This is a genomic window from Halomonas sp. TH-94 (assembly GCF_057473365.1).
Genome location: NZ_JBYCKL010000018.1, coordinates 1 through 46,779 on the forward strand (window position 1 = coordinate 1; position 46,779 = coordinate 46,779).

Genomic DNA, 46,779 nt, shown 5'->3' on the forward strand with positions numbered 1-46,779 from the left:
GGTCCCCAACCGTTTTTTATTACACAACCCCCCCCGCTTTTTTAAAGTACAACCTGCGCGGGCTCACCGGCAGGATGATGCAAGAAGCCGACCCCATGGGGTCGGCTTCTTGCTTTCGTTAGGCAGTCGCTTAACGCTGCTGACTAAGCAGCCAGTCGGTAAAAGCGGCCAGGTCATCGAAGATGCGTGCGTCATGCAGTCCGTCACCCTTCGCCTCGGTATGGGAACCCTTGCCAGTGCGTACGAGCGCTGAGCGGCAGCCCATCGCTTCACCTGCCTGCAGGTCACGCAGACTGTCCCCTACCATCCAACTGCCGACGAGAGTGTCCAGGCCCAGCGCATCACGTATCTGAACGAGCAAGCCAGGCAGGGGCTTGCGGCAGGAGCAGCCGTCATCAGGACCGTGGGGGCAGTGTGCAATGTGCGATAGCGTGCCCCCAGCGGCATTGACCAGCCTATTGAGTTCCTCATGCATCTCGCTCAGCACCGACTCATCGTAGTATCCACGTGCAATGCCTGATTGATTGGTGGCGATGGCCACCGTCCAGCCAGCGCGGCTAAGCCGAGCGATGGCCTCGATGGAAGAGGGGTAGGGGACCCATTCGGCCAGTGACTTGATATAGGCATCGGAGTCATGGTTGATGACGCCATCGCGATCGAGAATCACCAGCCGGGCTGCGTTGGGCATCGTTACACCATTGAGGTTGAGGATGAGAGAAGTGTTTCACGTGGAACACGGCGTGCCAAGGGTAGGCGCCGTCGATGTTTCACGTGGAACATGACAAGTCGGGCATAAAAAAACCGGCCGGGGTCACCGGCCGGCACATGGACTACGCCTTACTGCTGGAGCAAGGCAATGTCGGCCACTTCCAGGAACAGGCCCTGAAGGCCCGCCAGTAACGCCAGACGATTACGTCGGACGGCATCGTCCTCGGCCATGACCATGACATCATCGAAGAAAGTGTCCACTGGAGCGCGAAGTCCTGCGAGGATGTCTAGAGCTTCGCGATAGCGGCCTTCAGCGAAAAGCGGCATGACACTCTCCCGGCTGGAAGCTACCGCCTCGTGCAGGGCATGCTCGGCCGGCTCCTGTAGCAGGGTGTCTGCCACCACCGCACCTTTGGCCTCGCTGGCTTGCTTGGCCAGGATATTGGAAACGCGTTTGTTGGCCGCAGCCAGAGCGGCAGCTTCCTCGCGCCGTGAAAAAGCATGCACGGCGCGCAGGCGGCGGGCGAAATCCAAGGGCTTGGTCACCGGGCGAGCACGAACGGCAAGGTAGACCTCGGCGGGTATGCCTTCGTCCTGGCCCCAGGCGCGGAAGCGGTCGAGCATGTAGCTCAATACTTCATCGACGAGTTTCTCGGCGTAGGGAAGCTCCTGGTGCTGGGCGGCGGCCAGTTCGAGCAGCTCACGCAGGTCGAGCTCCAGCTCGCCCTTGATCATGATGTTGAGCACGCCGATGGCGGCGCGACGCAGAGCGAAGGGGTCCTTGGTGCCACTGGGGCGCTGGCCGATGCCGAAGATGCCGGTCAGGGTATCGAGCCGGTCGGCCAATGCCAGTGCCTGACCGGTACGGCAGGCGGGAATTTCATCACTGGCGAAGCGGGGCAGATATTGCTCTTCCAGCGCTTGAGCCACCTCGGCGGGTTCGCCGTCATGAGTGGCGTAGTAGCGGCCCATGATGCCTTGCAGTTCGGGGAACTCGAGCACCATTTCGGTAACCAGGTCGCACTTGGCCAGTTCGGCCGCACGCCGTGCCTGGGCGACGTCACCGCCGATGCGGCCGGCAATGAAGGCTGCCACTGCAGCGCTGCGGTGCGCCTTGTCGGCCAGGGTGCCGAGCTGCTGCTGGAAGACGACGCTGGCCAGGCCGGGGATACGCGCCGATAGCGGCTGCTTCCGGTCGGTATCGTAGAAGAAGGCGGCATCGGCCAGTCGCGGGCGAATGACTTTTTCATTGCCATCGATGACCTGCTGAGGATCGTGGCTGTCGATATTGGCAATGGTAATGAACTGTGGCCGGAGCCGACCCTGCTCATCGAGCAGGTGGAAGTACTTCTGGTTGGCCTTCATCGAAGAGATGAGGCATTCCGCGGGGACCTCGAGGAAACGCTCGTCGAAGCTTCCCGCCAGTGCCACTGGCCACTCGACAAGACCGCTCACTTCGATGAGCAGCGCTTCGTCGATCACCGCCTGGGCTTCCTGGACCTCGGCCTCGGCCAGCACCTGTTCGCGGATCCGCTCGCGCCGACGCTCGCGATCTGCCAGTACCCATGCCTGCTCGAGGACATCGAGATAGTCGTCGGCGTGTGCCAGTTCGACGGGTTCGGGGGCGTGGAAGCGATGGCCGCGGGTGGTACGGCCAGCCGTCAGGCCGAGGGTTCGAGCCTCCACCACGTCGCTGCCATAGAGCATCACCAGCCAGTGCACGGGGCGCGAGAACTCGATTCGCGAGGCGCCCCAGCGCATGTTCTTGGGCACCGGCAGGGCGGCGATGGCTTTGTCGACGATGGCCGGCAGCAGGCGAGTAGTGGACTCCCCCTGCTGTTGTTCGCGGTAGCCGAGCCAGGCGCCCTTGTCGGTCTCGAGCTGGATCAGGTCGGCCACTTCGACGCCGCAGGAGCGGGCGAAGCCTTCGGCAGCCTTGGTCGGCTGGCCGTCCTTGTAGGCGGCGGCAAGCGCTGGGCCGCGACGCTCCACTTCGCGGTCGGGCTGCTTGTCGGCCAACTCCGCCACCTGTACGGCCAGCCGACGTGGCGTGGCATAGGCACGAATGTCACCGAAGGCGACCTCGGCTTGCGTTAAGCCGCGGCGAATGCCGTCGGCAAGGGCATCGGAGAGCGAGTCGATGGCGCCCGGCGGCAGCTCCTCGACGCCGAGCTCGATCAGAAAGGTTTGGGCAGCCATCACGCGTCTCCCTGTTCGGCGGTCGTGTCCTGGGCCAGCAGTTCCTGGCGCAGGGCTTCGGGGGCCAGCGGGAAGCCGGCGGCCTTGCGCGAGGCGTAATAGGCATGAGCTACGTCGCGGGCCATGGTGCGAACGCGCAGGATGAAGCGCTGCCGCTCGGTTACCGAGATGGCGTGACGAGCATCCAGCAGGTTGAAGGTATGCGAGGCCTTGAGCACCTGCTCATAGGCCGGTAACGGCAGGCCGGCTTCGAGCAGTTTGATGCACTCGCGCTCCTGATGGTCGAAGGCCTTGAACAGCGCCGGCACGTCGGCATGCTCGAAGTTGTAGGCAGACTGCTCGCGCTCGTTCTGCAGGTAGACGTCGCCGTAGGTGACCTTGGTGCCATCCGGTGCGATGGTCCACACCAGATCGTAGACGCTGTCGACGTTCTGCAGATACATGGCGATACGTTCCAGCCCATAGGTGAGCTCGCCGGTAACCGGGTAGCACTCCAGCCCGCCGGCCTGCTGGAAATAGGTGAACTGCGTCACCTCCATGCCGTTGAGCCATACTTCCCAACCGAGCCCCCAGGCGCCCAGCGTCGGCGACTCCCAGTTGTCTTCGACGAAGCGAATATCATGTACCAGCGGGTCGATACCGAGACGCTCGAGCGAACCCAGGAAGCGCTCCTGCAAGTCGGCAGGGGAGGGTTTCATCACCACCTGAAACTGGTAGTAGTGCTGCAGACGGTTGGGGTTCTCGCCGTAGCGGCCGTCGGTGGGTCGGCGGGAAGGCTGAACATAGGCGGCATTCCACGTTTCCGGCCCGATGGAACGCAGGAAGGTGGCGGGGTGGAAGGTGCCGGCCCCGACCTCCATGTCCAGGGGCTGAAGAACCACGCAGCCTTGTTCGGCCCAGTACTGCTGCAAGGCCAGTATCAGGCCTTGGAACGTGGTCGCGTCTGCCTTCGACCCTGAGGCCGAGGTCGACGGGGATGTCGAGAGTGTCATTGCGGATGCACCGTTGGCCATGAATTCACAGGTCGTCAAGTATACAATCACAGGCACATGGGTTATAGGCGCAGCGACTGCGCCACAGCGAGGTTCATATGATCGTAGTGACAGGGGGCGCCGGCTTCGTCGGCTCGAATCTGGTCAAGGCCCTCAACGAGCGCGGACGTCACGACGTGCTGGTCGTAGACGACCTCTCCGACGGTACCAAGTTCGTCAACCTGGCGGACTGCACCCTGGGCGACTATCTCGACAAGGGCGATTTTCGCGCCCGGGTGGAAGAGGTGCTGCGTGGCGAGCCCTCGCGCCTGCCGCCGATCGAGGCGATTTTTCACGAGGGGGCTTGCTCGGATACCACCGAGTGGGACGGCCGCTTCATGCTCGACAACAACTTCGAGTACTCCAAGGTGCTGCTGCACTTCTGTCAACAGCAGGGCATCCCGTTCCTCTACGCCTCCTCGGCGGCTACCTATGGTGGCAGCCGGGTGTTTCGCGAAGAGCCCGAGTACGAGAAGCCGCTGAACGTCTACGGCTACTCCAAGCTGCTCTTCGACCAGTACGTGCGTCAGCACTGGGCCGAGTTCACCAGTCAGGTAGTCGGATTTCGCTACTTCAACGTCTACGGCCCGCGTGAGCAGCACAAGGGCAAGATGGCGAGCGTGGCCTATCACAACCACACCCAGGTCAGCGCAGGGCAGGATCTTCGTCTGTTCGGCGCCTGGGATGGCTATGAAGCAGGCATGCAGAGTCGCGATTTCGTTTATGTGGGCGACGTGGTGGACGTCAATCTGTGGTTCCTCGACAACCCTGACAAGTCAGGTATCTACAACCTCGGCTCCGGCCGGGCCGAGCCGTTCAAGGCCATCGGAGAGGCGGTCATCGCGCATCACGGCCGCGGTCGTATCGAGTACATCGACTTCCCCGACGAGCTCAAAGGGCGCTACCAGAGCTATACCCGGGCCGACATCACACGCCTGCGCGAGGCCGGCTACGAGCGCGAGTTCCGTACCGTGGCAGAGGGCGTAAAGGCCTATCTCGAATGGTTGGACGGGGCCGAGAGATGAGCCAGGCGGTGCCAACGAGGCCCCGTATTCTGGTCGTCGGTCCTGCTTGGGTCGGCGATATGGTCATGGCTCAGAGCCTGTTCAAGACCCTCAAGCAGCAGCATCCCGGCGGCCACCTCGGCGTAGTGGCTCCGGGCTGGTCGCAGCCGATTCTCGAACGCATGGCGGAGGTGGATGAAATCGCCCTGCTGGACGTGGGGCATGGGCGATTCGGCTGGTCGGCCCGGCGTGCCCTGGCTCGCCAGCTGCGCGGTCGCTTCGACACGGCCATCGTACTGCCGCGTTCCTGGAAGTCGGCGCTGGTGCCGTTTCTGGCGCGGGTGCCGCGGCGTATCGGCTTTACCGGAGAACAGCGCTACGGCTTGCTCAACGATCGGCGGGGGCTCGACAAGACGCTGCTCGACCAGACGGTTAAACGTTTCGTGGCACTTGGCTTGCCGGCCGAGGAGGTGAGACACGGTAATGTGACCGTTCCCCAACCGCGTTTACGGGTCGACCCCGAGAATCTTGTCGAACTGCGTATCCGCCTGGGGCTGTCGTCCCGGCCGGCCATTGGCATGATGCCGGGCGCTGAGTATGGCCCCGCCAAGCAGTGGCCGCTGGGACACTTTCACGAGCTTGCCGGGCGCCTGGTGGCAGAGGGCTATGAGATACGCGTGCTGGGTGGGCCCAAGGATGTCGCTGCCGGGGAGGTCATTGCCGAGGGGCAGAACCATGTCCACAATCTGTGCGGCAAGACCCGGCTGGCCGATGCGGTGGATCTGCTCGCCGACTGCCAGCAGGTCATCACCAACGATTCCGGGTTGATGCACGTGGCCGCTGCGGTAGGCACTCGCGTGCAGGCGCTCTACGGTTCGTCATCGCCGGCCTATACGCCACCGCTGACAGACAACGCCGTCATTCATACTCTGGCACTCGAATGCTCGCCTTGCTTTGAGCGCAGCTGCCCGCTGGGGCATACCAACTGCCTCGTTCAGCTGTCGCCACAGCGGGTCCTGGCCAGCGTGCTGGCCAGCGATACGGCCGTCATCGCTCGCAGCTGAGTGCGTCATTGCACGTCGGCGGGCTTATCCCCCGTAGCGTCCTTGGGCGCTTCCACCACCTGCTCCTGCTCCACTTCCTCGGTAGGTGGTTGTGGCTGCGGGGCAAGCCCCTGCCAGAGGCGCTCCTGAAGCGCCGACTCTTCGCGCATCCGTGCATTGATCTGGGCCTTGCCATACTCCTCGATGAGCGTCGGCTCTTCGGAAAGCAGTGAAACCCCCAGGCCGGCACGGTGCCAGTCGATAGTGAAGCCCAAGGCTTCGAGAATGGTGGGAAAGACATCCACCATGGAAGCTTCGCGGCTCTGGCGACCCACGGGGATGTCGGGGCCCAGCAGCATGAAGGTATTGTCACGCTCACCCATGAGCAGCTGCTCCCAGACCGATACGCGCATGGTCAGGTGGTCGCTGGCAACGATGACGACAGTATTGTCGAGCAGGCCTTCGGCATCGGCGCGTTCGAGGAAGTCACGTGCCAGCCAGGCCGAACACTCCACCGAGTAGAGGATGTCAACGCCGTCGAACTCGCCCTGACGCTCGATGCAGGACTGGGCGGGGTAGCCGCGAGGGGCGTGGCCGGCGATGGTCAGGTTGACCACCCCCCAGGGACCCGGCTCCCGGTTCAGACGACGCATCTCTTCGAGAGTGAAATCGTAAAGCGAGTCATCATAGAGCCCCCAATTGTTGACGTAATTGGGGTCCTCGAGTCGGGGCTGAAGGTCCTCGCGGCCGAGCACGGTATCGAAGCCGTGCTCCTTGTAAAAGATGCCCTTGCCGGCGAACGCCGTACTGGCGCCCCCCAGATAGCTGAGTCGGTAGCCCTGCTCGGAGAGCAGGTCGCCGAGACAGTCGACGCCGGGGACGACCTGCTCGAGGGGCGAAAACTGGCGGTCATGCAGCAGGCCTGCCGGCATCAAGGGGCTGCCGCATTGGCTGGCGATCATACCGGCCATTGTCCAACCGGTATTGTCGAGCTGGTAGACCCCTTCATAGACCAGGCCATGCTCACCGACGGCATCCAGATCGGCATAGGCGTCGCCGAAGCGCTCCCGGTCGGCATAGGTACGCTCGATGCTTTCCAGGTACATCAACAGCAGATTGGGCCGCTGTTCGGGCACATCCAGAATGACCGGCTGAACGTATTGCCGATCAAGCCAGGCGCCGTCATCGGTGACGATGGCAGCGCCGCGTTGGGTGACACCATACAACAGCGGGTTGCTGGCCAGCAGCACCAGCGCCAGGAAGGGTTCGGCCCGGCGCCAGGGCCTATCATGGCGGATCAGCCAGGTAATGGCTGCCAGCAGCGCTGCCATGGTCAGCGTGTAGCCAATCGCAGCGCCGATCCGGCTGACGCCGCCGTGGTCGGTCATGCCAGCCTGGAGGTGGAAGAATACCGCGCCGAGATCGACGATGCCGAAACTCTCGGAAAGGTAGATGTAAAGCCCCCAAAGTGCGATCGGCAGCAGGCTCCAGGGCCAACCGCGTGAAGGTGTTGCGTGAGCGCGGCGCGGGGCGCCCCAATGGCGCCATGCCCCCAGGGCCAGCCAGGCGGCCATGACCAGCAGCAGGCTCCACTTCGGCAGGCGGGTCAAGGCGGTTACCGCATAGCCCAGGCAGAACCCGATGATCAGCAGCGATATCCAGCGCGGATGAGCCAGTGCGAGAAACTTGGCGGGAATCGTCATGGGTCGAGGGTATCCGTAGAATTCGCCTGCCAGCTTACCAAAAGGCTTCAGCGCCTAGCACCATGCAATCGAGAGCCGTGTTTGGCGCGATCATGGCGGCGGCAGTACACTGGCCAGCCGCCAACGCGACGAGGAGAGGTCGATGAGCCTGGCTGCCGTACTGATCGTCAAGAACGAGGCCGTTCACCTGCGTGCCTGCCTGGAGACGCTTACCTGGGCCGATGAGATCGTGGTGCTGGACGCCGGCAGCCAGGATGCCACCTGCGACATCGCGCGCGAGTTTACTGACAAGGTGGCGATCAACGACGACTGGCAGGGCTTTGGCGTGCAGCGCCAGCGCGCCGAGGCGATGGTCACGAGTGACTGGATTCTCATGGTCGATGCCGACGAACGGGTGACCCCGGAGCTGCGTCAGAGCATTCAGGCGGCAGTTGGCACCGGTGAGCCGGCAATTCATACGCTGCCGCGCCTCTCTTGGTGCTTCGGGGACTTCATTCGCCACTCCGGCTGGTATCCCGACCGGGTGGCGCGCCTCTACCCCCGAGGGCAAGCGGGTTATGATGCGGCCCTGGTCCATGAAAAGCTGCAGAACCCTGGCGCGCTTCCGGTCAAGGCGCTACAGGGTGACTTATTGCACTATACCTACCGCGACCTGCGCCACTACCTTGAAAAGTCGGCGCATTACGCGCAAGCCTGGGCCGAGCAGCGAGCCGCTCGCGGCAAGCAGGGCAGCCTCGCGGCTGGCGTCGTGCACGGGCTGGGCTGCTTTGTACGCATGTACCTGCTGCGCGCGGGCTTTCTCGATGGCCGTCAGGGTTTGTTGCTGGCTCTGCTCTCGGCGCACTCCACTTTCGCCAAGTATGCCGATCTTTGGGTCAGGACGCGGACGACGCCGCCCGACGACGCACCAGGGCGCTGATCTCGAGAGCAGCGGCCTCGAGATCGATGGCCGACATCTCGCTCTCTCCGGCTTGCTCGGGCGGGCTGAAGGCGAGGCGTCGATCCTCGTCGTTGCAGGTCTGCCAGCGCAGTGAAGTCGCCGAACGGCGCGAAGGGTAGAAGCCTGCCGTGGGCCGGTTCAGGCAGGCGGCGATATGCAGCGGCCCGGTGGAACCGGCGACGAACAGGTCGGCGGCGGCTAGCGCCAGGGCAAAAGCGCCCAGACTCTGGCGTGGCGGTAGCACCTTGGAGAGTAGCTCGTTGCGGCCCAGCTCCGCGCACAGCTCCTGGGCGACGGGCTCTTCACCCGGGCCGGCGGTCAGCACCCAGTGTGCCTGAACGCCATGATCAGCAAGCTGTGAATCGATGGTCATGGCCAGTTCGACATATTGGCGAGGGGAGAGGTTGACCGCCGACCCGCCGCTACCGGCGTGCAGGAATAGCCACGGACGCGACGCGTCCAGCCCCAGCTCATCGGCAATCTCCTTGCGCTGGGTAGCGATGGTGCCGGAGGGGAGGGGCCAGAAGGGAGGCGTGGGACGCGGCCCCGGGTCATGACCCAGGGCACCGAGCAGCGCTTCGGCCAGCTCGATGTTGTACAGGTACTCCGGCCTCTCGGAGCGTGACCTGCGCTGCACCACACGTTGATTGTAGAATAGCTGCGCCCATTTGGTGGCGGGCGCCACACGGCAGGATATGCCTGCCCGCCAGCCCAGCCAGCCGACGCGCGGCGTGGAAAAGAGGGTGAGCAGAGCCGAGAAGCGCTCGCGACGCAGCAGCGCCAGAAGTTCACGCTGCGCCTGTTTTCCGGCAGCTTCGCCAGGATCGATGATCACGCTGTCGATCCAAGGGCAGAGTCTGGCAAGTGGCGCGGTATAGGTGGGTACCAGGACGCTGACCTTCGCCTCGGGAAGGCGGGCCTTGAGACATGCCAGCGCCGGCCAGGCGAGCATGAAGTCGCCGAGCTTGTCGTTGCGCACCACCAGGATGTGTGGCGAATGCCCCGAAACGTGGTGTTTGGCCACGGTGGAATGAGACGTCATCTGGGCTCCCGAGCCCCGCTTGACCGATTTAGGAGACACTCTTGACGCACAAGGTCATGCATATCTGCCTTTCGGATGGCTGGGGCGGACTCGAAATGTATCCTGCGCGGATTATACCCGAGCTGCAACGTCAGGGGTGGGAAGCCCACGGCCTGGCCTTGGCCGGCTCGCGTGTGGCGGAAAGTCTGATGGCCGCCGGCATCGAGCCGTTGACCGTGCCCACACGGGGGCGGGCTCTGCTTCAGGCGGGGCGAGTACTGGCCTATCTCAAGCGTCACGATATCGGCGCGCTTCACTGCCACAAGTCCAGCGATCTACGCCTGGGGGCGCTGCTGGCGACGCTGCGTCCAAGCCTCAGGCTGTTCTTTACCGATCACATGGGCGTAACCCGGCCGAAGAAGGACCCCTATCATCGCTGGGCCTACGGTCGCGTCACACGGCTCTTCGCCATCAGCGAGGCGACACGACAGCGCAACCTCGCAGCCTTTCCGCTGGAGGAAGCGCGTATCCGCAGGCTCTATCTTGGAATCGATCTGGCGGCCTATACACCGCAGATGGAGGAAGCGACACGTGAAACAGTACGCCGAGAGTTTGGCGTCTGCCCCGGCCAAGTGGCCATTGCGCTTCCAGGCCGGCTGACCGATGGTAAAGGCCACGAGGTGTGGCTGGAAGGGCTGGCGCGGCTGTCCGAGCGAGCCCCCGACCTGGCGTGGCACGGCGTGCTGATTGGCGGTATCACGGCCCGAGAGGGCAGCGATGAGGCTTATGTGGCGCGGTTGCGCGAGCGGATCGCCACTCTGGGACTGGAAGACGCCATCACCTTTGCCGGGTTCCGCCCTGATCTGCCACGCGTGTTCGAGGCGCTGGACATCGTCTGCGTACCCTCACGCAACGAGGCCTTCGGCCTGACCGTGGTCGAGGCCATGGCTGCCGGCAAGGCGATCATCGGTGCCGCCAGCGGGGCGATTCCCGAGCTGCTCGACGCCGACTGCGGTCGCCTCGCCGATCCCGAATCCGGCGAGGACTGGGCCGAGGCCATGGCGGAGCTCGGCCACGACGCCGCGCTGCGCCATCGGCTTGGCCAGGCTGGCAGGGCAAGGGCCGAGCGCGACTTTGCCATCGCGGCACATGTGAAAGCCCTGATTCGTGAATACGCCGGTAAGGAGCCAGTGGCATGAAAGCCTGGATTGAAAAGGGCGGTTATCTCAACGGTCGCGGCCGTAAGTGGCTGTCGCGTCTGCATGTGGAACAGGTACGCCGCATTCTGGTAATTCGCCAGTGTGCCTTTGGCGACATGATGGCGACCCGCCCGTTCCTGGTGGAGCTCCGCCGCCTGTTTCCGCAGGCGCACATCACGTTGAGCACGGTCAGTAAATACCAATACGCCGTGCCCGACGATCTGGTCGATGAGGTACACGTGCTGGATTCACGCGGCTCGTTGGGCGAGCAGTGGCGCTCCCTGCGCCAGCATCGCGAGTTCGACGTTCTCTTCGACCTGGCCGATACGGCACGCTCCCGCCTGCAGACATTGCTGACCTCGGCCCGGGTCAAGCTTGGTTTCCCCTACAAGCGGCAGCTCAATCGCTTGCTGTTCGATGTCGGCATACTGCGCTCGGACTTTCACTACGAAGCCGAGGTGCTGCTCGACTTTCTCAAGATCATGGGCCACAAGCCGAAGTACCCGCTTGAGTTCGCCATGCCGCGTCATCGGCGCGCCGAATCCCAGCCGCGCATCGTCTACTTCCCATACGCCGCGGTGGCGGAAAAATCACTGTCCCAGGAGTCGTGGGGGCATTTGATCGAGCAGGCGGCACGGGAGTTTCCCGGCTATCGCCATGTGCTGCTCGAGGGCCACAAGGCCGAGGAGTCGGGAGACTTTCTTGCCGACGTGGCGGCCCGCAACGACAACGTCGAGATACAGGGACGCATGGACCTCGAGCGGTTGGCACCTTGGATGGCGGCCTCCAGCGTGCTGGTTTCAGGCGACACCGGCGTGCGCAATCTGGCGCTGGCGACCCATACGCCGACGCTGGGCATCTTTTTCATGACGGTGCCGTTTCGCTACTGGCCGCGCTATGAGGACTGCCACGAAGCGGTGTTTCACCGCGATGGCCAGGTGCCGGGCAAGATGGACATCCTGCAGGGATTGGAAGAGCTACTCGAGCGACTCTACCCGGAGCGGGGCAAGGCGCGTCAATCTTCATCCGCGGAAGCGTAGCCGCGCCGTATCGCTGAGATGGCGTCGTCGGCGTGGCACTTGACCAGCGAGCGGCCGAGCCGTTCCAGGTTCGCTTGCCGCCAGGCGCCGGGAGGGCGCAGCCGGCAGCGGTCGAGGTCGATCAGCCATACCTGGCCGGCTTCGTCGATGAGAAGATTGCGCGCGTTGAGGTCGACATGATCGAGGCCCGCCTCATGGAAGCGGCGCACGGTGGCGCCGACCCGCTCGAGCAGCACCGTGTCGGCCTCGGCAAGGCGTTCCGCCAGGGCTTTGGCGCCGGAAATGCGCACCGTGATCAGCGCTGCCGAATAGGTCGCCGGACCGTGTCGGGTCACACCTGCGGCCACCGGCTGCGGCACCGGCAGGCCCAACGCATGCAGGTGGGCGGTGAGGCGAAGCTCGCGATAGGCGCGGCTGCGCTCGAGCCCCGTCCACAGGTAGCGGGCCTGGCTGATTCGCGCGATCAGGCCGCCGCGGCGATAGGGGCGCAGCACCCACTGTGCATGGCCGACATCGAGAAACAGACTGCTGCCGCGACCGGGAGCCTCGCCCACCACGCGCCCGGTACGGCGCCAGTGTTCGGGGTCGATCAGCGACGGGCCGATTTGTGGCGTCGGCTCGGCGTCACATACACTGTCCGCATCATATAGAATGAAAGTCTTTCCTGTCCGACATGTTGCCAAGTGCATGAAGCATCCTCTGCCTGCCCAACCGCGCCATATTGCCGTGCTGCGACTCTCCGCCCTCGGCGACGTGTGCAACCTGGTGCCCACCGTACGCGCCCTGCAGCGCCAGTGGCCCGACGTGCGCATTACCTGGATCATCGGCAAGGCGGAACACAGTCTACTGGCTGGCCTGTCGGGGGTCGAATTCGTGGTCTACGACAAGTCCACGGGCATGGCCGGCATGCGCCGCCTGTGGCGTGAGCTGAACGACACCCGCTTCGACGTGCTGCTGCACATGCAGCAGGCGCTGCGGGCAAGCGTGCTCTCGCTGGGGCTAAAGGCCAAGGTGCGGGTGGGCTACGACAAGGCGCGAGCCAAGGATGCCCAGAACTGGTTCACCCACCGCCAGATTCCCCCCCATCCCCGAGCCCACGTGCTCGAGTCGTTCCTCGACTTTGCCCGCCTGCTGGGCGTCGAGGACCTTTCGCTTGAGTGGAATGTGCCGGTACCGGAGGCGGCTCGCGATGAAGCCGCGGCGTTGACCGGAAGCACCGCCTATCTGCTGATGAGTCCCTGTGCCAATCCCCGGCTGCGCAATTTCCGCAACTGGTCGGCAGAGGGCTATGCTGCCGTCATCGAGCATGCCTGGACGCAATATGGATTCAAGTCGGTGCTCACCGGTGGCAGCAGTACACAGGAGCGTGAGATGGGCGAGCGCATCGTCGCGCTGTGCCGTCCGGAAGCGGTGATCGACGCCATTGGCGCCACCTCGCTCAAGGGGCTCATGGCCTTGATTGCCGGAGCCCGGGTGGTCATCGCTCCCGACTCCGGGCCGGTGCACATGGCCAATGCCATGGGCACGCCGGTGGTAGGCCTGTTCGCCACCACCAACCCCGACCGCGCCGCACCCTACCGGTGGCGTGAATACGTGGTCAACCGCTACCCGGATGCGGTTCGCACCTACCTTCACCGCGAGCCCGAAGAGATAACCTGGGGCCAGCGCGTGCGCCACCCCGATGCCATGGCACTGATTCGCGTCGATGACGTGGTCGAGCGACTCGACGCGCTGCTGATGCGCCCCCACGACCGCAAGGAAGAGGAACGATCCGATGAAGCTTGACCTGACCGCGCTGGAGCAGGCGCACGTCCTGGTGGTGGGTGACGTGATGCTTGACCGCTATTGGCATGGAGCCACCTCTCGCATCTCGCCCGAAGCGCCGGTGCCGGTGGTACGAGTGGACGAGTGCGAGGACCGGCCCGGCGGCGCAGCCAACGTGGCACTCAACATCGCCTCGCTGGGCGCCCATGCCGCTCTGAGCGGCATGGTGGGGGATGACGACAACGCTCGGCGGTTGGGCGAGCGCATGGAGGCGGCTGGAGTCGATACCTACTTCCAGAGCAGCCCCGGCATTCCCACCATCACCAAGCTGCGTGTGATGAGCCGCAACCAGCAGCTGATTCGGCTCGACTTCGAAGACGGCCTGGGTGAGCTCGACACCCGCGGATTGTTGTCACGGGTCGAGCAGGGGCTGCCCGACTGCGATCTGGTGATCCTCTCCGATTACGGCAAGGGGACCCTCAATCGAGTCGAAGAGCTGATCGCCCTGGTACGAGGCGCCGGCAAACGGGTGCTGGTCGACCCCAAGGGCAGCGATTTCGGCAAGTATCGCGGGGCCAGCGTAATCACTCCCAACCTGGCCGAGTTCGAAGCGGTGGTGGGTCACTGTCGCGACGACGAGGAGTTGGCCGCCAAGGGGGCGTCGCTATGCGCTGAGCTCGATCTCGAAGCGTTGCTGATCACTCGCAGCGAGAAAGGCATGACCTTGATACGCGGCGACCACGAGCCGCTGCACCTGCCCACCCGGGCCCGGGAAGTGTTCGACGTTACCGGCGCCGGCGATACCGTGATCGGCGTGCTGGGACTGGCGCTGGCCGCCGGTCACGGCTTCCCCGAAGCGATGACGCTGGCCAATCTGGCGGCCGGTCTGGTCGTGGCCAAGCCCGGCACCGCCACGCTCTCCATCGCCGAGCTCTACACCGCCGTGCATGGCGACAAGCTGGCCGAATTCGGCCCCATCGAAGAGGCCCCGCTGATCGAAGCGGTGCGTGCCGCCCAGCTGCGCGGCGAGCGCGTGGTGATGACCAACGGCTGCTTCGATATCCTGCACGCCGGCCATGTCGCCTACCTGCAGCACGCCCGCCAACTGGGCCACCGACTGATAGTGGCGGTCAATGATGACGCCTCCATTGGCCGACTCAAGGGCCCCTCCCGCCCGATCAATCCCCTGAACCGGCGCATGCAGGTTCTGGCCGGCCTCGGTGCGGTGGATTGGGTGGTGCCGTTCAGCGAGGATACGCCGCAGCGCCTGATCGAAGCGGTATTACCCGATATTTTGGTCAAGGGCGGTGATTATCGCGCAGACGAGATCGCAGGTGGCGACGCGGTGCGTGCTGCCGGCGGTGAGGTTAAGGTGCTGGGCTTCGAAGATGGCGTCTCCACCACCGCCATGATCGCTACCATTCTCGATCGCGAGAGCTGATGGCCGCGTCACCATCCCGTTGGCCCCGCTGGCTCTACTCAGCAGCGCTTTATCTGCTTGCGCCCTTGGTGTGGCGAAGAGTCTGGCGTGAGCATGCGCTCACTAACCGGCGGCGTGAACGTCTTGGGCTGATACGACGTCCGTCCGATGGCACACCGCAGCTGTGGCTGCACTGTGCGTCGGTGGGTGAAGTGCTGGCCGCACGACCGTTGATCGATGCACTGCTGGAGCGCTATCCGCATCACCGCTTGATGGTCACCACCATGACCGCCACCGGTGCCGAGCGGGTCCACGCACTAAGGGAGGCAAGGCGTCAGGCCGGTCAGGCAGAGCGTTTGCAGCACGCCTTCGTGGCCCTCGATTATCCCGGTGCAGCGAGGCGCTTCATCGCACGCCTCGAGCCCGAGTTGGCCATCTTCTTCGAAACCGAGCTGTGGCCTAACCTGCTGACGGCTTGCCAGCGTAGCGGTGTCCCCACCGCGGTGGTCAATGGCCGACTCTCGCCGCGCGCCCTGAGCGGCTACCGTCGTGTGCGCCCCCTGATGGCAGCGGCGCTGGCACAGGTTGACTGGCTGGCCGCGAAGTCGCGCGGCGATGCCGAGCGCTTCCGTGAGCTGGGCATGCCAGTCACGCGCACCGATGTGGTGGGCTCGCTGAAGTACGACATGGCACCGGACGATGCCGCGACGGCGGAGAGCAAGCGGCTGTGCACGCAGTTGGGCTCACGGCCGGTGTGGGTGGCGGGCTCCACGCATCCCGGTGAAGATGAGCAGCTGCTCGAAGTCCATGCTCGTCTGCGGCAGTCCTACCCCAACGCCCTGCTGATCCTCGTGCCGCGACATCCCCAGCGCTTCGATGCCGTCGCGACGCTCTGCCGCGAGCGCGGTATGGCAGTGGCACGGCGCTCCCGGGGAGAGTGGCCCGGTGAACGTACCGCCGTCTACCTGGGCGATACCATGGGTGAGTTGCTGACACTCTACGGTGCCGCCGACCTGGCCTTCGTCGGCGGCAGTCTGGTACCCGTGGGGGGGCACAACCTGCTCGAACCCGCCGCCATGGGCGTGCCGGTACTGACCGGACCCGAACTGGCCAATTTCGCCGATGTGGCCGACACCCTTCGCCACGGCGGTGCACTGGTCGAAGTGAGCGACACTGCCATGCTGGCCGATACGTTGGTGACCCTCTTTCTCGACGAAGCCGAACGCCACCGCTTGGCCGAGGCCGGCCTGGCAGTAGTGGCGGCCAATCGCGGCGCGCTGGCGCGCACTCTCCTCGGGCTCGAGCAACTCCTGAAAGTAAGTAAGCGCTAACTTACCTTCAGGTCGGGGTTATACGCTCTACGCCCTGGTTGGTACCCAGCAGAAGCACGTCGGCGCCGCGCGCGGCGAACAGACCGTTGGTCACCACGCCGACGATGGCGTTGATGCGCGCCTCCATGGCCACGGGATCGTCGATCATGAACTCGAAGCAGTCGAGAATCTGATTGCCGTTGTCGGTGATCACGCCCTCGCGATAGACCGGATCGGCACCCAGCTTGACCAGCGCCCGCGCCACGTAGGAGCGCGCCATGGGAATCACTTCCACCGGTAGTGGGAAGTCGCCGAGTCGCTCCACCCGCTTGGAGGCGTCGGCGATGCAGATGAAGCGCTCGGCGCAGGCGGCCACGATCTTCTCGCGTGTGAGCGCTGCGCCACCCCCCTTGATCATATGCAAGTGAGCGTTAACTTCGTCGGCGCCGTCGATATAAAAAGGCACCGTGCCCACATCGTTGAGTTCGAATACCTCGATGCCGTGATCGCGCAGGCGCTTGGCGCTGGCCTCGGAGCTGGCCACTGCACCCTTGAAGTCATCGCGTAGCCTGGCCAGGCGGTCGATGAACAGGTTGGCGGTGGAGCCGGTACCGATGCCTAGAATGGTGTCGCGTTCCAGCCAAGGTTCGATTTCGGCGATGGCGGCAGCGGCCACGGCGTCCTTGAGTTCATCCTGGGTCATGTCTTGCTCGCATCAATGGGTGTCGGGTGCCGCGCCATTATAGGCCAGACGGGGCCGCCTGCCGACGCGTTCGCTGGACGGCGAGGCGCCGGGGATGCTACCTATAGGGGTTCTCTGCAGTGCAGCACGTGCTGCCGCCCTTTTGCGCCACCCTTGGAACATCAGGATGCTCGAAGCTACCGTCAAGAAGATCCTCCAGGCTCACGTCTACGAAGCCGCTCGTGAAACGCCCATTTCCCCGGCTCCCTTCCTGTCGCGGCGCTTCAATAACCAGATCCTGATCAAGCGCGAGGACCTGCAGCCCGTCTACTCGTTCAAGATTCGTGGCGCCTACAACAAGATGGCGCAGCTTTCCGAGGCGCAGAAAGCCAAGGGTGTCATCGCCGCATCGGCCGGCAACCATGCCCAGGGGCTGGCCATGGCGGCCAAGCTGATGGGGGTCAAGGCGGTGATCGTCATGCCGCGTATCACGCCGGAGATCAAGGTCCAGGCGGTGCGGGCAAGGGGCGCCAAGGTCGTGCTCAAGGGCGATGCCTTCGCCGCTGCCGCCGAACACGCCCAGGAGTTGATGGCCGAGCACGGCTACATCTACATCCCCCCTTTCGACGATATCGATGTCATTGCCGGCCAGGGCACGGTGGCGGTGGAAATCCTGCGCCAACACACCGGCCCGCTGGATGCGATCTTCGTGCCGGTGGGTGGCGGTGGCCTGATTGCCGGCGTGGCGGCTTACGTCAAGTATCTGCGCCCGGACATCAAGGTGATCGGCGTGGAGGCGGAGGATAGCGCCTGTCTGAAGGCGGCTATGACGGCGGGCAGGCGGGTAACGCTGGAGCAGGTCGGCGTATTCGCCGAAGGCGTGGCGGTGGCTCAGATCGGCAAGATCCCCTTCAAGATCGTGCGCGATCTGATCGACGACGTGATCACCGTCAACGCCGACGAGATGTGCGCGGCGGTCAAGGACATCTTCGACGACACCCGGGCGGTATCCGAGACGTCGGGAGCGCTATCGCTGGCAGGGCTCAAGAAGTACGTCCAGCAGACCGGAGCCGAGGGTCAGACCCTGCTGTGCATCAACTCTGGCGCCAATACCAACTTCGATCGCCTCCAGCATATCGCCGAGCGTACCGAGCTGGGCGAACAGCGCGAGGCGATCCTGGCCGTGACCATTCCCGAGCACCCCGGCAGCTTCAAGAAGTTCTGCCGAATCGTCGGTAAGCGCATGGTCACCGAGTTCAACTACCGTTATGCCGATCCCGAAGAAGCCCATATCTTCGTCGGCGTTCAGGTCAAGCCGGACGGTGAGGACCGTCAGGCAGTGATCGACAAGCTTCGCGATGCGGGCTATCCGGTAGTCGACCTTACCGATAACGAGCTGGCCAAGCTGCATATCCGCCATCTCGGCGGTGGCCGACCCAAGGAACACTTCGACGAAGAAGTGTATCGCTTCGAGTTCCCCGAGCGCCCCGGTGCACTGATGAATTTCCTCACCCACCTGCCGCATGACTGGAACATCTCCCTGTTCCACTACCGTAATCATGGCGCCGCCTTCGGTCGCGTACTGGTGGGCATGCAGATCCCCAATGGCGATCGCTCTCATGTGGAGGAGCATTTCGACGAGATTGGCTATCGCTACTGGAAGGAATCGGACAACGATGCCTATCGGTTGTTCATGGCCTGAGCGTCAGAAAAAAGGCGTAGGTGAGCGGTAACTTACGCCAAAGCCGAGAATTGGCTTACGTTTCATTATGTAATCGTTGCTTGGATCGGTTGTCATCAACGCGTCACAGGCCCTATAGTCGCTCCAATCGCGCTCGCAGCGGCGCCGTTCAATCACGGGAACGTCAGGAGCAGGTAATAATGAAGCGTAAGCCCGATCTGGTCATGGCACTGGTGCTGGCCTTTGGCATTGGTGTCGTTGTTACCGGTTATGCCCAGGCGCTCGCAGGCGGCTGAGTCGGCAAACAGTGCCATGATCAGATACCGAAAGAACCGGTCGAAGCCATGCTTCGGCCGGTTTTTTTAATGCGTTCAGCTGGTGCCACGTGCCGGACGCACCACCCGGATGTCACTGACGATGGCGTCCAAAGGTATGTCCCAAGGCTGTGCCGGCAGACGGTTCACCCGCTGGCAGTCATGAGCCAGGCCCATCAGGATTGGCCGCGGGCCGGAACGCCGGGTGAAGGCCAGGCTGCGGTCGTAGAAGCCGCCGCCCATGCCCATGCGTTGGCCGTCGTCGTCGAAGCCCACCAGCGGCAGCAGGATCAGGTCCAGTGCCCAGGTCGCCAGCCGTCTGGCGCGATGGGCACCATGACGGGTTTCCGGCTCGGGTATGCCGAAGCGGTTGCGTCGCATGGGCGTGCCCGGATGGTAGTGGACGAACCACAGGCTGTTGGCCGACAGGGGTTTCAGCACCGGCAGGTAAACCTTGACCCCACGGTGTTCGAGCCAGGGAATCAGCGGGCGCGGGTCGATTTCGCCATCGTTGGGAAGGTAGAGCGCTACCCGGCGGGCTCGCTTCAGCTCGGGAAGCTGTTGCAGGCGTTGACATAGGGCCCGGTCGGCCTGCCTGCGCTGGGCAGGGCTGAGCGCACGACGACGTCGGCGGAGCTCTTGGCGTAGCTCCCGGCGGGAAGAGAAGGCATCGGCGATGAGAGCGTCAGGTAAATGACTCATCAAAGGTAAGGTTCCCCAGAGTGCCGCTGTCGTTCTGGCCCTTGAACCCTTGGTTCAAGGTGGGTGGCCGCAGCCGAACCGTCAGGCTTTCCGACGCACGGACATGCACACGGGTCCGGCTAGCAAATGGCCGCCCTGGGTATTGCTCATAGGCTCGAGGGACTTTAACGACTGGCCAACACCCCAGGGAACATCTTCATCCTAACAGAGCTGTCGGGTGGGTCCAATGTCATTCGGCGGGAGTTCTGTTACTCAGTGCTGCAACGGCCGTGGCCTGCTCCAAGCGAGCGCTGAGTTGGTCAAGCTGGCGTTCCTCTTCGCGGCGAGCGTCCGTCAGCTCGAGCAGTTCATGGGCGATGTTCAACGCCGCCATCAATGCCACGCGCTCGCTCCCGAGCAGATTGTTCTGCGAATGGATTCCCTGCATGGCGCGATCGAGATAGCGCGCGGCTCGCTCCAGCTTGCGCTCCTCGCCAGCTTTGCAGGCGAACACATAGTGCGCGCCCAGTAGGGTTACCTGGGCGGTAGTGCGAGAGGCGTTATCGCTCATGGCGGGCTCCGGTGTCGGCTTGTCGGCCCGATGCGTTAACATTCGGTGAAACAAGACACATCATTTCAATCGTCCACTATAAGAGAGCCCTTCGCAGGCGGTCAACGCAGCGCCGTCGGCGGCAGGCAACTCACCGCTATCCTAGAGGGGATCCCTATGTCATCGACCGATGAGCGCCTGGACTTTTCCACCCTGGCCGACCTTTTTCTCTCGCATGGCAGCATGCAGTCGCCGGCCTTTCTCGACGGTCGGCTGTGCGCCGAGCTGGCGCTGCAGGAGCTGACCGCCGAAGCCTGGCTGGAGGAAGTCTGCATAGGACTTGGTGTCGAACAGCCCCGCGACAGAGAGAGTGCCGAAACGCTGCTGAGCTGGCGCCGCCAGACGCTGGAGGCGCTGGCCGACAGCGGCCTCAACTACGAACCGCTGTTGCCCGACGACCTCTTCTCGCTGGCTGAGCGCGCCCGGGGCCTGCAGGAGTGGTCGCTTGGATTTCTCGAGGTCATCGAGGATGCCGGCGATGAAAAGCGCACTGGCTGGTCCCAGGCGCTGCATGAAGCCATCGAGGATCTCGCGGCCCTCGGCGCCATGGAAACCGACATCGACGACAGCGCCGAGAACGAAAACGATCTGTTTGCCCTGACCGAACATGCGCGCATGGCCGCTATGCTGCTATATACCGAACAGCGCCCCGGACAACCGCAGGTGGAAAGCGGCGAACCCACTCGCCACTAGGCTTCGCCTAGCCATCGCTTGCCGGTATTTCAGACTCAGCCTGAGCGATTTTCTTTTTTCCCGGAGCACGTAAGGAGCCACGATGCTTCCCGCCCCCCTTCCCCGCCCTGAGCCGATAAGCAACGCTGAGTATCGCGCCCGTCGTGAAGCGCTGATGTCGCAGTTGCCGGCAGACAGCGCGGTGCTGCTGCCTGGCGCTGGCATGGTCACCCGCTCGCGCGACAGCGACTACCCCTTCCGCCAGAACAGCGATCTTCATTACCTCACCGGCTTTGCCGAGCCCGACGCCCTGCTGCTGCTGCTGCCGGGGCGCAGCGAAGGTGAAAGCGTGCTGTTCTGCCAGGATCGCGACCCCAGCCTTGAAGCCTGGAACGGTATCCGGCTGGGCGCCGAGGGGGCTGTGCGCGAGCACGGCATCGACCAGGCCTTCGAGAACGCCGAGCGCGACGAACGCTTGGAAGCGCTACTGGATGGTCGCACCGGCCTCTACCTCATGCTTGGCGACGCCGAGGCCATGACGCTGGCCGATGAGATACGCGGGCGGCTGGCTAGCCGGGCTCGCCGCGGCGCCCGCCCGCCTCAGCGCTACATCGACCTGGCGCCGCTGCTGCATGAAATGCGCCTGATCAAGAGCGAGGGCGAGCTTGCCCTGATGCGGCATGCTGCCAGGATCTCGGCCATGGCGCACCGGCGCGCCATGCTCGCCGCGCGACCCGGGCTTGCCGAGTATCACCTGCAGGCCGAACTGGAACACGAGTTTCGCTGGCACGGCAGCAGTGGCCCAGCCTATGCCAGCATCGTGGGTGGCGGTGCCAACGCCTGTGTGCTGCACTACATCGAGAATAACGCACCGTTACGTGACGGCGAGCTGGTGTTGATCGACGCGGGCGCCGAGTTCGACCTTTATGCCGGCGACATCACTCGTACCTTCCCGGTCGCTGGCCGCTTCAGCGACGCCCAGCGTGACCTTTACGAGGTGGTGCTGACGGCACAGCAGCAGGCGGTGGCGGCAGTGCGCCCCGGCGTCACGCTGGTCGAACTGCACGAGGGCGTGGTGCGCGACCTCACGGCCGGTCTGATACGGCTGGGCTTGCTGGCGGGCGACATCGAGGCTCGCATCGAGGACGAGAGCTACAAACGCTTCTATTTGCACTCGACCTCCCACTGGCTTGGGCTCGACGTTCACGACGTCGGCGACTACCGGATCGAGGGCAAGCCGCGGCCTCTCGTGCCGGGCATGGTGATCACGGTGGAGCCCGGGCTGTACGTTCCGGACGCTGAGGACATTGCGCAGCCCTATCGAGGTATTGGAATCCGTATCGAGGACGATGTCGTGGTGACGGCCGAGGGGCACGAGGTGTTGACCGATGGAGTGCCCAAGCAAGTGGCTGAAATCGAGGCCCTGATGGCGAACGAGTAACCAGTGAGCGAAGTGAATCCAATGATATTACGTAATTTACATTATGATATGAGGCCTCGTAACGAAGGTCTGACCCCATGACGGCCAGCAGCCACCGTCAGGTGGATATCGCCATTGTCGGCGGAGGGCTCGTGGGCGCTAGCCTTGCCTGTGCTCTGGCGCCATTGATCCGCCAGCGCGGGCTGTCAGTGGCCGTCATCGAGGCGGCTGCCATTCCCGATCCGAACGTAACGTCCTGGCAGCCCAGCTTCGATGCGCGCTCCAGCGCCATTGCCCAAGGTTCGGCGGAACGCTTTCGCGCCATGGGGGTATGGCAGTCGATGGCCGAGCAGGCCGCTGCGATTCTGCGCATTCACGTAAGCGAAAAGGGGCGCCTGGGGGTGACCCGACTCACCGCTGCCGAGCTAGACCAGCCCGCGCTGGGCTACGTGCTGCCCAATGCGTGGATGGGGCGGGTACTGCATCGCCGCCTGACCGAGTTGCCCATCGAGTGGCACTGTCCGGCAAGCGTGGAGGCGATCGTGCCCGAGGCGCAGGGTTATCGACTCACTCTCTCCGACGGCTGTACCCTGCAAGCGGGCCTGACGGTACTGGCCGATGGCGGTCGCTCAGGGCTCAAGGAGCAACTGGGCATCGGCAGCGACTCGGCCTCCTACGATCAAGTGGCGTTGATTGCCAACGTCGAGACTAGCCACCCTCACGACGGCGTCGCTTTCGAACGTTTCACTCGCGAGGGCCCGATTGCGTTGCTACCGCTGCCTGGCCAGCAAATGGCGCTGATCTGGACACACCCCGTTGGCAGGGAGAAGGCCCGAATGGCGCTTTCCGACGGCGACTTCCTCGCCGAGCTGCAGCAGGCGTTCGGTGATCGGATCGGGCGCTTCCGGCGCGTCGGCAGCCGTCACGCCTATCCGCTGACTCTGGTCACCGCCCGGGAGGCGATACGTCCGGGGTTGGCGGTGCTTGGCAATGCCGCGCATTCGCTGCATCCGGTGGCCGGCCAGGGCTTCAACCTGGCACTGCGTGGGGTGACGGATCTGGTGGCGGCGCTGGAACAGTCTCTGGCCAACGGCGATCCCCTTGGCAGTATGCTGACACTGCGCGACTTCGAGGCCCGGCGCATCGTCGACCGACACCAGGTGATTCGCTTCAGCGACGGTCTGGTGCGCCTGTTCGGTATCGACAGCGGTCTGCTGTCCCATGCCCGAGCCGCGGGACTGGTGGGTCTCAACCTGTTCGGCCCGCTGCGCCGCGGGCTGGCCCGCCGCGCCATGGGCCTGGAGCGTTGAGCCCGAAGCCGCGAGACTGACCAGTAACCTTTCTGCCGGCAGCGACGCCTGGTGGACAGTAACGAGAGAACGAGCAATGACGGAAACGGCACAGCAGTCGGCCACCCGGTTCGAGGTCATCGTGGTTGGCGGCGGCATGGTAGGAGCTGCCCTGGCGGCGCTACTGGGTCAGGCGGGCATCGCCGTGGCCCTGCTCGATGCACGCGCCGAGCCTTTAGCGGCCGAGTCGGTGGGTAAAGGTCAGCCGGCGATGCGAGTCAGCGCCTTGACGCCGGTATCACAGCGCCTGCTGGAAGGGCTCGGCGTCTGGCCGTGGATGGCCGCGCGTCGGGTGACCCCCTATTGCTTCATGCAGGTATGGGACAGCGATGGTAGCGGCGAGGTGAACTTCTCGGCGGAACAGGCTGGCGTGCCGCTACTTGGGCATATCGTCGAGAATGATGTGATCCTGGCGGCGCTGGAGCGGCGCCTGGCCGAGCTGCCGACGGTATCCATCCAGCTTGGCATGCGGGTGACAGGGCTCGAATCGACGGCCGAGGGGCGGGTGGTGGTGCTCGAGGATGGCCGTCGCTTGACGGCGCCCCTGGTGGTAGCCGCCGACGGGGCGCGTTCGCCACTGCGCGACCTGGCCCGGATCGAGGTCAAGGCGCACGATACGGGCCATGAGGCGGTGGTGACCACGGTGCGAACCCAGCGGGAGCACGGCGGCGTGGCGCGCCAAGTGTTCCGTGATAGCGGTCCGCTGGCGTTTCTGCCGCTGACGGTGGACGGGGACGCGCACTACTGTTCGATCGTCTGGTCCACGTCTCCCGAGCAAGCCGCAAGACTGACGGCACTCGAGCCCGTGGCATTGGCCCGCGAACTGGAAGCTGCGTTCGAGTCGCGGCTGGGGGCGGTGGAGGTCGTCGACCGGGCGCTGTCGGTACCGCTGATACAGCGGCATGCGGAGAGCTACGTGAAGTCCGGCTTCGCTCTGGTGGGCGATGCGGCTCACAGCATCCATCCGCTGGCGGGACAGGGGGTCAATCTGGGCCTGATGGATGTCGCCGTACTGGCCGAAGAGCTCGTCACGGCACGCCGTCGCGGGGTCGGCCTGGGCGAGCCGCGTATGCTGGCGCGCTTTGCGCGTCGTCGGCGCGGTGACAATAGCACCATGCTGGCACTGATGGATGGATTCCGCTTGCTGTTCGGCACCCGCCATCCGCTGGTGACGCTGACCCGCAATCTGGGCCTCTCGGGGGTCGACCGGCTGGTGCCGATCAAGCGGCTGCTGATGCGGCAAGCCATCGGCGAGCGCGGCCGCCTCCCTGCCTCCTGTCGCTGAGCCACCGCCCCGGGGCGCCCGGGGCGGTGCGAGCAACGTCGGTCGCTAGGGTTTCAGCGTTCTCGACGCTCCAGCACGTTGAGTGCCTTCAACAGGTTTAGCGCCTCGGCGAGCTGGTAGTCCTCCCGCAGTCGTTCAGTCATCTCTTCACTGCCGGCCCGCGGTTCGCTGCGGGAACGCAGGTGCCCCTCCAGGTCGGCCTCACGCAGTTGGCGGCTGCTCTCGGTAACTTCGAGCCGACCGCGCACCACTCTGACGTCGGGCTCGATGCCAAGAGCCTGGATCGAGCGGCCGTTGGGCGTGTAGTAAAGCGCCGTGGTCAGCTTCAGCCCCTCGCCGTTGCCCAGCGGCATGACCTGCTGTACCGAGCCCTTACCGAAGCTTTCGGTACCCATGATCACCCCGCGGCGCTGGTCCTGCAGGGCGCCGGCGACGATCTCCGCAGCGGAAGCGCTGCCGCCGTTGATCAGTACCACCAAAGGAACGTCGGGGGCCGCCGTCTCGCGGCTGGCAGAGAAGCGCATCTGGGTATCCGGCAGGCGGCCTTCGGTATAGACCACCAGGCCGCCTTCGAGGAAAGCATCGGCCACGGCGACGGCAGCCTGGAGAACGCCGCCCGGGTTGTTGCGCAGGTCGAGTACCAGACCCTGCAGGGCACCGTCGCGCTCCATGCGACGAATCGCATTGTTGACCTGATCGCCGCTGCGGCTCTGGAACTGGCTGACCCTCAGGTAGCCGTAGCCCGGCTCCAGCATCTCGCTGCGCACGCTCTCGGTGCGGATGATCTCGCGGTTAAGGGTCACGTCCAGCGGCGCTTCCTGGCCGCTGCGCAAGATGGTCAGCTCGATCTGGCTGCCCGGCTCGCCGCGCATCAGAGTCACGGACTCCTGCAACGAGAGGCGCTCGGTGGGATTGCCGTCGATTTCCAGAATCACATCGCGAGCCTGCAGACCGGCGCGTGAGGCGGGGGTGTCGTCGATCGGCGTGATGATCGTAAGGCGCCCCTCTTCGAGACCGACTTCGATGCCGATACCGCCGAATTCGCCCTCGGTGGATTCGCGCAGGCTCTGGAATTCTCGCCGGTCGAGATAGGCGGAGTGCGGATCGAGTTCGCTGAGCATGCCGCGCATGGCGTTACGCAGCAGTGTGCTGTCGTCGACTTCGTCCACGTAGGCGCGCTTGATGCGCTCGAAGACCTCGGCGAAGGTCTGGATGTCTTCCAGCGGCAGCTCATCCTCGCTGGGCGACGACTGGGCCAGGACCGGTGGGGCGGCGAGCGTCAGCATCAGCAGCACCATCGGCACTAGCGCGCTCATCTTTCGGCTGCGGGCGGGCGGTCGGCGGACGGTACTTGAAGGCATGCGAACTCCGCTGTTACGAGGCGAGGCTGTCCAGCATAGCCCGTGGTTCAGGCCTTGTGAAACACATCGCGTCATCTTCGTGCGATCCAGGCCTGTGGATCGATGGGGTCACCGTTGCGGCGGACTTCGAAGTAGAGCGCCGGCGACGTATGGCCGCCGCTGTTGCCCACCGTGCCGAGCGAGTCGCCACGCGAAATGGCTTGACCCACCCCGGCGTTGAAGCGCTGCAGGTGAGCGTAGAGGGTCATGACATTGTCGCCATGATCGATGATCAGCAGATTGCCGAAGCCGCGCATCCAGTCGGCGAAGACCACCCGGCCGGCGTGCACGGCATTGACCGTCGTGCCTTCCCGGGCTTCGATCAGGATTCCGTTGTAGTGCACGCCGTCGCCCCGCCGATAGCTCGAGGTGACGTTACCCTGCACCGGCCAGGGCAGATCGCCCCGGGTGCGTTCGATGGCAGTGGAAGGAGGTGGGCGCTGCAACCGGGCGAGCTCTTCGCGTACCCGTTCGAGCACCCGCTCGGCCTCGCTGCGGTCGCGATTGAGGCTCGCCAGGCGTGACTGCTCATCGCTGTAGCGACCGCTCAGCTCAGCCACCAGCCGTTCACGGTCGGCCACACGCTCGGCCAATTCGCTGCTGCGCGTGGCGAGTTCGTCGGCCAGGGCGTCGAGCTGTTCGCCGCGGACCTGGCGCTCGCGCCGGTTCTCTGCCAGTTCGGCATCCAGCCGAGCGATTTCGTCGAGTCGTTCGTTGCGCGCCCGCGCCAGGTGGTTGAGATAGGTCTGCAGGCGGTCGAGCCGGGCCGGGTCGTCCTGATTGAGCAGCAGTTTTAGCTGCGGGGTCAGGCCCAGGCGATAGAGTGCGTCGAGCTGGACATTGAGCATCTCGACCTGCTCGGCACGCTCGACGTTGAGCTCGTCACGGGCGGATTCGAGCGCATCGACCTCGGCGTCGAGACGCCGACGCTCGGCCTGAATGGAGTCCAACCGGCTATGGGTCTCGGCCAGTGAGGTTTCCACCTGGCGCAGCTCGCGGGTGGCCTCGTCCTGGGCCTCGCGCGTCTCGCCGAGACGCCGGTTGACCGCCTGGATCTCGCTGCCGATGGCATCGATACGCTCACGCGCTTCCCGCTCGCTGGGTTGGGCCATGGCCGCAGCCGAGAACATGACCAGGGGCGCCAGCAGGGCGCCCAGGGCAAGACATTGTCGCGCTCGGCTCATGGCTGGCAGGGCTCGCTCTCGTTCATGCCGGCTCTATCAGCACGCGGCCGCTCATCTCCTCGGGGATCGGCTGGTTCATCATCGTCAGCAGTGTCGGCGCGATGTCGCACAGACGGCCGTCGTCGAGCAGGCGGAGCGGCTTGGAACCGACGTAGATCAGCGGCACCTCGAAGGTGGTGTGAGCGGTTTGAGCCACGCCGGTATCCGGATTGACCATCTGCTCGGCATTGCCGTGATCGGCGGTGATCAGGCAAGCGCCGCCGGCGCGCTCGATGGCTTCGACCACACGCCCGACGCAGCCATCGACCGTCTCGATGGCCTTGACCGCGGCGTCGAAGACACCGGTATGGCCTACCATGTCACCGTTGGCGTAGTTGCATACGATCAGGTCGTAGTCTCCCGAGTCGATCGCCTCGACCAGCCGGTCGGTCACCTCTTCGGCACTCATCTCGGGCTTCTCGTCGTAGGTCTTGACGTCCTGCGGGGAGGGCACCAGTACGCGGGTTTCGCCCTCGAACTCGGCTTCGCGCCCACCGGAGAAGAAGAAGGTGACGTGGGCATACTTTTCGGTTTCGGCGATGCGCAGCTGAGTCAGGCCGCGCTTTTCCATCACCTCGCCCAGCGTGTTGTGCAGGTCTGCCGGGGGGAAAGCGGCCGGGGCGGGAATATCGGCGGCATACTGGGTCAGGGTGACCAGGCTACCGGCGGCGAATCGGGGGCGTGCACGGCGGGTAAAGCCGCTGAAGCCGTCCTCGACGAAGGCGCGGGTGAGTTCACGGGCACGGTCGGCGCGGAAGTTCATGAAGATGGCGGCGTCGCCGTCGGCGAGGGTAACCGGCCCTTGCTCGGTCTGGATGGCGGTGGCCGAGACGAACTCGTCGTTCTCGCCGCGTTCGTAGGCGTCGCGCAGTCCCTGCTCGGCGCTGGTAGTCTCGAATTCGCCCACGCCTTCGGTGAGCAGGCGATAGGCCTTCTCGACGCGATCCCAGCGGTTGTCGCGATCCATGGCGAAGTAGCGGCCGACGATCGAGGCAACGAAGCCGTTGTCGGCACCCACCAGCTCGGCGAGCCGGGCGTTGGTGCGCTCGATGGAGGCCAAGGCACTGCGCGGTGCGGTGTCGCGGCCATCGAGGAAGGCGTGCACGAAGATGCGCTGGGCACCGCGGCGGCAGGCCAGCTCGGCCATGGCGAGGATGTGATCCTCGTGGCTGTGCACGCCGCCCGGCGAGAGCAGGCCCAGCAGGTGTACGGCGCGCCCGTTGGAGACGGCGGCATCGATGGCGTCGGTCAGGGCGGGGATGAGATCGAGGTCGCCATCCTCGATGGCCTTCGAGATGCGCGTCAGCTCCTGATACACGACCCGACCGGCGCCCAGGTTCATGTGCCCCACTTCGGAGTTGCCCATTTGCCCCTCGGGCAGGCCCACGTACTTGCCGTCGGTGTGCAGTAGCGCATGAGGCTGCTCCTGCCACAGCCGGTCCATGTTGGGTGTACGTGCCGCGGCCACGGCATTGTCGGTGGGGTCGGGATTATGGCCGTAGCCATCGAGAATGATCAGGGCAACGGGTCGGGGCGCAGTCTGATTCGTCATGGGGATAGCGGACCTCTTGGGCATGGTGGGCGCGGCGTCGGTCCGTCCGGGAGGCTGTCCGCGCCGTCCTGGCTTCCTGGCGATGGCGCGGCGGCGGGCTCCTGCGTCGATTTCTGGCCGTTCGGGACAGGCTCCTGGACGACGGGGGTCGCGACTTGAGTCGGCTTGCGGCATCATAACGCACGGCTAGGCGAGCGTCATGGTCCCGACATGTCGCCGAGAGGCATGCCGCGGGGTGTTGCCGCATGGTGTATACTCCCGCCTTCCGGGTGCCCTACCCTACCGATATCCTCGCTATTTCCGAAAAAGAGTGTGCCGGACCCATGATCGATCAGCTGTTCGAATTCGTGCAGAATCACCCGCTTCTGGTGGGCGCCTTCCTCATGGTGCTGACCGCCTGGATCATCTATGAGGTCCGCAACAGCGCCGCAAGCGGTGTTACGTCCACCCAGGCGACCCAACTGATCAACCGTGAGGACGCCGTGATCGTGGATACCCGCGAAGCGGGCGACTTCAAGGCCGGCCACATTGCCGGGGCACGCAACATACCTCAGAGCCGCATCGACGAACGCATGGGTGAACTCGACAAGGTCAAGGACAAGCCGATCGTCGTGGTCTGCAAGAGCGGCCAGTCGTCCGGCGTCACCGTGGCCAAGCTGGCCAAGGCCGGCTTCACCCGGGTCTACAAGCTCAAGGGCGGCATGATGCAGTGGCAGGCCGATGGCCTGCCGATGGTCAAGAAATAGCCAATACACAAGACGCATAAGGAATTCAGCTCATGGCCGAAGAGAACAGCCAGAACGCTGCCGGCGGCAACCAGGCCGCGGCAGACCAGAACAAGCAGCAGCTGCAGTTCGCCGTTCAGCGTATCTACGTCAAGGACATCTCCTTCGAAGCGCCGAACTCGCCGGCTGTATTTCAGCAGCCGTTCAAGCCCAAGGTCAGCCTCGATCTGAACACTTCCAGCAAGAAGGTCGGCGATGACCTCTTCGAAGTGACCATCAAGGTGACCGCCCAGGTTCGCCACAGCGAGGAGGGCACCACCTCCTTTTTGGCCGAGATCGAGCAGGCCGGCCTGTTCCGTATCAGCGGCATCGAAGGTGCGCAGCTCGAACACACGCTGGGCGCCTTCTGCCCCAATGTGCTGTTCCCCTACGCCCGCGAGTGCGTTGACAACCTGGTCAACCGCGGCGGTTTCCCGCCCCTGATGCTGGCGCCGGTCAACTTCGAGGCGATCTTCGCCCAGAAGAAGAAGCGCGAGGCCGAGCAGGCCCAGCAGCAGGGCGAGCAGACCACCCAGTAGGGTCGTCGCACCGTGTCCTCTGTACCGCGCATTCACGTCGCCGCCGACTTCACCGTCGGCGGCGACGTCGTTCTGCCCGAAGGGCCGGCGCGGCATGTGGCGCGGGTGCTGCGCCTGGGCGAAGGTGCGGAGCTGCGGTTGTTCGACGGTGCCGGCCTCGAGGCCAGGGCGGTGCTCGTCGAGGCGGGCCGCAAGCGGGTGGCGGCCCGCGTCGAGGCCGTCGAAGCCGGCCGTGGCGAGTCACCCTTGCCGGTGCACCTGGGGCAGGCGATCTCCAAGGGCGATCGCATGGACTACGCCATCCAGAAGGCCGTCGAGCTCGGTGTCGCCGCCATCACGCCGCTCTACACCGAGCACGGCGACGTGCGCCTCAAGGGCGAGCGCGAGGCGAAGAAACTCGCCCACTGGCAGGCGGTGGCAAGCAGCGCCTGCGAGCAGTGCGGGCGCGCCACGGTGCCGACCGTGCTCTCGCCAAGAGCGCTGTCCGAATGGCTCGACGAGCGCAGCGAAGCGCTGCGGTTGGTGCTGCATCCCGGGACCTCTGGCGTGCTAGCGCACAGCGACGCACCTGCCTCCGTTGCCCTCTTGATCGGCCCCGAAGGGGGGCTCTCCGACAGCGAAGTCAAGGCCGCCAAGGCCGGCGGCTTCGCCCCGCTCTCCCTCGGCCCGCGCATCCTGCGTACCGAGACGGCTCCGGTGGTGGCGCTGTCGCTGCTGCAGTACCGTTTCGGCGACCTGGGTTGATCAGCTCCCACTCGAAGTCGGCTATTACACTTTAGTCGCGACCGGCTATCGGCCGACTTGCAGCCTCTCGTTTTCCGCTTTAGGTTGTATGATGTATGACAACAAGTCGTTGTCTTCTGGCCAGCAGAGTTGTCTTCCAACGGGCCGACGCATGAATAAGAGGATGTCTCCGTGAAGTTTTCCAGAGCAGCCGTGAAGGAAGCCTTGGGTGATGGGCTACTGTCTTTTCCCATCACCGATTTCGATAAGGATGGGCGGTTCGATGCGGACGGTTACCGTCGACGCCTTGAGTGGTTCACCAGCCACGACATTTCGGCCGTTTTCGTCGCTGGCGGAACGGGCGAGTTCTTCAACCTGTCCCTCGAGGAGTATCGCGAGGTGGTCCGCGTGGCTGTGGAAACGGTGGCCGGCAAGCTACCGGTGATCGCCAGTGCCGGCTTGAGCGTTGTCAGCGGCAAGGCCTATGCCAAGGCGGCCGAAGAGGCGGGGGCCGACGGTATCCTGCTGATGCCCCCCTACCTGACCGAGTGCCCTCAGGATGGCTTGGTGGAATACGCCCGTGAGATATGCGATTGGACCGATCTCAATATCATCTACTACAACCGCGGTAACGGCGTGCTCGACGTCGATGCGGTCCGCCAGCTTGCCGATGCTTGCCCCAATCTGATTGGTCTGAAGGACGGTAAGGGTGACATCCAGGCGCTGAACAAGATCATCAAGACCATTGGCGATCGCCTGGTCTACGTGGGTGGCGTTCCCACTGCCGAGATCTTCGCCGAGGCCTACCTTGCCATCGGCGTTAATACCTATTCCTCCGCCGTGTTCAACTTCGTGCCGGACATGGCAGTGAAGTTCTACCAGGAACTCCGCGCGGGCAATGCCGAGGTCGTGAAGCGGATCACCAACGACTTCTTCATTCCCTTCGTGGACCTCAGGGATCGAAAGCCAGGGTATGCCGTCAGCCTGATCAAGGCGGGGGCAGAGATCATCGGTCGACCGGCCGGTAATGTCCGGGCGCCGCTGGCCATGCCCACCCTTGAGGAGCGAAACCAGCTGGAGCGACTGGTAGGCATCGCTCGGCAGCTGTAAACCAACACGCACGCTTACCATTAGAAGAACAATCCAGGAGCACGTCATGAAAATAATCTCAACAAACAAGACGTTCTGTGCCATTGCCGTTTCCGCCACCATGGTGTTCATGGCGCTACCGGTGCAGGCCGACACCTGGCGCGGCTGGAATATTCATCCGCCGGGTTACCCCAACACCGTGGCGCTGGAAGCCTTCGCCGAGAGCGTCACTGAGCGCACCGAGGGGCGCATTACGGCGCAGGTCTACAACAATGGTGTACTCGGCGACCAGCCCGATGCCATCGAGCAGACGCGCAACGGCGTGCTCAACTTCGCCAACTTCAACATGGGTCCGATGGGCCCGATCGTAAAGGAGACCAACGTTCTCTCCTTGCCCTTCATCTTCAGCAGCATCGAGCACATGCACGAAGTGATGGATGGCGAGATCGGTCAACAGTTTGCCGATGCCCTGGCCGAGAAGAATCTGGTTGCGCTCTCCTGGTTCGACTCCGGTGCGCGCAGCCTCTACAACACCAAGCGTCCGATTAACACGCCCGAAGACGTGCAGGGGCTGAAGATCCGGGTCATGAACAACGACCTGTACGTCGACATGATCGAGGCGCTGGGTGGTAACGCGACGCCAATGGCCTATGGCGAGGTGTATCAGTCATTGACGACGGGGGTGCTCGACGGTGCGGAGAACAACTATCCCTCCTTCCACTCCAGCAACCACTACGAAGCCGCCGAATACTACTCCCTCACGGAACACCTGATCATCCCCGAATGCCTGTGTATCGCCAGGCCGAGCTGGGAGGCACTTTCTGCCGAGGATCAGGAAATCGTGCGTGAGGAGGCGATCAAGGCCGCCGAGATGCAGCGTCAGCTATGGGTCGAAGGCTCCCAGGAGAGCCGCCAGGTCGTGCTGGATGCCGGCATCCAGATCAACGAGGTGGAAGACAAGGCGGCCTTTCAGCAGCGGATGGAGCCGGTCTATGCGGGCTTCATCGAAAAGAATCCTGATCTGGAGAGCCTGATCGACGCCATCCGGAACGCGAACTGAGCTTCGCTTCGATGCCCCCCTTGGCGCCAGGGCGCCGAGGGGGAAGGAGACGTGTTCCATGAGAACCCTTGTCGATTCAGAGGCCGCCGTGACGCTTCCCCGCTTGAAGAAAGCCGTCAGCAGAGCGCTGGATGGCATCGCCACTATCTGCCTGGCGGCAGCGGGCGTCATGCTCGTTTTCCTGATCGCCATTTTTGGCTGGCTGGTCTTCGGTCGCTACGTGCTGAACAACACGCCGACCTGGGTGGAGCAGGCATCGCTACTGCTGGTGGTCTACATCACCTGTCTGGGGGCCGCAGCCGGCGTCAGGGGCAATACCCACTTGAGCATCGACTTCGTACGTGAAGGCATGCCCGAGCCTTTCAGGACAATCTTTCGCTATGTCGCCGACCTGCTCGTCATCGCCTTTGGTGCCTTCATGGCCTACCAGGGTTGGGGCCTGGTCATGACCAACCTCGAACGGGCGATACCCATGATCCGACTCTCCGAGAGCTGGCGGGCCGCGCCCCTGGTGATCTGCGGTGTGCTGATCGTACTGTTTTCCGTGGCCAATATCGTGTCGCGAATCCTTGGCAACGACTCTGACGAGGGCAACTGACATGGGCCTGGCCATTCTGTTCGGTATCTTCTTTCTCGGCCTGCTAGCCGGGGCGCCCGTCGCCTTTGCCGTGGGGTTGGCCGCCGTGGCGACCTTCCTCTACGAGGGCCTGCCGCTGTTCGTGGCGTTCCAGCGCATCCTGTCGGGTATTTCCGTCTTCTCGCTGCTGGCCATTCCGTTCTTCATCTTCGCCGGCGAGCTGATGCTGCATGGCGGTATCTCCACCCGTCTGGTCCGCCTGGCATCCGCCGCGGTGGGCAGGATGCGCGGTGGCCTGGGGATCGTCAACGTCAGTTCCTCGATGCTGTTCGGCGGCATTTCGGGCTCCGCCGTGGCCGATACCTCGGCGCTCGGCTCGATCCTGGTGCCGGTGATGAAGGAGAAGGGCTACGACGCCGACTATGCCGTCAACGTCACGGTGACCTCCTCGGTCGCCGGCGTGGTGATCCCACCGAGTCACAACATGATTCTCTACGCCGTGGCGGCCGGCGGCGGCATCTCGGTCACTCAGCTGTTCATCGCCGGTATCGTGCCGGGCATCCTGATGTGCCTGGCGCTGGCCGTGGCGGCCTACCTGGTGGCGGTGAAGCGTGGTTACAAGGGCGAAACCTTTCCGGGGTGGGACGTGCTGATTCTCAGCTTCGCCGCGGCCCTGCCGGGTCTGATGACGGCGGTAATCATCGTCGGAGGGGTACTGTCGGGCATTCTCACCGTGACCGAATCCGGGGCCTTCGGTGCCATCTACGCCATCGTCGTCACGGCGCTGGTCTATCGCGAGCTGCGCTGGGCCTCGTTCAAGGCGGCGGTACTGCAATCGGTGAGGACCACCTCGCTGGTGATGATCCTGGTCGGCTGTGCCTCGGCGTTCTCCTACCTGCTGGCGCTCTACAACGTGCCGCTGCTGCTGACCGACATGTTGATGGCGCTCTCCGACAAGCCCATCGTCATCTTCCTGCTGCTCAACCTGCTGCTGCTGGTGCTCGGCATGATCATGGACATGGCGGCGCTGATCCTGATCTGCACGCCGATCTTCCTGCCGGTGGCCATGCAGTTCGGCATGGACCCGATCCAGTTCGGCATCATCATGATGATGAACCTGGGGCTGGGCCTGTGCACGCCGCCGGTAGGAGCCTGCCTGTTCGTCGGCTGCGTGATCGGCAAGATCAAGATCGAAGAGGCCGTGCGCACCATCTGGCCTTTCTATCTGGCGCTGTTCGTCGCTCTCATGTTGGTGACCTACGTGCCGGCAGTCTCGCTGTCGTTGCCTGCACTGTTCCGCTGAGTATTCCACCGAACGAACCGCAACGGACTCGACGATGAAGATAGAAGCCGTACATACCCATATTCTCGACCATGTGCTGGACACGACCTTCGAGAGCGCCTCGATGCACTTCACCCGGCGCCAGAACTGCTTGGTCGAGGTCGTCTGCGATGACGGCACCATCGGCTGGGGCGAGTGCCTGGGCCCAGCCCAGCCCAACGCAGCCGTGGTCAAGGCCTACGCCGCCGCCCTGGTCGGTCAGGATCCGCTGCAGACCGAGAAGATCTGGCTGGAACTCTACAATCGCCTGCGCGACCAGGGCCAGCGTGGGCTTACCGTGACCGCCCTGAGCGGCATCGACATCGCGCTGTGGGACATCAAGGGCAAGCGCTTCGGCGTACCGATCTCGACCCTGCTGGGCGGCCGTTTCCGCGACGGCGTGCGAGCCTACGCCACTGGCTCGTTCCGCCGCGAGGGCGTGGATCGAGTCGAGGACGTCGCCCATGAGGTCGCGGGGTATCGCCGCGAGGGTTTCCATGCGGTGAAGATCAAGATCGGCTTCGACGTGGAAGAGGACCTGCGCGTCATCGAGGCGGTGCGCCAGGCCATCGGCCCCGGCATGCGCCTGATGATCGACGCCAACCACGGCTACGACTATCTGGAGGCCGTTGAAGTGGGTCGCCGGGCGGCGGAGTTCGGCATCGACTGGTTCGAGGAGCCGGTGCTGCCCGAGCACGTTTCCGCCTACCGCGCGGTACGGTCCGACCAGCCGATCCCCGTCGCCGGCGGCGAGACCTGGCACGGCCGCTATGCCATGCATGAACCGCTTGCCACTCGCGCGGTGGACATCATTCAGCCCGACATCTGCGGCGTCGGGGGTTTCACCGAGATCCGGAGGGTGGCCGACATGGCGGCGCTGCATGGCGTACGCCTGGTGCCGCACGTATGGGGCACGGCGGTGTGTCTGGCCGCCAGCCTGCAGTTCATGGCCGCACTGCTGCCCAATCCGCCGCGGCGTGACCCGATCGAACCGATCCTCGAGTTCGACCGCACCGAGAATCCCTTCCGTCAGGCGGTGGTGAAAACGCCCATCGAACACGACCGGGGCGTTGTAGCGATACCGGACGGGCCCGGGCTCGGCATCGACATCGACCGTGAAGCGCTCAGCCGTTTCGCCCTCAAGGAGGCATGACGACGTGACAGCGATACCCGCCAATACCCGGCCGTTGGACGGACCGGCGCCGCGGCTCGAAGCGCCGCTGGGTGCCGCCGATTGCCATATCCACCTGTATCTGCCCGGCTTCGAGGCCCAGCCCGGTGGACCCGGCATCGTCGAGCTGGCCACGCCGGAAGACTACGCCAGGGTACAGGCGCGTCTGGGGCTGGAGCGGGTGGTGGTGACCCAGCCGAATGCCTACCAGCGCGACAACGGCGCCCTGCTCGAGGCCCTCGATCGTCTAGGCACCGAAACGGCTCGCGGTGTGGCTGCCGTCTCGCCCGATACGTCTACCGATAGCCTGCTCGAGTGGCATGCCAGGGGAGTGCGAGGGGCGAGGATCATGAACCTGCCCGGTGGCGCCGTGACCCATGACAGCATGCTCGAGGTCGAGCGTCTTATCCGCCCGCTGGACTGGCACCTGATGGTGCAGTTCAACGGCCAGCACCTGGACGATTATCTCGGCGGCCTGCAGCGCATAGAGGGCGAATACATCATCGATCACATCGGCAAGTTCATGCCACCGGTGCCGGCAGACGATCGCCGGGTCGATGAGATCCTGCGGCTGCTCGATCGCGGCAATGCCTGGTTCAAGATCTGCGCCGGCTACGAGGCGAGCATGACCGGGGGGCCGCGCTACGAGGACGTAGGAGCCATCGCCCGCCGGGTCATCGCCCATGCTCCGGAGCGGGTGATCTGGGGCTCGAACTGGCCCCATGTCGGCGTGCCGCGCGAGCAGTATCCGGACGATGCCGAACAGCTCGACGTGCTGCTCGAATGGGCCGGCCCCGAGGCCCGGCGCCAGATTCTGGTCGACAACCCTGCCGCCCTGTACGGCTTCTGATACCGCCTGCTTGAGGAGAGAAAACGCATGATCGATCGTCTGTTGGTAACGGGGGCTGCCGGCGGCATGGGCCGCCTCATTCGGCCCCACCTGGCGCAGCTTGCCCGCAGGGTGCGGCTGTCGGACATTGCCGACCTCGGCGAAGCGGCCAGTCATGAAGAGCTCGTACCTTGCGATCTCGCCGATGCCGAAGCGGTCGGCGTGCTGGTCCAGGGATGCGATGCCATCGTGCATCTGGGCGGCGTATCGGTGGAGAAACCCTGGGCGAGCCTGCTGCAGGCCAACATCGTCGGCACTTACAATCTGTACGAGGCGGTGCGCCGCCACGGCAAGCCGCGGGTGATCTTCGCCAGCTCCAACCACACCACGGGTTACTACGAGCGCTCGCAGAGGATCGATACCGAGGTGCCGCATCGGCCCGACTCGCTCTACGGCGTGACCAAGTGTTTCGGCGAAGACCTGGCAAGCCTGTATCATGACAAGTTCGGCGTCGAGACACTCAGCGTACGCATCGGCTGGTGTCACCCCAAGCCGACCGATACACGTAAGCTGGCGATCTGGCTCAGCGCCGAGGACTTCGTCAGCCTGGTGCAGCGTGCCATCGTCACGCCGCGCCTGGCCTATACCGTGGTCTACGGTTTCTCGAACAACGCCGAATGCTGGTGGGACAATCGCAAGGCCGCTTTCCTCGGCTGGGTGCCGAAACACAGCTCGGAGCCATGGCGCGAGGAGATGGAAGCGCTCGATGCCAACCTCGACCCCACGGACCCGGCGGTCATCTACCAGGGCGGCCCTTTCGCCACCTCAGGCCACCCCGACGATTGATCACCAACGGCACTGGCACGCGCTGAGCCCTTACCACGAAACATGACCGATGGATGGCGATATGGCAGGCAAACCCGATATGACGGCCGACTTCAAGCAGCTGAAGGTCCAGAAGCTTTCACGCGAAGGCAGCCTGTCCGTGCATGTCGCCGACCAGCTCGAGGCGCTGATCGTCAACGGTGGTATCAGCGTGGGCGAGAAGCTACCCACCGAGAACGGCCTGTGCGAGGCCTTTGGTGTCAGCCGCACGGTGATCCGCGAGGCCATCACCCATCTCAAGTCACTGGGACTGGTCGAGACGCGACGGGGTGTCGGCACCACCGTGCTGCGCTCGACCACGATCGAGGCGATGCCGGCGGAGCGCATCAGCCCGACCACCGTCGAGGACATCTTGCATGTGCTGGAGCTACGGCTGAACCTCGAGCCGGCGGCGGCGGCGCTGGCCGCCGAGCGGCACGACGAGGCGGACCGGCGCATGCTGGAGGAGAAGCATACGGCCTTCATCGAGGCGCGTGCAGCCAAGTCCCAGGCGCGCATCGAGGACTATGAATTCCACTATGCAATCGCCGCCGCCACCAAGAATCCCTTCTTCAAGGTTTTCTACGAGCAGCTGAGTCAGAGCGTGATTCCGCGAGCCAAGCTGATGAGCATCGAGATCAACACCGCGGCCACGGACAAGTACCTCGCCCGCGTGGAGGAGGAGCACACCTACATTCTCGAGGCCATTCTGGCCCGCGACCCCGAGGCGGCGCGTGAAATGATGTTCCAGCATCTCAACCGCGCGCGGACCATGTACGCCAAGTACCAGGAAGCCTGAACGAGCGGCTCTCCTGGCCACGCGATACCGGAAAACAGGAGGCATCATGACCCTGCAAGGCAAGATGCTGATCGGCTGCGAGGCCGTCAGCGGCAGTTCCAAGCCCATCAACGCCGTCAACCCCGCCACTGGCGAGACCCTCGAGCCCACCTACGCGGGTGGCGGCAAGGCCGAGGTCGAGCGTGCCTGCCAGCTCGCCGAGGCGGCGTTTGGCACTTACCGCGAGACCACGCTGGAGCAGCGCGCCGTCTTTCTCGAGACGGTCGCCTCTGAGATCGAAGCCGTCGGCGAGGCACTTATCGAGCGCGCCATCGCCGAGACCGGACTGCCCCGGGCACGTCTCGAGGGCGAGCGCGGTCGCACCTGCGGTCAGCTGCGCCTGTTCGCTGCCGTGGTGCGCGCCGGCGAGTGGCTCGACGTGCGCCTCGACCCGGCCATGCCGGACCGTCAGCCGCTGCCCCGCGCCGACCTGCGCCAGCGTCACATTCCGCTCGGCCCGGTGGCGGTGTTCGGCGCCAGCAACTTCCCCTTGGCCTTCTCCGTGGCCGGCGGCGACACCGCCTCGGCGCTGGCGGCCGGCTGCCCGGTGATCGTCAAGGGCCACTCCGCCCACCCCGGCACCTCGGAACTGGTCGGCCGCGCCGTACAGCGTGCCGTAGAGAAGAGCGGCCTGCCCGAGGGGGTATTCTCGCTGCTGTTCGGTTCGGGCAGCGAGATCGGCCAGGCGCTGGTGAGTGACGCGCGCATTCAGGCGGTGGGCTTCACCGGCTCCCGCGGCGGCGGCACCGCGCTGATGAAGACCGCTCAGTCGCGCCCGCAACCGATCCCGGTCTATGCCGAGATGAGCTCGATCAACCCCGTGTTCCTGCTGCCGGAAGCCCTCAGGGCGCGCGGCAAGCAGATCGCCGAGGGTTTCGTCGCCTCGCTCAACATGGGAGCGGGACAGTTCTGCACCAACCCGGGCTTGGTGATCGCGGTGAAAAGCCCCGAGCTCGAGGCCTTCGTCGAGGCCGCGGCCGATGCGGTCAAACAGAGTGCCGCCCAGACCATGCTCACTCCGGGCATCCATGGCGCCTACGAGCAGGGCGTGCAGCGCCTGGCAGAGAATAGTCAGGTCAGGGAAGTGGCCCGTGGCCAGGTGGGCGAGTCGGCCCATCCGTGCCAGGCGGGGCTGTTCGTCACCGCGGCTCGGGGTTTCCTCGTTGACCCCGAGCTTCAGGAGGAAGTCTTCGGCTCCACCGCGCTGGTGATCGAGTGCGCCGACCAGGACGAGGTGCGCCAGGTTGCATCACAGCTCGAAGGCCAGCTCACCGCCACGCTGCAGATGGACGACGACGACCTGGGCGCGGCGAAAGCCCTGCTGCCGATCCTCGAACGCAAGGCGGGGCGGATACTTGCCAACGGCTGGCCGACCGGGGTCGAGGTGTGTCACGCCATGGTCCACGGCGGTCCCTACCCGGCTACGTCGGACTCCCGCACCACCTCGGTGGGCAGCGCGGCGATCCTCCGCTTCCTGCGCCCGGTGTGCTACCAGGCGCTGCCGGAGAAGCTGCTGCCCGAGCCGCTGCGTGACGGCAACCCATGGAAGGTCTCTCGGCTGGTGGACGGCAAGCGGGAAGGTTGATATCCGCTTTCACCAGGGCACTTGTGCTCGCTTATTTGCTACTCGTTTCTATGTGCGATATCGCTGCATGAGTGCCCCGGCTTTCCCCCGATTGCCGGCAGCGATCTGCTCCGTCACTTTCTTCAGCTCCCTGAGCGATGGGGCCTGCCTGGGTGTTCCAGGCTGAATCGAAAGATAGAACTTTAGTCGGTTTTTCCTAGGAGAGAGTCTTGCAGAGGACCTCGTTAATGACTAGGTTGTATGATGTATTACAAAGGCGAGTATGAGACCCCTGCAGCCGTCTTCGAAGCGGCAAACCACATAAAACAAACGCAAGCTCACAGGAGATGTCATGAAAAGGACAATATCCCTCTTGACCACCGCTGCCGTTGGTATCGGCTTCGCTGTCAGCGTTAGTGCCAACGACTATCCAACTCGTAATATCGAGTACATCGTGCCTTGGAACGCTGGCGGCGGTGCCGACAATGTCGTGCGAGCGCTGCAGCCATCCCTCGAGGAGGCACTGGGCGGAACCATCGTCGTGCGCAACCTTTCCGGTGGTGGTGGGGCCGTGGGTTATTCAAGAGCGGTGAGCGCCAGGCCGGATGGCTACACCATCACCATTCCGACCAATGCCGTCTTTACCCTGGAAGGGCTCGGTAACGTCGGTTTCAGCTATACCGACTTCGAATACATCGCCCGTGTGCTGGTCGAGCCGTATGTACTGGCGGTGCGCAGCAGCGGCGGTTGGGAAAATCTCGACGCCTTGGTCGAGGCACTTCAGGAGGAGGGGCAGGTACTCAAGATAGGGGCGTCCGGTGTCGGCTCATCCACGCATGTCATGGCCGTGGCGCTGGCCGAAGAGCTGGGCGTCGAGTTCGATGTGGTGCCCTACGACAGCGGTGCCAATGCCGTATCGGCAGCGATGGGTGATCATATCGATGCCGTGGTACTCAACCCCTCGGAGGTGATCTCCGCCATCGACTCGGGCCGGTTGATCGCTATCGTCACGACCGGCGATGAGCGTAGCGGTGTGCTGGAGGATGCACCCACCATGCTCGAGAGCGGCTACGACTTTTCCGTTGCCCAGTGGCGGGGGATTGCCGCACCCAAGGGCATCAGTCAGGAAGTCGAGGATCAATGGGTCGAGGCGGTCAAGCGGGCGGTCGACAATCCTCAGTTTAAGGAAGCCGCGCGCAACATGGGGTCTGACATCATGCCGCTCTATGGCGATGAGCTCGATGCCTTCGTCGAAAGTACGGCAGAGCTGATGATCTCGGAAGCGGAAAAGCTGAGGTAAGGAGGCCGCACCATGGTGAAATCGCTGGGTGACGTCCTCTTTCATCTCGTCCTGATCGGGATGGCGAGCTTCTTTTTTATCCAAGCGAGTCAGCTCCCGACGAGCGCTGCCGGCGGCAATCTGTCGCCGGCCTTTTTCCCCAAATCGATCTGCATTCTCATCATCTGTCTGCTTGTCTTTTCCTTGTTGAAAAGTTCGAGGAGTGCCATTGCGGCTTTCACAAGCGTCGCGAATGTGAACCTGAGGCAGCATTGGCGCAGTGCAACTTGCTGGCTGTTGCTGTTGGGGTTGATGGTGGCCTATGCCCTGAGTCTTGAGCGGGCTGGCTACGTGATCACGACGTCTGTTTTTCTGTTCCTTTCCGTGGTGGTGGTGACGCTGATGAGCAACCCGGACGATGAAGGAAGGGACCGGATCGGCATCGGGCGGATCGTCTTCCTGGCGGTCTTTTCCGCCCTGGCGGCAACGCTCATCTACCTGGTCTTTACCAAGGGCTTCAACATCATTCTTCCCACTCTGGCTTGGGAGTAGGAGGATCTTATGACGCATTATGTCGATGCGCTTGGGCTGGTCTTTCAGTTCGGTGTGCTGCTGGCGATCGCCGCAGGTACGCTGCTCGGCCTGATCATGGGCGCGCTACCGGGCCTGACGGCCGCCATGGCGATAGCGCTGTTGTTGCCGCTGACCTTCGGCATGCCGGCCGTGATGGGGGTTGGCATGTTGCTGGGTACGCTCTGCGGTGCCATCGCCGGTGGCTCGGTATCGGCTACGCTGCTCAACATACCCGGTACGCCTTCTTCCGTTGCCACCACGCTCGATGCGTTTCCCATGGCGCGCAATGGGCAGGCGGGAAGGGCGCTGGGTATCGCCATCGTTTCCTCCTTTGCCGGCGGCATCATCAGCGCGGTGCTGCTCAGCCTGCTGGCGCCTCCCATCGCCGAGTTCGCGCTCCGGTTCGGGCCGGCGGAGTATTTCGCCCTGAGCGTGTTCGGGCTCGTCATCATCGCCTCGGTGTCGAGCAAGTCCCTGCTCAAGGGGCTGATTGCAGGCCTGATCGGCCTGTTCATCGCCACCGTCGGTAGCGACCCCATTACCGGGGTGAACCGGTTCACGTTCGGCGAGATGTCCTTGCTGACGGGGGTCAGCCTGCTGCCCGCCCTGATCGGCTTGTTCGCCGTAGCCCAGATCCTCAAGGATATCGTCGATTACGTTTCGTCGAGCAACAAGGGAAGCGTGGTTCAGAACCCGGGGGAGGCGAGGCCGCGTTGGCTGGAAGTGTTGCGCAGTTGGAAAGTGGTTGCCTCGAGTTCGGTGATCGGCACCATCGTCGGGGCCATCCCGGGTGCGGGGGGCAGCATTGCCTCGTTCCTTTCCTATGATCAGGCCAAGCGCATGTCGAAGACGCCAAAGAAGTTCGGCACCGGACACCCGGAGGGCATCGTGGCCTCCGAGAGTTCCAACAATGCGCTGGTCGGCGGGGCGCTGATTCCGATGCTGACGCTGGGCGTGCCCGGTGAGGCGGCGACGGCAGTGCTGATGGGCGGGCTCATGATCCAGGGTATCCGCCCGGGGCCGACGCTCTTCGCCGAGCAGGGGGCGATCATCTACGGCATCTTCATCGCCTTTTTCATCGCCAACATCTTCATGCTGCTCATCCAGTGGTTCGGAATCCGCCTCTTCATCAAGGTGTTGCAGGTGCCGCGCAAGCTGCTGATGTCGCTGATCCTGGTGTTCTGTTTCATCGGCGTCTATGGCGTCGACGGCAATATCTTCGATATCTACCTGATGCTCGGTTTCGGCGTGCTGGGCTATTTCCTGTCGAAGTACGACTTCGGCACCGCTCCAGTCATCCTGGGCCTGATTTTGGGCGGCATCGCGGAGTCCAACCTGCGTCGTGGCCTGCAGGTCTTCGGTGGCGACTGGACGCCCTTCGTCATGCGCCCCATCAGTGCCGCTTTCCTGATCGGTGCGCTGCTTTTTCTTGGCTATGCCCTTTGGCAAAACGTGAAGGACAAACAGGGAGTGAATGCATGACGCTGCCCATGATCAAGACGATGCGCATCGTGCCGATTGCCGGCTATGACGGCTTTCTGCTCAATCTCAGCGGCGGCCATGCCCCCTGGTTCATCCGCTGCGTGGTGATCCTGGAGGACGATGCCGGTAACCAGGGGGTGGGGGAAATCCCATCGAGTGCCGGCATCCTCGCAGGGCTGGAGCGCTGCCGTGCCCTGGTAGAGGGGTCGCGGGTCAACGACATCAAGCGGACCTTGAATCAGGTTCGCCTATTGCTGGCCAATAACGGTCGCGAAGAGCGGGGGCGTCAGACCTTCGATCTGCGTGTGGCGGTGCACGTCATCACCGGTATCGAGTCGGCCCTGTTCGATCTCTACGGCCAGGCCCTACAGATGCCCGTGGCCGACCTGCTGGGCCAGTACGGCCGTCAGCGCGACGAAGTCGAGGCGCTGGGCTATCTGTTCCTGCTGGGCGACCCGGCAAAGACGGACCTGCCCTATCCCGAGGCGGCCGACCCCCGGGATGCCTGGGACGAGGTGCGCTGCCGCGAGGCGCTCACTCCACAGGCGGTGGCCGACCTGGCCAAGGCGGCCTATGAGCGCTACGGCTTCAAGGACTTCAAGCTCAAGGGGGGCGTATTGCGCGGTGAGGAGGAGGCCGACTGCATCCGCGCTCTGCACGAGGCGTTTCCCGAGGCTCGGCTCACCCTCGACCCCAACGGCGCCTGGACGCTGGAGGAAGCCGTGCGGGTGTTGATGCCGATTCGGGATCTGCTGAGCTATGCCGAAGATCCCTGCGGACAGGAGGAGAGCTACTCCGGCCGCGAGACCATGGCGGAGTTCAAGAAGCGCACCGGGCTCGCCACGGCAACCAACATGATCGCCACCGACTTCAAGCAGCTGCAGTACGCCGTACAGCTCAACGCGGTCGACATCCCCCTGGCCGACTGCCACTTCTGGACCATGCAGGGGGCCGTGACGGTAGCCGAGCTTTGCCATGAATGGGGCATGACCTGGGGCTCGCACAGCAACAATCACTTCGATATCTCGCTGGCGATGATGACCCATGTGGCGGCGGCATGTCCCGGCCAGATCACCGCCATCGACACCCACTGGATCTGGCAGGATGGCCAGCGGATCACCCGAGAGCCATTCCAGATCCGCGACGGCAAGCTGTCGGTGCCGACGACGCCGGGCCTGGGAGTGGAGCTGGACGAGGAGAAACTGATGGAAGCTCACCGGCTCTACCGCAGCCTCGACGTGACGCAGCGCAACGATGCAATGGCCATGCAGTACCTGATTCCCGGCTGGGAGTTCGACCCCAAGCGTCCGGCGCTGGTGCGCGGCTAGGCAAAGCAAAGCGATTGGCTCCCTGAAACCATTGGCGGCCTTCGGGCCGCCTTTTTGCCATAATGGCCCCACACATCTGCGGAGCTGTTCATGGCCTCTTCTCCTCACGACCGTCGCCAGGGTCGCCCCAATCCCACCCGGCATCCCTCTGGCGGTCAGCGCGAGCGTCGGCCGAGTGCGCCCAAGGCCCAGGTCGGCGAGGTCGCCTACCTGGAGGTGGTCACGGTCAACGAGACCGGCGCCTTCCTCGACTGGGGCCACCCACGGGATGTGTTGCTGCCCTTCGGCGAGCAGCGCTTCCGCCCCACGCCGGGCAAGCGCGTGCTGGTGCGAATCTACGAGGACCAGCAGGGTCGGCCGGTGGCTTCACAGAAGCTGGACCGCTTCGTTCAGGACGAGGCGACGGGGCTGGCGCCCGGCGACGAGGTAGAGCTGGTGATTGCCGACGCTACCGACCTCGGTTACAAGGCTGTGGTCGATCATCGCTTCTGGGGCCTGCTCTATCGCGATGACGTCACCCGCCCCCTGCGCCGCGGCCAGCGGGTCAAGGCCTACGTTAAGCGGCTTCGCGACGATGGTCGTCTGGACCTCTCGCTGTTGCCGCCGGGGTCGGCGCGTCTCGATGTGGTGGGCGATCAGGTACTCAGGGCGCTGCGCGAGAGCGGCGGCTATCTGCCGCTCTCCGACAGCAGCGATGCCGGTGAGATCAAGGCACGCCTGGGCGTCAGCAAGAACGCCTTCAAGCAGGCCATCGGCCGGCTCTACAAGCGGCGCCTGATCGTCATCGAAGAAGCCGGCATACGCCTGGCCCCGGGCGCTACTTCCGACCCAGCCTGAAGCCTTCGCCGGGCTGGGCCAAGAGCTCAGTTCGGCGCCTGGAACTCCTCTTCATGCAGCCAGGCGGCGTGCTTGGGCGCGCGCTTGGTCTTCGACCACTCCTCGACCATGGCCGGTGCCACTTCCTTGAGCTGCTTCATCTGCTCCGGCGTGCCCTTCACATAGGTCAGCTCCAGGCGGTGGCCGTTGGGGTCGAAGAAGTAGATCGAACGGATAATGCCGTGTTCGGTAGGACCGACTACTTCTATGCCCTTGCTTTCAAGCTGCTCCTTGGCCGCCATCAGCGCCGCTTCGTCGGCGACCCGGAAGGCGATGTGCTGGACCCATTCCGGGGTGTTGGGATCACGGCCCATTTCCGGCGAGTTGGGTAGCTCGAAGAAGGCCAGAATGTTGCCGTTGCCGGCGTCGAGGAACAGGTGCATGTAAGGGTCGGGCGCCTTGGTCGAGGGCACGCGGTCCTCGGCGATGGCGACCAGGAACTCCATGTTCAGCTTGTCCTGATACCACTCGACGGTTTCCTTGGCATCGCGACAGCGGTAGGCGACGTGGTGAATCTGCTGAATCTCGATCATGACGGTTCTCTCGGTGAAGAGCGGTGGGGGCGAACATTTAGTTTCATTTGAAACTAAAAATAGAGGCGTTCGCTTGCCGCTGTCAAGCCGCCTTGGAGTTGCTTAGCGCCCTGCGTCA

At 64.2% G+C, this 46,779-nt stretch carries 43 protein-coding genes and 1 other RNA gene; 30 read left to right on the forward strand and 14 right to left on the reverse strand.

Annotated elements, in window-relative coordinates:
- Nucleotides 1-130: 130 nt before the first annotated feature.
- The 3 genes from gmhB to glyQ form a co-directional block, all read right to left on the reverse strand.
- Nucleotides 131-688, reverse strand: coding sequence for a D-glycero-beta-D-manno-heptose 1,7-bisphosphate 7-phosphatase (gene gmhB / locus AC2VNO_RS03365; protein WP_486932818.1), 558 nt, complete (start codon nucleotides 686-688; stop codon nucleotides 131-133).
- Between the two features lie 149 nt (nucleotides 689-837).
- Nucleotides 838-2,907 (reverse strand): glycine--tRNA ligase subunit beta, encoded by a 2,070-nt coding sequence (gene glyS / locus AC2VNO_RS03370; protein ID WP_486932819.1) that lies wholly within the window; start codon nucleotides 2,905-2,907, stop codon nucleotides 838-840.
- On the reverse strand, nucleotides 2,907-3,899 hold the full coding sequence (gene glyQ, locus AC2VNO_RS03375; protein WP_228580008.1) for a glycine--tRNA ligase subunit alpha: 993 nt from the start codon (nucleotides 3,897-3,899) through the stop codon (nucleotides 2,907-2,909). Before glyQ ends, glyS begins: the two co-directional genes overlap by 1 nt.
- A 98-nt stretch (nucleotides 3,900-3,997) precedes the next feature.
- On the opposite strand from glyQ, the gene rfaD reads away from it, so the two are divergent.
- Nucleotides 3,998-4,963, forward strand: coding sequence for an ADP-glyceromanno-heptose 6-epimerase (gene rfaD, locus AC2VNO_RS03380; RefSeq protein WP_486932820.1), 966 nt, complete (start codon nucleotides 3,998-4,000; stop codon nucleotides 4,961-4,963).
- The gene (gene waaF / locus AC2VNO_RS03385; RefSeq protein WP_228580006.1) at nucleotides 4,960-6,006 is read left to right on the forward strand and encodes a lipopolysaccharide heptosyltransferase II; all 1,047 of its coding nucleotides are present in this window, start codon (nucleotides 4,960-4,962) and stop codon (nucleotides 6,004-6,006) included. Before rfaD ends, waaF begins: the two co-directional genes overlap by 4 nt.
- A 5-nt stretch (nucleotides 6,007-6,011) precedes the next feature.
- Here waaF and AC2VNO_RS03390 read toward each other — a convergent pair whose 3' ends face one another.
- Nucleotides 6,012-7,688: a sulfatase-like hydrolase/transferase gene (locus tag AC2VNO_RS03390; RefSeq protein ID WP_486932821.1), complete on the reverse strand. Its 1,677-nt coding sequence runs from the start codon at nucleotides 7,686-7,688 to the stop codon at nucleotides 6,012-6,014.
- A 142-nt stretch (nucleotides 7,689-7,830) separates the two neighbouring features.
- On the opposite strand from AC2VNO_RS03390, the gene AC2VNO_RS03395 reads away from it, so the two are divergent.
- Complete coding sequence (locus AC2VNO_RS03395; protein ID WP_228580004.1) at nucleotides 7,831-8,607, forward strand: glycosyltransferase family 2 protein; 777 nt, start codon at nucleotides 7,831-7,833, stop codon at nucleotides 8,605-8,607.
- On the opposite strand, the gene AC2VNO_RS03400 is transcribed toward AC2VNO_RS03395, so the two are convergent.
- A complete protein-coding gene (locus AC2VNO_RS03400) occupies nucleotides 8,564-9,670 on the reverse strand; it encodes a glycosyltransferase family 9 protein (protein ID WP_486932822.1) in 1,107 nt (368 codons plus the stop codon). The two genes, AC2VNO_RS03395 and AC2VNO_RS03400, sit on opposite strands and share 44 nt — an antisense overlap.
- Before the next feature lie 41 nt (nucleotides 9,671-9,711).
- Between AC2VNO_RS03400 and AC2VNO_RS03405 the strand changes: the two genes are divergently transcribed.
- Nucleotides 9,712-10,848, forward strand: a complete 1,137-nt coding sequence (locus tag AC2VNO_RS03405) for a glycosyltransferase family 4 protein (protein WP_486932823.1) — start codon at nucleotides 9,712-9,714, stop codon at nucleotides 10,846-10,848.
- A complete protein-coding gene (locus tag AC2VNO_RS03410) occupies nucleotides 10,845-11,888 on the forward strand; it encodes a glycosyltransferase family 9 protein (protein ID WP_486932824.1) in 1,044 nt (347 codons plus the stop codon). Before AC2VNO_RS03405 ends, AC2VNO_RS03410 begins: the two co-directional genes overlap by 4 nt.
- Here the strand turns inward: AC2VNO_RS03410 and AC2VNO_RS03415 are convergent.
- Entirely contained in the window at nucleotides 11,864-12,577 is a 714-nt protein-coding gene (locus tag AC2VNO_RS03415; RefSeq protein ID WP_486932825.1) for a 3-deoxy-D-manno-octulosonic acid kinase, read from the reverse strand. The genes AC2VNO_RS03410 and AC2VNO_RS03415 overlap by 25 nt on opposite strands.
- On the opposite strand from AC2VNO_RS03415, the gene AC2VNO_RS03420 reads away from it, so the two are divergent.
- The 3 genes from AC2VNO_RS03420 to waaA are packed head-to-tail and all read left to right on the forward strand — an operon-like array spanning nucleotide 12,576 to nucleotide 16,403.
- Entirely contained in the window at nucleotides 12,576-13,673 is a 1,098-nt protein-coding gene (locus tag AC2VNO_RS03420; protein WP_486932826.1) for a glycosyltransferase family 9 protein, read from the forward strand. The two genes, AC2VNO_RS03415 and AC2VNO_RS03420, sit on opposite strands and share 2 nt — an antisense overlap.
- Entirely contained in the window at nucleotides 13,663-15,093 is a 1,431-nt protein-coding gene (gene hldE / locus AC2VNO_RS03425; RefSeq protein WP_486932827.1) for a bifunctional D-glycero-beta-D-manno-heptose-7-phosphate kinase/D-glycero-beta-D-manno-heptose 1-phosphate adenylyltransferase HldE, read from the forward strand. The genes AC2VNO_RS03420 and hldE overlap by 11 nt, the downstream gene beginning before the upstream one ends.
- Nucleotides 15,093-16,403 (forward strand): lipid IV(A) 3-deoxy-D-manno-octulosonic acid transferase, encoded by a 1,311-nt coding sequence (gene waaA / locus AC2VNO_RS03430; protein WP_486932828.1) that lies wholly within the window; start codon nucleotides 15,093-15,095, stop codon nucleotides 16,401-16,403. Before hldE ends, waaA begins: the two co-directional genes overlap by 1 nt.
- Before the next feature lie 7 nt (nucleotides 16,404-16,410).
- On the opposite strand, the gene rpiA is transcribed toward waaA, so the two are convergent.
- On the reverse strand, nucleotides 16,411-17,085 hold the full coding sequence (rpiA, locus tag AC2VNO_RS03435) for a ribose-5-phosphate isomerase RpiA (protein WP_486932829.1): 675 nt from the start codon (nucleotides 17,083-17,085) through the stop codon (nucleotides 16,411-16,413).
- 166 nt (nucleotides 17,086-17,251) lie between these two features.
- On the opposite strand from rpiA, the gene ilvA reads away from it, so the two are divergent.
- Nucleotides 17,252-18,766: a threonine ammonia-lyase, biosynthetic gene (ilvA, locus tag AC2VNO_RS03440; protein ID WP_486932830.1), complete on the forward strand. Its 1,515-nt coding sequence runs from the start codon at nucleotides 17,252-17,254 to the stop codon at nucleotides 18,764-18,766.
- 350 nt (nucleotides 18,767-19,116) lie between these two features.
- Here the strand turns inward: ilvA and AC2VNO_RS03445 are convergent, their stop codons facing one another.
- The 3 genes from AC2VNO_RS03445 to AC2VNO_RS03455 form a co-directional block, all read right to left on the reverse strand.
- Nucleotides 19,117-19,761 (reverse strand): 5-formyltetrahydrofolate cyclo-ligase, encoded by a 645-nt coding sequence (locus tag AC2VNO_RS03445; RefSeq protein WP_486932831.1) that lies wholly within the window; start codon nucleotides 19,759-19,761, stop codon nucleotides 19,117-19,119.
- Between the two features lie 8 nt (nucleotides 19,762-19,769).
- Nucleotides 19,770-19,954: non-coding RNA, 6S RNA (gene ssrS / locus AC2VNO_RS03450), on the reverse strand.
- A gap of 36 nt (nucleotides 19,955-19,990) precedes the next feature.
- Complete coding sequence (locus tag AC2VNO_RS03455) at nucleotides 19,991-20,311, reverse strand: cell division protein ZapA (protein ID WP_228579986.1); 321 nt, start codon at nucleotides 20,309-20,311, stop codon at nucleotides 19,991-19,993.
- A 156-nt stretch (nucleotides 20,312-20,467) separates the two neighbouring features.
- Here AC2VNO_RS03455 and AC2VNO_RS03460 point away from each other — a divergent pair, with 156 nt between their 5' ends.
- The 4 genes from AC2VNO_RS03460 (at nucleotide 20,468) to AC2VNO_RS03475 (ending at nucleotide 25,076) form a co-directional block, all read left to right on the forward strand.
- Nucleotides 20,468-21,043, forward strand: coding sequence for a UPF0149 family protein (locus AC2VNO_RS03460; RefSeq protein ID WP_486932832.1), 576 nt, complete (start codon nucleotides 20,468-20,470; stop codon nucleotides 21,041-21,043).
- A gap of 82 nt (nucleotides 21,044-21,125) precedes the next feature.
- On the forward strand, nucleotides 21,126-22,463 hold the full coding sequence (gene pepP, locus AC2VNO_RS03465) for a Xaa-Pro aminopeptidase (protein WP_486932833.1): 1,338 nt from the start codon (nucleotides 21,126-21,128) through the stop codon (nucleotides 22,461-22,463).
- A gap of 77 nt (nucleotides 22,464-22,540) precedes the next feature.
- Complete coding sequence (gene ubiH, locus AC2VNO_RS03470) at nucleotides 22,541-23,752, forward strand: 2-octaprenyl-6-methoxyphenyl hydroxylase (protein ID WP_486932834.1); 1,212 nt, start codon at nucleotides 22,541-22,543, stop codon at nucleotides 23,750-23,752.
- Between the two features lie 76 nt (nucleotides 23,753-23,828).
- Entirely contained in the window at nucleotides 23,829-25,076 is a 1,248-nt protein-coding gene (locus AC2VNO_RS03475; protein ID WP_486932835.1) for a UbiH/UbiF/VisC/COQ6 family ubiquinone biosynthesis hydroxylase, read from the forward strand.
- A gap of 53 nt (nucleotides 25,077-25,129) precedes the next feature.
- Here the strand turns inward: AC2VNO_RS03475 and AC2VNO_RS03480 are convergent, their stop codons facing one another.
- The 3 genes from AC2VNO_RS03480 to gpmI form a co-directional block, all read right to left on the reverse strand.
- The gene (locus AC2VNO_RS03480) at nucleotides 25,130-26,437 is read right to left on the reverse strand and encodes a S41 family peptidase (protein WP_486932836.1); all 1,308 of its coding nucleotides are present in this window, start codon (nucleotides 26,435-26,437) and stop codon (nucleotides 25,130-25,132) included.
- A 71-nt stretch (nucleotides 26,438-26,508) separates the two neighbouring features.
- Nucleotides 26,509-27,660, reverse strand: coding sequence for a murein hydrolase activator EnvC family protein (locus tag AC2VNO_RS03485; RefSeq protein ID WP_486932837.1), 1,152 nt, complete (start codon nucleotides 27,658-27,660; stop codon nucleotides 26,509-26,511).
- Between the two features lie 22 nt (nucleotides 27,661-27,682).
- A complete protein-coding gene (gpmI, locus tag AC2VNO_RS03490) occupies nucleotides 27,683-29,251 on the reverse strand; it encodes a 2,3-bisphosphoglycerate-independent phosphoglycerate mutase (protein WP_486932838.1) in 1,569 nt (522 codons plus the stop codon).
- A 323-nt stretch (nucleotides 29,252-29,574) separates the two neighbouring features.
- Here gpmI and AC2VNO_RS03495 point away from each other — a divergent pair, with 323 nt between their 5' ends.
- The 17 genes from AC2VNO_RS03495 (at nucleotide 29,575) to AC2VNO_RS03575 (ending at nucleotide 46,089) form a co-directional block, all read left to right on the forward strand.
- Nucleotides 29,575-29,997, forward strand: a complete 423-nt coding sequence (locus tag AC2VNO_RS03495; protein ID WP_486932855.1) for a rhodanese-like domain-containing protein — start codon at nucleotides 29,575-29,577, stop codon at nucleotides 29,995-29,997.
- A gap of 32 nt (nucleotides 29,998-30,029) precedes the next feature.
- Complete coding sequence (gene secB, locus AC2VNO_RS03500) at nucleotides 30,030-30,554, forward strand: protein-export chaperone SecB (protein WP_486932839.1); 525 nt, start codon at nucleotides 30,030-30,032, stop codon at nucleotides 30,552-30,554.
- Between the two features lie 12 nt (nucleotides 30,555-30,566).
- Nucleotides 30,567-31,298 carry a 16S rRNA (uracil(1498)-N(3))-methyltransferase gene (locus AC2VNO_RS03505; RefSeq protein WP_486932840.1) on the forward strand — a complete coding sequence of 244 codons (732 nt, stop codon included), beginning with the start codon at nucleotides 30,567-30,569 and terminating at the stop codon, nucleotides 31,296-31,298.
- Nucleotides 31,299-31,469: 171 nt separating this feature from the next.
- The gene (kdgD, locus tag AC2VNO_RS03510) at nucleotides 31,470-32,387 is read left to right on the forward strand and encodes a 5-dehydro-4-deoxyglucarate dehydratase (RefSeq protein WP_486932841.1); all 918 of its coding nucleotides are present in this window, start codon (nucleotides 31,470-31,472) and stop codon (nucleotides 32,385-32,387) included.
- 46 nt (nucleotides 32,388-32,433) lie between these two features.
- Complete coding sequence (locus AC2VNO_RS03515) at nucleotides 32,434-33,426, forward strand: TRAP transporter substrate-binding protein (protein ID WP_486932842.1); 993 nt, start codon at nucleotides 32,434-32,436, stop codon at nucleotides 33,424-33,426.
- 58 nt (nucleotides 33,427-33,484) lie between these two features.
- The gene (locus AC2VNO_RS03520) at nucleotides 33,485-34,024 is read left to right on the forward strand and encodes a TRAP transporter small permease (protein ID WP_486932843.1); all 540 of its coding nucleotides are present in this window, start codon (nucleotides 33,485-33,487) and stop codon (nucleotides 34,022-34,024) included.
- Nucleotide 34,025: 1 nt separating this feature from the next.
- On the forward strand, nucleotides 34,026-35,306 hold the full coding sequence (locus tag AC2VNO_RS03525; protein WP_486932844.1) for a TRAP transporter large permease: 1,281 nt from the start codon (nucleotides 34,026-34,028) through the stop codon (nucleotides 35,304-35,306).
- Between the two features lie 34 nt (nucleotides 35,307-35,340).
- Complete coding sequence (locus AC2VNO_RS03530; protein ID WP_486932845.1) at nucleotides 35,341-36,477, forward strand: mandelate racemase/muconate lactonizing enzyme family protein; 1,137 nt, start codon at nucleotides 35,341-35,343, stop codon at nucleotides 36,475-36,477.
- Nucleotides 36,478-36,481: 4 nt separating this feature from the next.
- Nucleotides 36,482-37,345 (forward strand): amidohydrolase family protein, encoded by an 864-nt coding sequence (locus AC2VNO_RS03535; protein ID WP_486932846.1) that lies wholly within the window; start codon nucleotides 36,482-36,484, stop codon nucleotides 37,343-37,345.
- A 27-nt stretch (nucleotides 37,346-37,372) separates the two neighbouring features.
- A complete protein-coding gene (locus AC2VNO_RS03540; protein WP_486932847.1) occupies nucleotides 37,373-38,170 on the forward strand; it encodes an NAD-dependent epimerase/dehydratase family protein in 798 nt (265 codons plus the stop codon).
- A 61-nt stretch (nucleotides 38,171-38,231) separates the two neighbouring features.
- Nucleotides 38,232-38,987 carry a FadR/GntR family transcriptional regulator gene (locus tag AC2VNO_RS03545; RefSeq protein ID WP_486932848.1) on the forward strand — a complete coding sequence of 252 codons (756 nt, stop codon included), beginning with the start codon at nucleotides 38,232-38,234 and terminating at the stop codon, nucleotides 38,985-38,987.
- Nucleotides 38,988-39,033: 46 nt separating this feature from the next.
- Nucleotides 39,034-40,611 (forward strand): aldehyde dehydrogenase (NADP(+)), encoded by a 1,578-nt coding sequence (locus tag AC2VNO_RS03550; protein WP_486932849.1) that lies wholly within the window; start codon nucleotides 39,034-39,036, stop codon nucleotides 40,609-40,611.
- A 331-nt stretch (nucleotides 40,612-40,942) separates the two neighbouring features.
- The gene (locus AC2VNO_RS03555) at nucleotides 40,943-41,890 is read left to right on the forward strand and encodes a tripartite tricarboxylate transporter substrate binding protein (RefSeq protein ID WP_486932850.1); all 948 of its coding nucleotides are present in this window, start codon (nucleotides 40,943-40,945) and stop codon (nucleotides 41,888-41,890) included.
- A gap of 12 nt (nucleotides 41,891-41,902) precedes the next feature.
- Nucleotides 41,903-42,421 (forward strand): tripartite tricarboxylate transporter TctB family protein, encoded by a 519-nt coding sequence (locus AC2VNO_RS03560; RefSeq protein ID WP_486932851.1) that lies wholly within the window; start codon nucleotides 41,903-41,905, stop codon nucleotides 42,419-42,421.
- A gap of 9 nt (nucleotides 42,422-42,430) precedes the next feature.
- On the forward strand, nucleotides 42,431-43,924 hold the full coding sequence (locus AC2VNO_RS03565) for a tripartite tricarboxylate transporter permease (RefSeq protein WP_486932852.1): 1,494 nt from the start codon (nucleotides 42,431-42,433) through the stop codon (nucleotides 43,922-43,924).
- On the forward strand, nucleotides 43,921-45,252 hold the full coding sequence (locus tag AC2VNO_RS03570) for an enolase C-terminal domain-like protein (RefSeq protein WP_486932853.1): 1,332 nt from the start codon (nucleotides 43,921-43,923) through the stop codon (nucleotides 45,250-45,252). The genes AC2VNO_RS03565 and AC2VNO_RS03570 overlap by 4 nt, the downstream gene beginning before the upstream one ends.
- Before the next feature lie 90 nt (nucleotides 45,253-45,342).
- Nucleotides 45,343-46,089: a CvfB family protein gene (locus AC2VNO_RS03575; RefSeq protein WP_486932854.1), complete on the forward strand. Its 747-nt coding sequence runs from the start codon at nucleotides 45,343-45,345 to the stop codon at nucleotides 46,087-46,089.
- Between the two features lie 26 nt (nucleotides 46,090-46,115).
- Here the strand turns inward: AC2VNO_RS03575 and AC2VNO_RS03580 are convergent, their stop codons facing one another.
- Nucleotides 46,116-46,661, reverse strand: coding sequence for a VOC family protein (locus tag AC2VNO_RS03580; RefSeq protein WP_228579964.1), 546 nt, complete (start codon nucleotides 46,659-46,661; stop codon nucleotides 46,116-46,118).
- Nucleotides 46,662-46,779 lie beyond the last annotated feature (118 nt).

Bases quoted from the DNA above. Each gene is read 5' to 3' on its own strand.
- AC2VNO_RS03410 (WP_486932824.1), top strand. From the start codon at position 10,845: ATGAAAGCCTGGATTGAAAAGGGCGGTTATCTCAACGGTCGCGGCCGT.
- secB (WP_486932839.1), top strand. From the start codon at position 30,030: ATGGCCGAAGAGAACAGCCAGAACGCTGCCGGCGGCAACCAGGCCGCG.
- AC2VNO_RS03415 (WP_486932825.1), bottom strand. From the start codon at position 12,577: ATGCACTTGGCAACATGTCGGACAGGAAAGACTTTCATTCTATATGAT.
- AC2VNO_RS03525 (WP_486932844.1), top strand. From the start codon at position 34,026: ATGGGCCTGGCCATTCTGTTCGGTATCTTCTTTCTCGGCCTGCTAGCC.
- AC2VNO_RS03540 (WP_486932847.1), top strand. From the start codon at position 37,373: ATGATCGATCGTCTGTTGGTAACGGGGGCTGCCGGCGGCATGGGCCGC.
- AC2VNO_RS03480 (WP_486932836.1), bottom strand. From the start codon at position 26,437: ATGCCTTCAAGTACCGTCCGCCGACCGCCCGCCCGCAGCCGAAAGATG.
- AC2VNO_RS03420 (WP_486932826.1), top strand. From the start codon at position 12,576: ATGAAGCATCCTCTGCCTGCCCAACCGCGCCATATTGCCGTGCTGCGA.
- waaA (WP_486932828.1), top strand. From the start codon at position 15,093: ATGGCCGCGTCACCATCCCGTTGGCCCCGCTGGCTCTACTCAGCAGCG.
- AC2VNO_RS03575 (WP_486932854.1), top strand. From the start codon at position 45,343: ATGGCCTCTTCTCCTCACGACCGTCGCCAGGGTCGCCCCAATCCCACC.
- AC2VNO_RS03475 (WP_486932835.1), top strand. From the start codon at position 23,829: ATGACGGAAACGGCACAGCAGTCGGCCACCCGGTTCGAGGTCATCGTG.
- gmhB (WP_486932818.1), bottom strand. From the start codon at position 688: ATGCCCAACGCAGCCCGGCTGGTGATTCTCGATCGCGATGGCGTCATC.
- AC2VNO_RS03550 (WP_486932849.1), top strand. From the start codon at position 39,034: ATGACCCTGCAAGGCAAGATGCTGATCGGCTGCGAGGCCGTCAGCGGC.
- AC2VNO_RS03455 (WP_228579986.1), bottom strand. From the start codon at position 20,311: ATGAGCGATAACGCCTCTCGCACTACCGCCCAGGTAACCCTACTGGGC.
- waaF (WP_228580006.1), top strand. From the start codon at position 4,960: ATGAGCCAGGCGGTGCCAACGAGGCCCCGTATTCTGGTCGTCGGTCCT.
- rfaD (WP_486932820.1), top strand. From the start codon at position 3,998: ATGATCGTAGTGACAGGGGGCGCCGGCTTCGTCGGCTCGAATCTGGTC.
- AC2VNO_RS03555 (WP_486932850.1), top strand. From the start codon at position 40,943: ATGAAAAGGACAATATCCCTCTTGACCACCGCTGCCGTTGGTATCGGC.
- AC2VNO_RS03520 (WP_486932843.1), top strand. From the start codon at position 33,485: ATGAGAACCCTTGTCGATTCAGAGGCCGCCGTGACGCTTCCCCGCTTG.
- ubiH (WP_486932834.1), top strand. From the start codon at position 22,541: ATGACGGCCAGCAGCCACCGTCAGGTGGATATCGCCATTGTCGGCGGA.
- ilvA (WP_486932830.1), top strand. From the start codon at position 17,252: ATGCTCGAAGCTACCGTCAAGAAGATCCTCCAGGCTCACGTCTACGAA.
- AC2VNO_RS03400 (WP_486932822.1), bottom strand. From the start codon at position 9,670: ATGACGTCTCATTCCACCGTGGCCAAACACCACGTTTCGGGGCATTCG.
- AC2VNO_RS03565 (WP_486932852.1), top strand. From the start codon at position 42,431: ATGACGCATTATGTCGATGCGCTTGGGCTGGTCTTTCAGTTCGGTGTG.
- rpiA (WP_486932829.1), bottom strand. From the start codon at position 17,085: ATGACCCAGGATGAACTCAAGGACGCCGTGGCCGCTGCCGCCATCGCC.
- AC2VNO_RS03560 (WP_486932851.1), top strand. From the start codon at position 41,903: ATGGTGAAATCGCTGGGTGACGTCCTCTTTCATCTCGTCCTGATCGGG.
- AC2VNO_RS03395 (WP_228580004.1), top strand. From the start codon at position 7,831: ATGAGCCTGGCTGCCGTACTGATCGTCAAGAACGAGGCCGTTCACCTG.
- AC2VNO_RS03495 (WP_486932855.1), top strand. From the start codon at position 29,575: ATGATCGATCAGCTGTTCGAATTCGTGCAGAATCACCCGCTTCTGGTG.
- AC2VNO_RS03545 (WP_486932848.1), top strand. From the start codon at position 38,232: ATGGCAGGCAAACCCGATATGACGGCCGACTTCAAGCAGCTGAAGGTC.
- AC2VNO_RS03445 (WP_486932831.1), bottom strand. From the start codon at position 19,761: ATGAGTCATTTACCTGACGCTCTCATCGCCGATGCCTTCTCTTCCCGC.
- AC2VNO_RS03570 (WP_486932853.1), top strand. From the start codon at position 43,921: ATGACGCTGCCCATGATCAAGACGATGCGCATCGTGCCGATTGCCGGC.
- AC2VNO_RS03515 (WP_486932842.1), top strand. From the start codon at position 32,434: ATGAAAATAATCTCAACAAACAAGACGTTCTGTGCCATTGCCGTTTCC.
- AC2VNO_RS03580 (WP_228579964.1), bottom strand. From the start codon at position 46,661: ATGATCGAGATTCAGCAGATTCACCACGTCGCCTACCGCTGTCGCGAT.
- AC2VNO_RS03485 (WP_486932837.1), bottom strand. From the start codon at position 27,660: ATGAGCCGAGCGCGACAATGTCTTGCCCTGGGCGCCCTGCTGGCGCCC.
- glyS (WP_486932819.1), bottom strand. From the start codon at position 2,907: ATGGCTGCCCAAACCTTTCTGATCGAGCTCGGCGTCGAGGAGCTGCCG.
- gpmI (WP_486932838.1), bottom strand. From the start codon at position 29,251: ATGACGAATCAGACTGCGCCCCGACCCGTTGCCCTGATCATTCTCGAT.
- AC2VNO_RS03390 (WP_486932821.1), bottom strand. From the start codon at position 7,688: ATGACGATTCCCGCCAAGTTTCTCGCACTGGCTCATCCGCGCTGGATA.
- hldE (WP_486932827.1), top strand. From the start codon at position 13,663: ATGAAGCTTGACCTGACCGCGCTGGAGCAGGCGCACGTCCTGGTGGTG.
- AC2VNO_RS03460 (WP_486932832.1), top strand. From the start codon at position 20,468: ATGTCATCGACCGATGAGCGCCTGGACTTTTCCACCCTGGCCGACCTT.
- pepP (WP_486932833.1), top strand. From the start codon at position 21,126: ATGCTTCCCGCCCCCCTTCCCCGCCCTGAGCCGATAAGCAACGCTGAG.
- AC2VNO_RS03530 (WP_486932845.1), top strand. From the start codon at position 35,341: ATGAAGATAGAAGCCGTACATACCCATATTCTCGACCATGTGCTGGAC.
- glyQ (WP_228580008.1), bottom strand. From the start codon at position 3,899: ATGACACTCTCGACATCCCCGTCGACCTCGGCCTCAGGGTCGAAGGCA.